Genomic DNA, 57,671 nt, shown 5'->3' on the forward strand with positions numbered 1-57,671 from the left:
AATCCCTGAGACTTTTACCTGAATACGGGGTAAAGTCGCCGACGATGGCGAGCCTCACCCGATAGGTGGAAAACTTTTGAAGGATTTCTCCGGCCATTCCGTTTTTTAGGTCAAAAAATTCCGGTGTGATGTTTTTTGCCGGAAGGATGATCCTGTCAAAGTCTTGGTAATACAAATTGCCGAGCAAGTCCAAACCGTCTTCAGCAGTTTTGATCACCAGTTCGTCCGAGACGATTTCGGCAATCCTGATGTCATTGATCGTGTGTGTTTCTATCTTCATTTAAGTCTAGGTTTGATAAAAATGAACATCGAAAATTTTCGCACTTACCTGAGAAAAAGTGGTTAAAAGCTGAGATTGACGAGACTACCCTTTTCAAGGAGGTTAGGGGGATTAAAAACTCATGTGCAAAAGCTATCGGCCATGCCTGAAGGCATTTCCCAGAAAATCCATCCTCCTAAGCCAGTCAATGAATTGACTGGCAAGTCAATCGTTCATGCCTACGGCATTTTTCCTTTTGCTAAGGAAATAAGAAATCCTCGTTTGGTGATAAACCATATTCTGGCCATCAGTCGACCATCGTCCCTTAACTCGTTTTTCCTTTGAAATAGGCAAAGATTGCCATGGAATGTCCGTGTCCGAGGTCAAAATCTTCCTTGAGCCATTGGACGATCTGAGCGGCTTTTACTTCAGGTTTGAGGGTTCCGTTTTCCAGAAAACCTTTTTCGGTTGCGAGTTTCTTGAGGTCTTCCGGAGACTTACCGGTTTTAGATTGGATGTTGTCGAGGTAGGCTTGGAAGGACATGGGATAGTGGATTAGGTTAAAATTGAGACAAGAGGCTGCATTCGAAGTCCTCGGTATTCAAAGATAAAAGACCTTTTCAGTAATTCTGACCTGGATTTGCGTCAATTTGAATGGGATTTTGCGACCATGGATTGTGGTATCTAGCATCGAATTGCTTGATTGGCCGTAAACTTGATAGAAGTTGAATGGGTAAAAAAATTAACTTTGGAATGTCATGATTCCACTCGTCGAAAAGAAACTAAGTCAACTCACTGTTTTGTGCAAAGCGCATCAGGTGGATTCTTTGGCTCTTTTTGGGTCTGCAGCGCATGGGGATTTTGGCGATTCCAGTGATCTGGATTTTTTGGTCAGCTTTTCCAACTCCATCGAACTTCTGGATTATGCTGATAACTACTTTGGCCTTCTGGAAAAGTTAGAGAGCTTGTTTAACAGACCCATTGATTTGGTTTCTGAAAAATCTCTTAAAAACCCAATACTAATAGCCGAAATCAACAGATCAAAAGTTTCTCTGTATGAATCCGAAAGCTCATTGATTCAAAAAGTTCTGTCCTTATAATTGCCCTAAATTTCAAATGAAAATCAATTTTTGCAGTTTACTTTTCGTCCTGTTTTTTGCAGTTCAGCCACTTTTTGCCCAGCAGCCCAAGCCCCTCTATCAATCCGAAACGCTCCAGATCGAGCAGCTCAGTCCCAATACTTTTGTCCATGTCAGCTACCTGAGCACGGACGACTTTGGCAAAGTGGCCTGCAACGGGATGCTGGTCATTCATGAGGGCGAAGCACTGGTTTTTGACACCCCTGCGGATAATGAGGCAAGCAAAGAGTTGATTGCCTGGCTGGAAACGAATCAAAAGGTAAAGGTAAAAGGTGTGGTTGCCACTCATTTTCACGATGACTGCGTGGGTGGATTGGATGCATTTCATGCACAGAGTATTCCTTCCTTTGGTAGTTTAAAAACCAATTCACTGGCCAAAGCTGAGGGAAATCTTGTTCCCGAAAACGGGTTTGAGGAGCAGTTGATTCTGGAAGTGGGAGGTTTGGAAGTGTTAATTCGTTTTTTGGGAGAAGGCCATACCCGTGACAATGTGGTGGCTTATGTACCGGCTGATCAGGTACTTTTTGGAGGCTGCCTGATCAAGGAGGTCGGGGCTGGTGTTGGCTTTTTGGGTGATGCCAATACGGCGGACTGGTCGGAGACAGTCACCAAAGTAAAGTCAACTTTTTCGGATGTCCGAACTGTCATTCCTGGCCATGGGAAGGTTGGGGATGCGGAATTGCTGGATTTTACGATCCGGTTGTTTGGAGGGAAGTGATGGAAAAAGAATGGATTCTTTGGGCTAAAGCCCTTGGTTGTGAAAGGGGATTTGGGTGGAATGGGCTAAAGCCACATTCCAATTCATTTTAGGTTAAATTGAGATGAATAGCCTCCTGCTTTAGCTGGAGGCTGAAAAAATGAGTAGATACTCACTGGGCTTTAGCCCAATCCTGTTTTTCGAGGGTGAAAAGGGGAATTGAAAATTCCCGATGATATAGGGCAGGAATGCAGGATCCCCAAATTCCGCCCAGCGTCTTGAGATTTCAAATGTCAGACCAGCGGCAAAGGGATGTCAATGGTTTATCATCCCGAATTCCTTATTTTTAATCATCACCTATTCCTTTTCGGTTAATTCGTCTGATGCATATGAAAAAAGTATTCAAGATCCTGTTGTGCCTGGTGTTATTAGTGTTCGCTTGTGCCTTTGTTTTGGCCTATTACCCTGTCGATTCAAAGACTAAACATGCAAGTATTTCAGAAGAAAGGGCGACAGTTCTAAGAGATGAATTCGCCGAACCGCACCATTTGATCACTACCTCAGACGGGGAAATTCTGTTTCTGCGCCGTTGGAATCCCGACAGCATACCACCTGAAAAATCCGGCGTGGCGGTTCTGATTCTTCATGGAATTACGGCCTATAGCGGTGCTTACGATATGGCGGGAAAGCCATTTTCCGAAAGTGGCTATGTGACCTTTGGTTTGGACTACCGCGGACATGGACTTTCTGGCGGAAATCGTGGGGATACCCCTGGCAAAGATCGATGGATTGAAGATTTGGGTGAGACCGTCAAATACATTAAGGGTCTTGGTTTTTCAGAAGTTGTGGTTTTGGGGCACAGTCTGGGAGTTGCTACTGCTATGCTTACTGCCAATGTGGTTCCGGACGAGATCTCCGGATTGGTACTGCTTTCCGGTGCATATGAGGGCAGGAAAGGTGTCTCCAAAGAGCCTACTCTGTTGGAGAAAGCAAGATTCTTTGCGAGTGCAATAGTCCGTCCTTCCCATCAATCCTATGAATATTATCGCGAAGGAATGACCGTGACCAAGGATAGTCTGTTTAATCTTCGCTATACTCCGAGGTTTTTGATGATGCTGGACGTGAAGACGCTTCGGATTCCATCGGATTTGAATGTTCCGGTTTTGGTAGGGATCGGGGATGGGGATGAACTGTTTACTGTCGAGAAAGTACGGGAGTTTTATGACTTGGTGCCGGGTGACCAAAAGGAGTTTGTCGTCATGCCGAACACCACCCATGCCGTGATCCCACGGGAAAGCTGGATAATGGTCGTGGATTGGCTGGATCGGACGTATGCCAGTCGGGGAGGTGAATAATTTCAGGTCCTAAATAAATGGCTGAAGCCATTTACCCAATTGTAGATATTTCTCCATAGCCCACCCGGTTGGTGAGCTGAGTCGAACCATAAACCGTGGGCTATGGTTTGCACCATCCATTCCCAAAACCATTTCAATGGTTTTTAGCTATTTTGCCTATTCGAAACCCATTAACCCATGCAACTAACCCACAAATTCCTCCTTTATGGTCTGATTCTGGCATTTTCCTTTTTCTCCTGCCAACCCAAAACCGAATCGGTCTCGGAAGTAGCTCCTGAAATAAAAAAGCCCCGCACCATCGTCACCACGGACGGGGAGATTGACGATGTGGATTCTTTTATCCGAATGCTGCTTTATGCCAATGAATTCCGGATCGAAGGGCTGATCTACAGCAGCAGCATGTGGCACTACAAGGGTGATGGCAAGGGGACACTTTTCACCTCTGAAATGGAAATGACCAAAACCATGTATGGAGCCAAAACAGACCTTCGCTGGCCGGGAGTGGAGTGGATGAACCCGCTTTTGGATGCTTATGAGGCCGTTTATCCCAAACTGAGTCAGCATGCAGAAGGATTTCCCACAGCGGAATATCTGAGAAGCTTGGTGCGGGTAGGGAACATCGACTTTGAAGGAGAAATGGAAGTCGATACCGAGGGTTCGGACTTTATCAAAGCGAAATTGCTCGATGACGATATGGAACCGATCTACCTGCAAGTTTGGGGCGGAACGAATACCATCGCGAGGGCGCTCAAGTCCATCGAAGATCAATACAAAGGCACGCCGGACTGGGAAAGCATTTACAAGAAAGTAATTGGCAAAGCGATCATTTATGCCATTTTGGATCAGGATGCGACCTATCGCAAATACATCGCTCCCAACTGGCCGGACCTGAAGATTTACTACAATGCAAGCCAGTTTTGGTGCTTTGCCTATCCTTGGAAAAGAGCTGTACCCGAATCCCAGCATTACCTTTTCGAGGGGAAATTTATGGGCGATGAGATCATCAACAACCATGGGCCGCTGCTGAAGCAGTATTACAGCTATGGGGACGGCCAATTTCAAGTTGGAGACGATGAACATATCCATGGAGACTCGACCAAAATCAAGAATGGACAGTGGGGAAGTTTTGGCATCTACGACTTTATCTCAGAGGGTGACTCTCCGGCATACCTGCATCTGATTGATGTGGGTTTGGACAATCTGAATCAGCCGCAATGGGGCGGTTGGGGCGGCCGTCTGGTTCAGTCTGCCGAGCAACCAAACCGATGGGAAGACGGGAAAAACGTCTTGGATTTCAATCCATTTACCGATACCCTAGACGCAACTTACCCCCAAATCCGCTGGATAGAAGCCATTCAGGAAGATTTTGCAGCGAGGGCGGATTGGTGCGTGATGGACTTTGCCGATGCCAATCATCAGCCGGAAGTCAAGGCTGTCGGACCAACCCGGCTTTCAGCCAAACCGGGAGACAAATTGACCTTGGAAGTTCAGGCCAGCGATCCGGATGGGGACCAACTCGAGACCAAATTCTGGATTTACAAAGAGGTCGGGACTTATGCCGGATCGGTTCAATTGACCGGTGCAGGGAATAAAGTTGAGGTGGCTCTGGACGGATCTTCCACCGGGCAGCTTCATGTCATCGCTGAGGTCAGGGACAATGCCGCACATCCGATGACCAGGTATGTTCGGTTTGTTGTAGAAGTGGAATAAATAAAGGATTAGAAAATTGTGTGGATCCTTTATTTGGAATAATGGAATGACTCTCCCCAAACCATCAGCAAAACAGGGTAGGTTTGCTTCAATTGGGTGTATTCCAGACCGAGGTATTTTTCATCTCCCCAATAAGGAACCCGATCATCAAAGGTATGCCCCAGTTCATTTTCATGCCCAGGAATGATCAATTTCGGGTTGAGGCCTTTGGCAATTCTCAGGATATCATTAGTCCAGTTGTTTACCAGGAAAATATCTAGCTGATGGTGTTTGTGGACGTCATCGATCCAATCGTAATCGACCATGAATTTTCCTTCATTGATCTGATCACCGGAGTGGGCGATGGTGATTCCCTCAGGAGTATAGATCAGCGGAACGTTGTTTTCATGGCTGGACATTTGGTGTCCGGGGTAGTTGACCACTTCCAGATTTACCTTGCCTCCTTTAAGTGCCAGTTTCTGCTTGGTATGCGATTCCCGTTTGAGGTGAGTGATTCTGGAATGGATCTCCTGTCCCTCCCAAACCTGAGGCGGCGCGACCACTACTTTTCCCTTGTCCAAAAAGGATTGGGCCACTTCGATCTGAGCATGGTCCCGGTGGCGGTGACTGATAAAAAGCACATCGCACTGCTTAATAATCCTCTCCATCGTGGCATCCGGTATTGCAAACCCAATTGCTTCTGGCGTGTTTCCGGTGACCAAGTCAAAGGCTATCGTCACGCTTTTGGTTCGGGCGATAAAACCGATGTTATACAATTTCCAGATTTTGATGCCTGAATCGACTTTGGTGTTTTCTATTTCCGTCAGGGCCTGATCGATGCGATGATGGAAAAACTTCTGAACCGGCTCCCTATAAGCGGCATATTTGTCATGCAAAACTGCGTCAAGCATGTAAAGCGTGAGCATCCTGGCTTCAGGAGTTTCCATCAGTGGAGGATGGGTATGGAGATTTTTCTCGATGAGATCAAGAAAATAAGCGGATTGGCGATTCATGAATTCATCCTCGACTTTGGTCAGGGAAGGGTCGATGGTCGTTGGTTTTTTCTGTGAAGTCGAGGCATTTTGGCCCATTACATTCATAGCAAAGGCAATACTCCAAATCAGGCAGACAAACTTTTTCATGGAAATCAATTTTGGATAGTTTTTGGATTGCTTTTGATAAAAAGCCAGTCTTCAAACTCCATAAATTCCCAGCTATCCTCCCACTTCAATTTTTGATACATGCGAAAACGTTCCTCTTCAGCAATGTCCAAATATTCGATGCGGATGGGATGGTAACCTTTTCGGAGCGCCACACCGAATTGCGCTTGTCCCTTGGAATCCGGCTGGTCAGCATCTCCAACCAGCTGTCCATGGAGATAGAGTTTGGAAGAATCCTCAGCTTTGGTTTGGATGAAAAAGAACCGGTCTTCTGGAACCTTGAGGTAGCCTTCCATGACAAAGCCGAATTGGTTTTCCCGTTTTTTGGTATCACTCAGATTAAACCCATTGTCAAAGACACCGGAATCCAAAGGGGTATTCTGATTAAAATCGGGCATTGCCTTCCAATCACCTTCATAATACCTGTATTCCAAGCCTGGTTCTGGTGTATTGACCGATACCGCTGGCATATAGGCTACTTTTCGGAATGTCTTGGAAAAAGTCTGACTGATCTGTTTCTTTTCATTCTCTATCCCATACCTCAATTCGGAGGTTTGGCTGATGGTAAAAGGTTTCGTGTATTTCTGTTTTGGGGTGTTTGGGTCGAGTTGATACCAAACCTGCATTTCAGGATCGGGTATCTTGAATCCTACAGTTTCGGTTTGAAGAAATTCAGTTGACTGGGGAAAAATCAAGTCTGTCGTGCTGGGTTTAACCGGAATCGATTTGATGCCTTCCAAGGCCAGTTCTTGTTTTAAACCGGAAGCCAGGGTCTGCACTTTCCACCTCCAGCTGAGTTTCTCGAGCTGGGCGTATTGCAAACCGGAATTTGAGGAAATTTCGAAAACTGCTTTTCCCCGCGTATTTGGAGCCAAGGTGATTTTTTTGCTGGTTTCGCTGATCTGAAGGTGGTTGTGGTGCAGGAATTCCAGGTCGATTTGGACTGCACTTGGGCTGGGATTGTCAAAATAGAGCGAGAGAGTGCCCTCCTCAAAGGTTTCTCCGGGTTTGCAGAGCAGGTAGTTTTCCATGAGGCTGTTTTTTGCAACTGCAGCCGATAGAGAATCCGATTTAATGGAATACAAATCCTTTTCAAAAATCCCCTTCATTGCAAGATTTGCGTAGGTTGGTTGTCCGTCACGCATAGAAATGCTCATGACATGGTCAAATTCCCCAAAAGCACTTCCCCGCATGGCACTTCCTCCCCCGGTTGTGGCCAGGTTGATGTAGTCTCGTTCGTTTCGAAGGGTGTAGTTGTACGTATGCTCATGGCCAGCCAGGACGGTGTATTTTCGATCAGCCAGTGCGGATTCAACTTCCACGAATCGGTTGCCTTCCCATTTCCAGATGGGGTGGTGAAATAGGACAAAGGTCCATCGCACATCGGGATTATCTTTCAGAGCTTTTTGGGCATAGGCGACTTGTTTCGGACTGAGACCTGCTACCTCATCATCGGTGCTGTCCAGAACCAGGAACAAAACATTTTTATAGGTGAAGTGATAATACCGCTTTCCGTATTTTTCTTCCCAGTCTTGTCGCATAAAGTCATTGGAGATGTCATGATTGCCTACCACGTAAAAGAATGGAAACTGCAATTGATTAACCAAGCTGTCAAACTCCCGTCTCTCCCGGTTGAGCTGAACCGGATTTTCGGTATTTCCTCGGATCAAATCCCCTACACAGATCACAAACTCTGGGTTGAGCAGATTGATTTTCTGCACGGCGTCCTCAAAAATTCCCGGGCGGTTTCCTCCATTCCGATCACCCACCACAATAAAGTTAAAGTCCGGTTGATGGTCATTAAATTCCAGATGAGTCCAGGGTTTTTTGGGAGTTTCTATTTCAGTTTGGAAAGTGGACTGAGCAAGGGAAATATGACTTGCCAAGAGGATTGGCAAAACAAAGCGCAAAAGCTTCTTCATGGAAGAAAGGGAAATGGATGGAGGAGATGGGTTCTATCAAGTGATACATCGATTTCCGCCAAAAGGGCTAAATGAGGCAGATATTTATTTTGGGATTTCTTTCAAATCCGGCAGATTCAGCACCTTTTTCCAAAGTGAATTGGAATCAAAAATTCATCTCATTTCCTCAGGTTCAAGCCAAGTCCTCAAGTGTCTTTAGGATCAGTTTTTTCATCGCCAGGATTCCTTCCGAATTGGAAAGGTAGCTGGTGTCGCCACCCATATCCCGCATAATTCCCCCTTCATACTCGATCCCGATGTATCCTCCCGTCCAGCCTGAGGATTTGATGATCTCAAACATCCTGCGGTAGTCTGTTTCGAGGTCATTGCCATTTGCGTCAAACTTGTGGGATTTGGCACTGATCCCTTTTGCATACGGCATCATCTTGCTCACTCCATCATATTTGTCATACTCTTTAAGACAGGTGGTGGCGATGAGACTTTTTAGGTCACTGCCTACCGGTTTACTGCGTTGGGCGCAGAAGTTGCCAAAGTCCGGTAAGAGCCCTTTTTTACTTGATTTGACTTGGCTTAGAATGCCTACCAGCCAATCCGGATTGGTTGAGTACCCGAAGTGGTTTTCCACGATGATGTTCAATCCGGCCTTTTCTCCATATTCCAACAGAGACGAGTATCCCTCCAAAGCAGCTTCAGCAGCTTCTTCAGGACTTCCTTCCTCGGCATCTCCGCGGAGGGCAGTCGCAGTATCGCCCAAATTGACCCGGATCGAAGTGCAGCCCAAGTATTTCGCAGCATCAACCCAAGGAAAATGGCTTTCGACAGCTTTTTTACGGACGGCTGGATCCAAAGCGGCGATGTTTTCTCCATCCACCATGATGAGATTGCTGGTCGCTCCCGTGCCGTCACATATATTCTTAAGTTCCTTCAGGTAAGCGCTATCCGTGTGCTTGTTGTTGAAAAAGCCCGAAACAAATTCCAACGCGTCGATCCCCAATTCTTCCGTCGCCCGCTTGGGAAAGTCAAACATGGTCATCTTTCCGGCGTACAATTCAGAGGCAAAGGAAAATTGCCCCAGGGAGAGCTTGGCAGTAAATTTCTTTTTGTCAGGTCCAATGGCGGCTATAAGCTCGGTCGGAAAAAGGGTAGAAATGCCAATGCCTGCGGAAGCAAGGCTGAGTTTGTCGATGAAGTTGCGTCTTGACAGATTCATGGGGATTTTGGGTTTACAGGTAGTTTTGTTTTCAAAAGATAATCAACTGATGGGCTGATGCAGTAAGAAAACCGGTCTATCTCTGCTTCACATACTTTTCAATGATAATCTGATCAACGCCAAGTTCTACAATCTTTTCAATTCCGGTCTGGATCAGCGTATCCTGCTCGATCGAGACGGTGAATTCAAAATCATGCCCCTCCCATTCCCGTAGGTTGAAATACTCCAGATGCTCTTTGTAGGTGTTTCCCACCAAAGTGTATGTGCCGGCGCCTGCCGAAAAAACCGCTGTGGAATCCTGCCCTTTGTTCAGATCATGCCGGAAGAAGCTGAAGTGGCTTTTGTTGATAATTTTGATAAAACTCTGGCCTTGGGTGTAGTCTACTAGGGTCGTGTCAGCTCCACGGATGGTGGCTCCCGAGATCAGTTTCCAAGTGCCGGTGAGGGTCAGTTCGTTTTTGGGACTAACTTCTTTGTGCGAAGCGGTGCATGCAATAAGAACTGTAGCAAGCAAAAGGAAGTAAAGAGGTGTTTTCATTGGTGAATTGAGAGTTTATGTGTGGGGTAATGGCCGGGCAAATCCTCTTTCAATTTGTAATTCAACCCAAAAGAAAATCCATCAACCGATCCATTTTTTACCCAAGAGGCTGTCCACCTCCAGGTATTTTTTATTCATGGTAGCCAAGGCAAATGAAGCTGCAGCTGCGGCATACACCGAATAGTCCAAGGGAGCTTTGGCACTAAGGGAAAAAGTCATCGCTAAGGCAAACACCAACAGTAAAACCCCGCTCAACCTGGCGAAAAGCTCGGTTTTGAAGCCAATCAGCAAAGCAAATCCAAAAACCACCTCGACAACTGTTGCCACGATTGCGGCTGGCGAGACCATGGATATGGGCAGCCAAGGATTGATCAGGCCGGTGTAGTCTACAAAACTTTGCCAAGTTCCCCAAACTGAGATTTCAGCAGGATACAATCCAAACCGGTCGGCGACTGCAGATAGAAAACCGAGAGATAAAGCCAGTCTGAGAAAAAGTTTAACGAGATTTTGATTCATGATCAGTCGATTGAAAGATTGAAAATAAAGAAAAGCGCTTCTAAAAATAGAAAAAGGCCGGGTTCCCCAATCGGAAATCCAGCCTCGGCCAAGTTATTTCAAATAAGCCTATGCAGTGATCGGTTTTAGAGTGCTTACAGATAAGCGAGTCCAGGGATTAATTCCGAAATTGTCAACATAAGACAAGCACCTGTCCGATAGCGCAAGCGAGGCAATTAGACTGTTCTTTGAGCCAATTCCATCTTTCTGCCCAATCCATCAGAATCTCATTTCGCCATTTTTGGATAGTCTTACCGCCTTGCAGTTTGCCGTCAAACAGCGCCGGATCGCTATGGATGGCTTCATTCAAGATTTATATTTAATTTTTACCATAGAAGTAAACCGGTTAAAAGTCTTGAGTTACCTCTATCATCATCTGTTATAAGAACGACTTTTGTTTTTCCAGATGAAATTTCTTTTTCAACGGTTACGGATTCTACTTTCAAATTTGCTTCTGCATTTGGAATGAGACAGTACTCAAAAGATTCACTGATGGTATTATTTGAGATGTCTATGATGCCAATTAGACTTCCTAAGATTTCACCATCATCATAGGCGTTATCAGTATCTTCCACAGAAGCGGTGAAAATGATTTTTGGCTCGTCTGTTAAAGCCGTGGCACCCGAAAAACCCGCTTCAATCCCGTTGATGTTTGGCAGAGAAAATTGCCTGATTTCCGGTTTGGGAAAATCAATCCCATCGTTCAGGTATGCTAAAAAATCTTTGTATTCAAATCGTATAATCAGATTTGGCTTACGATTAAAGAGGAATAATTGGTTGTCACGAAAGGCGGTTGCTTCAATATTTAATTCAGAATCCTTGAATAGGGGAAATTGGATTAGCTTATTGTAAAAATCTGAGATATCGTACTTCTCGATTTTCAAAGAGTCTTCCAGTAGAATGCGCAAAAAAATATTCCGTTGAGGTGACTTAGAACCCGATCCAAAGACAACAATCTCATTCTTGTCAATCAATTCCAGCGCTTCAAAGTCCGGTTTTTCAGATTTAAGTATTCTCTCTGAAAAATCAACAGGTTCCAGAAGGGGTGTTTTGGAAATGGTTTTGAATTCGCTATTAAGGGAATATAAGAAGGGAGAGTCATCCCCAACCACGTAGTAGATATTACCGGATTTTATAATTCCTGAACCACTTGGAATCTTCTCCATTTTCATCTCATCCACAATGGTAATAGTCATATCATAATGGTTTCAAGCAGGAGTAATGTAGGAACTGTGAAATGGAATTTCAAAAGGTCTAAGTTTAACTTTCGATTCTTGATTATTTCAAGTTTCGTTCTTTTATAAGTTCTTCCAAGTCTTTACTTCTTTTGTTTTTCGGGTCATTAACCAGTTTGTAAATAAAGTACAAGGGAATTATAGTGACCATTCCCCAACTGTTCTTTGCAATACTGTAAAAGATAATCCCCGCTAAAAATCCAATGAGCAAAGCATTGACAAAGGAAAATGATTTCAATTTTTTTGATTCGGCAAGTAATTCCCGGTCTGTGAATTCTGAAAGGTCTTTAATTGCCATTGGTGATTTTGTTTGAGATAATGTAATGAACCGTTGTGACGAAAATAGCAGCCAACGTTTTGCGGTTACTCGAAAGTGGCGATTTCGGAGCAATTCACTGTCAACCAAGCAGGAATTTTGATAGAAGCACAAAGCTTGATTTCACCACTGAACCGCCACTTTTGGGTTGGGCTGTTAGTGGGCTGAATCGTTGGAATTTTGCTTGTCCGTATTTGCACTTCAGTTCATTTGTTGCAGTGTTGTCTTGCCGTTTCGATTTCTTCTGCATGCTTAAGTTCTGAAATGATTTATCAGATTTTTAGGGAATGGAAATGCAACATTGCAATCCTCATTCCCTCAGCCAATGCCAGCGTTTTGCCCAATCCAGGAGCACTTCATTTCTCCATCTTTGGACGGTTTTTCCGCCTTGCAGTTTGCCGTCAAACAGCGCCGGATTGCTGCGGTCACTGTACCAATTTTCACCAAGCAGGTAGTCAGTCGGGTTGGCTTTCCCCGGCCAAAGATTGGATACCACCAGCTGTCCGTCTGACTCCGGAAATCCGGGAACAGGTGAAGTAAAGTGGAAAGTGAGCGTTTCAGCTTGCTTGGGAGAATACTTGATAGAATATTTCCCGTCGCCTAAATAGTAACCCGGCCAGATTTGCTTTGAATTTCCGTAGGGAACTTCCATCCAAAAGACGGCTGAATCTGGCTTGGCATTGATTTCCGGGCCTTTCAGCCGAAATTCAATTATTGCGCAAAAAGCCACTGTATCCGATAAAGTTGAGGTCCGATCAAATACCAACCTGGCACTTCTGGAGATTTTCTCAAAACTTCCGCCCCAACTTTCTCGAAGAGGATTGGTAGGATCACCATCCATCAGGTAGAGCAGGGAAGGGGTGTCGCCCATCTTGATTTCCCCGTCGTAATATTTCTTGAAATCCGCCCCCAGATGGCCAGCACCCTGAATGTGCTTTTCAAAGTAATTGGTGGTTTGGATCACGTCGGGCGCTTGATTGTCTGAGAAAAAGCCATAATACGAGGAGTTGACCTCGATCATCCAGAGCTTTGGGAAGTTGGCGGCGATGTAGGCGTAGCTGTTTGCACTCCACTTTTTGTTGGGACCACCGATCCAGTAGACGCGGATATTTTTCTGAATCTCCGGGGCGTCATGAAGCGCCTGAGAGACGTCTTCGAGTCCTCCCCAGACCAGTACCCAAAGTGCTCTTTCGTCTTCTTTTTTAGCAGTATGAATGATCCAGTCGGAGCCTTCCGTGGAGGAAGTGACTCCTGCAAAAGGCGCATTTCCTTTTCTGCCTTGCTTGGTTACTTTTCGAAGATCATCAGGCTTTGGAAATTCGGAACTGTGTTTTTGAAGTTTGGGAAGGTCTTTTTCATACAAATCGATCATCCGAAATATTTCCGATGTGCTTCCGGTACCATAGGAGGGAGAGGATACCAGCCCTTCAATGTCAAAAAGGTCGCTATACATCAGCAGATGGGCCAAGCTTTGGTTATCGTCCGGATCGGTGCCGCCGATGTCCGTGCTGATAAGGACGCGGGGTTTTTCCGGCACGGGTTTCTGGGCAAAAAGGGAGAATGATAAAGGGAAAAAGCAAATGCAAATCAAGGCTCGAAACATGGATTTGGACTTTGTTGGAACTTTAAAAATAGAAGCTTCAGTTCGGGTTTGTATCCTGTGGTTTATGGCCTTTTAAAAATTTCCAGTTTGCTTGCGACAACTCAATTTGTCCTATATTTAACCTATTAAGCGCTCTCTCTGACATATTTTTTATTGCAAGGAATGGAATTCCTTCAATTGACCTCGGCAGTCCTTTGCCAAGGTTTTAATTCTTTCAAAACCAAACTAGAGATGCTTTATGAAATCAACAGATAAAATTGCCATAATCGGCGGAACCGGTAAATCCGGAAAATACCTTGTCAAGAGTTTGATCAACAAGGGGATGCAGTTCAAACTGCTGATCAGAAACCCGGAAAATATTTCCTTTGAGTATTCAGGAATGGAAGTAATAACGGGAGATGTCACTGACCAAAAAGCCGTTGCTCAATTACTGGAGGGCACGTCTGCAGTAATCAGCACGCTCGGAATGGGAATACCAGCAAGCTCTCCGGACCTTTTTGCCAAAGCGACTGAGCTGATCCTCCAAACCATGAGCGAGTATCAAATCAGAAGATATGTGGTGGTGACCGGCTTGAATGTAGACGCAGTTGGAGATTCAAAAAGTGAAAAGACGCGTATGTCCACAGAATGGATGAAGACTAATTTCCCGGTTTCCACGACAAGCAAGCAAGAAGAGTATAAAATGCTAGTCAATAGTTCGATAGATTGGACCTTGGTTCGGCTTCCGATGATCGAGCAAACCGATGAAATCAGAACCTACCAGGTGGATTTGTCAGACTGCAAAGGGGATAAAATAAGTGCTTCTTCTTTGGCGGCCTTTCTGATTGAGCAATTGCATAGCGATAAATTCCATCGCTTGGCTCCATTCATTTATGACCTATAATAGAAATGGCGGAAGGAATTCCGCCATTTTTTCCTTTTTATAAAATTCAATTTCTATTATTAAGCCAATCGGATTGAATTAATCCCGCATTGGAGATTTGTCATGAGCATTGCTGTCCGGCTTAAGCGCTTTTCTACAACTTCCCGATTTCCCTCCAAGTGGCCAATTCTGCTGAAAACCGATCTTCAATCACCTCACACTTTGCGTCGATCCGCATAGTTGCTCTTTCACTTAAATTGTAAGCCGGCCATTCGGGTGCGTTTTCGGCTGAGGGTTTTCCGGTTTTGGCAAAATTTGTCCAGAGTTCAGCGAAATTATGGGAAGCTTGGAATCGGTCAGGTTTACTCCCTCCGAAGCCCATTCTTGGCGCTTCGCCTTCTTTTGGCGGCACTTCGTTGTTAAATTTGAAGGAAATATCCATAGCGTGGGGAGTGCCCATCTCGTATTCAGTTCCTGGGATTTTCATGTTGGACTTGTAGCCAAAATTGTACAGGTAAACCGGTGCGGCTTGCTGTTGGGCTTTCTTTTCGGCGATCTCGATTGATCCCAAGCCCATCATGTTGATGGACTTGATCGCCACATAGATATCCGGAGCGGAAGCATTGGGTCGAGCTTTTCGGTAGGTGGTGATTAGTCGGTCACTATTTTCACCAAATTCAGTGGAAAGCCGCCCCTTGATTCCTTCAAAGTCCATACTGAATGGTTCAATATCTTTTTGCTGCCAGGCAAAGAAGGTATGTTCATCTTCATTCCAACCCACAAGCAGTGGTTTGTTTCGGGAAGTTTCAGTTGCTTTTGGATCAAATGGATGATGAGGCAAAACTTTCCCGTCCACGACCGGCCCAAATCCCCATATCGGTTCTTGGTCTTTTAACCCATCATTGGGTTGGAATGGGGGAACAGTGGGGATTTTGGATTGGATTTCCAAAAGAGTGGGGGCTGGTACTTCCAGGATTTTCCTCCAATTGCTTTCTGAAAGACCAAGCTCCTTCAACACATGAGCAGTGGTTCTTGCGGCGCGGTCCGTGGAAAGCATCCTCACGCCCGGTCCGCTTTCGATGGAGCATTTGTTGAAATACGGAGCTGCTTCCGGCATGGCGTAGAGGCAGGAGGTTTTTCCTCCTCCGCCTGATTCTCCGAAGATCATGACATTATTAGGGTCGCCGCTGAAATTGGAGATGTTTTCATTTACCCATTTCAGTCCAAGCGCGATGTCAGCCACGCCCATATTCCCCGAACCTGCATAGTCCGCTCCGCCTAATTCATCTAGGTAAAGGAAACCCATCAAGCCCAAGCGGTGATTGGTTTGGACGACTACCACATCAAAGTTTCTCGCAAGATTGGCTCCGTCCTGACCTCCTGCACCACCGGAACCTCCCACATATCCTCCGCCATGGCTGTAAAACATCACCGCACGCTTCTTGCCGTCGTTAGCCGGTGTCCAAACATTCAGGAAAAGACAATCTTCCGATGGGTCCGGCTCCCCTCTTCTGGGATTTTGGATGGCAGGAGGACCCAAAGTCAAGGTGTCTTTCACCCCAATCCAATTCTCCAATGGGGCTGGTCTCCGAAATCTTCTTTCCCCGGATAATTTTCCTCCGTAGGGTACGCCTTTGAAGATATTGACTCCATCTATCCGCTGACCTTTGATTTTTCCAAACTGGGTTTCTGTGGTGATGAACTCTTCCGCTTTTCCTGAGAAGGAATACCCTGAAAAAGGCAGGGTGCTAAGGGCCGTGGCGGCTGAGATTTTGGCGATAAAGTCTCTTCGGCTTTGGGAGTGGTGTGGCATAGGTTTGTGTTTTTTGGGTTTAGGATTGAAAAGTGGCTCAAGTGGCTAGTGTCGCTTCAAATCTTTAGGAATAAGGACTTTTATCCGATGAAACCTGTCCTGCCTTGTAGGGATTTTTTTCTGGAACAGGGAATTAATTTCGGGTACTGTAAAAAGCAAAAAGGGTTTTCCAAATTCAATTGGAAAACCCTCACGAAATTTATTCTTTAACCCAATTGCTCAGCAAAAGGCATTTTGCGGATTCGCTTTCCAGTTGCTGCAAAGAGCGCATTGGCCAAGGCTGCGGCCACAGGTGGAAGGGCAGGCTCGCCCAATCCGGTGGGCGCATCTTCCGACTCAACAAATTTCACCTCGATATCCAAGGGCGCATCTTTCATCTTGAGGAAGGGATACGCATGAAAGTTGGTCTCTGCCACCGCACCCTCCACAAAAGTGACTTTTGGAAACATGGCGTGCGAAATTCCATCAATAATGGCTCCCTGAACTTGGTTTTCAGCTCCGCTGAGATTGATCACCCGTCCACAGTGCACCGCACAATATACCTTCACTACTCGGGGTTTTCCGTTTTCCAATTTCAAATCCACCACCTCAGCAGCATAGGAACCAAAGGAAAACCAGGTTGAAAAACCACGATACACCCCTGCTGGTGTATTTCCCCAATCGCACATCTGGGCAACCAACTCCACGACACTTCTGTATTTGTCAGGATCATAAGAAACTCGTCCTACGGGCTCCTTTTTAGCTTTTTCAAACATTTCCAGACGGAATGCGACTGGGTCCTTTTTCAATTCAGTGCACACTTCATCCATAAAAGCCTCAGCCACATAGGCCATCGTGCAAGCTCCGGGTGCCCGCCACCAGCCAGTTGGAGTATTGCTTGGCAAAGCCTGACCTTCGGATCTGTAATTGGGTAAAGCTCCGGCAACATAGCTGTCCCCACGTATCCCTGCCACCAAGCCGACGCCTGATTGATGCCAAGCCAGCAAACTGTCGGGGGAAAGCGCGGCCCGATACCGGTACATTTCTGCAGGTCGGTAAAAATCATTTTGCATGTCGTCCTCCCTTGTCCACTGCACCTGGACAGGTACTTGGGCAGCAGCAGAAATCAAAGCTGCCTCTGCTCCATTGTCAGTCATGAGTTTTCTCCCAAATCCACCGCCTTGTCGTGGCATGCTGACCGAAATGTTTTCAGGAGCGATGCCTAATTGCTTGGACACTTCTCCACGTACCTGATCCGGCACCTGAGTTGGGCCGAAAAGTTCAACCTTGCCATCCCGGACATCGGCGTAGAAATTCAGCGGTTCCATCTGTCCGTGAGAAAGCGTCGGAAGTTCGAAGGTTACGTCCAAAATTTTGGAGGCCTTTTCAAAGGACTCCTCCAAATTCCCATCGTTTCGGGAGGGAGAAGGAGCGCCTTTTTCCAGCATTTCTTTGAAAGCCGCAAAATGCTCGGCGGAGTTTTCCAACTTACCGGTGGCTTCCCACTGGATCTTCAAGGCATCTCTTCCTTTCTTTGCTGCCCAGGTGGAGGTCGCAAGTACAGCCACGGAATTTTTGAGTTGGACTACTTTTTTGACGCCATTAACTTTTAGCGCTTCTGAATCATCCACTGAGCCAAGGGTTTTTCCGTAGGCAGGAGATCTTGCCACCATCGCAAACAGCATTCCTTCTCTCCGGGTGTCAATTCCATAAAGGGGCCGGCCGGTCGTGATTTTGTGGGCGTCTACATCATTTACCCGTGTTCCGATAAATTTGAAATCTTTGATTTCTTTCAATTTAGGTTCAGTCGGCACAGGTAGGGTAGCCGCTTTTGCAGCCAATTCCCCATAGCTGAGCGATTTCCCGCTTGAGCTGTGAATCACTTTTCCATCCTTTGCGATACAATCTTCCGGAGAAACATTCCAAGTCTGAGCTGCGGCCGCGATCAGCATTTCCCGCGCTGTGGCACCGATTTTTCGCAATTCGGGATATCTCCCCCGGATGGAACCGCTGCCTCCTGCCATCTGCCTGCCAAATACAGGGTTGAGCGGAGCCAATTCTACCTGGATTTTTTTCCAGTCCACTTCCAGTTCTTCTGCAATGATGACGGGAAGAGAAGTTTTTACACCCTGGCCGATTTCGGGATTTGGCGACATCAGGACGATGGTGCCATCTGAACTTATTTTGATGTATGCATTGGGTGAAAAGACCGCATCTGCCATTGCTTTCGATTCTGTATTTCCCAAAAGTGAAAAACTCAGCAAAAGTCCGCCTCCAGAAAGAGCGGAAACTTTGAGAAATTGTCTTCTTGAAAAGGTTGATTCCATGAAAATTCTATTTAAGCTTTTCAGCGGCTAGGTGGATGGCTTTGCGGATTCGTACGTGTGTTCCGCAACGGCAGATATTTGTCATTGCTCCATCGATTTCCTCATCGGATGGATTGGGAGAGTTTTTCAACAAAGCAGCCGCAGCCATCAGCTGGCCGGCCTGGCAATACCCACATTGGGAGACGTCGAGTTCCTCCCAAGCTTGCTGGATCGGATGATCGCCTGCGGCACTCAGTCCTTCTATAGTTACAATCTTGTTGTCTCCAACTGCAGAAATTGGCAAGACGCAGGAGCGCATGGCCATCCCGTTCATGTGAACTGTACAGGCTCCGCATTGCGCGACGCCACATCCAAATTTGGTTCCGACCAGATTCAAATGATCGCGGAGAACCCACAATAAAGGAGTGTCTGCGTCTGCATCTGCTGACATTTGTTCGCCATTGACGGAGAGGGTGTAGCTTGGCATAAGGATTTATTTTTTGTGAATAAGATGCCTTCAGGCAGGAAGTGGGAATTTTGCAAGATAGATTTTAAAAATTCCTTTTTAGTTAAGGGATTCAAGCAATTGGCTATGAAAATCAAATATTTGCTTTCTACTAATCGATTAAGGTAAGTTTTCTCGGAGGAGATTTTTGTGAAAGGATAGACTTGTCTCTGACCTATGTGATGATTTCTATTTTGACCATGACATAACCAGTTCCCAAGGCTTCCTTAAGACCGGCCGGATCATCAATCTTTCCCAATCGGGTATAGGGATAGGAGGTGGGGAAAGTCTCATAAAATATCACGAAGGTATTGGCACCCCAAAGCATCAAGTCACCATTCTGTATCGTTCCTGGGTTGAAAGTTTGGGTCGGCAGGTTTTGAGAAAGTCGGGCCAACTTCTCATTGCGATTGAGATCACTCATTTCCAGAGTCAGAGGCAGCATTGAAATAAAGGTGGTTACGGCTGCATTTTCAGTTAAAGTAGCCGTGAAGTTTTGGCTACCCACCTGAATGATGATTTCTGATCCTGATTGTACCATTTCGTCTGAATCCGGGGTTAGCGAAGGGTTTTCTGCACCTTGGCAAGACATGCCTGCATGGGAAGTCAATCCAAAAAGAAGGATGATCACTAAAGTGCTGATTTTGCAGGAAGAGTTCATCTGGGTTCCAAACGGATCAAATTCTGTCATGAGTTGGTTGAGTTTTAATTTGAGTATTCCGCATCGGTTACAGCATGTTTCCATTCGACAATACCTTTTTCGGTGTTTGGTACGACGAACAGTTGCTGCATTCCGATTTCGGGACTAGCGCCATGCCAATGGAGCACATTAGGAGGACAAGTCACCACGTCTCCTTTTTTCAGATTTTGTTTGGGTTGACCCTCGATTTGGTGAAACCCAGCTCCATCTGTGATAATCAAGATCTGTCCAGCGGGGTGGGAATGCCAGTGGCTTCGTGCTCCCGGCTCGAAATAGACGTTTCCTACAACTGTGGTCAGGGTGCTGTCACTGGGTACGAGTTCGGTATGCCATACTTTTCCTGTGAAAGTTTCTCCGTTTACAGGTTCTTCCATTGGAAAAATTGCGGAAGTTTCATTTTTCTTGGTTTCCATAGTCTTTGGTTGTGAACAACTTACAATAGCAAGGCATATTGTAGCTGCGATGATGATTTTTTCAATTTGATTTTTCATAATCTCCTTTTCGGTTTAGTGTTTTGGATTTTTCTGTATATCTGTTTTTATACTGTAAATTATTTTAATAAAATGGCCTCGACTTCGCTCGGCCACCGTGATTTGATTTTAGGGTGTGTGGGAGAAAAATGCGGCGAAGCCGCATTTTCTCCCACACACCCACCTAAACATTAGCCAACGGGCACCGAGCGAAGTCGAGGTGGGGCTAATTCTATATTCTTAATGAACTTAGCAGGGATACCACCCACCACCGTATTGGCTGCCACGTCCTTGGATACTACCGCCCCGGCTGCGACGACTGCATTTTCACCGATAGTTACTCCCGGTAGAATTGTGGCACCCGCACCAATCCAGGCGTTTTTCTTGATGTGAATGGGTTTGCAAATCAGCGCTTTGCGGTCTTCAGGATCGAGAGGATGGTTTTCGGTTACCAACTTTACCTGCGGACCAATTAGTACATTGTCTTCCAGCGTGATCCCCCCAAGATCCAAAAATGAGCAGGCATGGTTGATGAACACGTTTTTGCCTAAAGTGGTAAACCGTCCAAAGTTGGTATAGAAGGGAGGGAAAATAGTGGTCGATTCCTCCACCTGCCGACCTGTGATCTCGCTTAGGAGGTCACGGACTTTGGTGATATCTCCGGTTTGATTTAGCTGATTGACCAATGAAAGAGTCTTAATGACCACCTCATTGATTTTGAAATATTCGGGGTCACTCAGACGGATTGCTTCACCGGTTTTTAATCGCTCAAAAATATCTTTAGAACCTGTGTGAGTATAGTTGGAAGAATCTGGATTGTTCATAGTTATTGATTTCAATCTTCAACACAAAGGTACCCATGCAAAAGGCCTCAGAGTTAATGATTATCAAATCAAAACTTATGAAAATCAAACTTCGACTTCACGGTAGGCTTTTGGATTGGTACCAGTTAATTTCTTAAAAAAGTTATTGAAATAGGTAGGGTATTCAAAGCCAAGGGCGAAAGCGATCTCCGAGATATTCCATTTGGTATGTTGCAGCAGGGCTTTTGCTTCGCTCAAAATCCGCTCATTGATCAAGGTGGAAGTAGATTTTCCTGTGACTTCCTTCAGCGATCGGTTGAGGTGATTGACATGTACAGAAAGGCTATTGGCGTAATCCTGTGCCGCCCTGAGTTGAAGCGGCTGGTCAGGAGTTTCGATGGGGAACTGTCTTTCCAGCAATTCTAAAAATACAGAAGTAATGCGGGAAGATGCATTCTTGTGCTGATCGTATTTTGCTGAAGGCTGAAGCTTGAGGGCCTCATGAATAATGAGATGAATGTAATTCCGGATCAGTTCATCTTTATGGGAATAATCAGATTGCTGTTCCTCAATCATCTTCTGAAACAGGCTGTTAAGAAACTCCCTTTGCTTCGCTGAAATTTCCAAAATCGGAGTTCCACCTAATTTGAAAAAGGGGCTTTGCAGCAAAGCATTCGTCCGGTCGGTAGCTTGAAGGAAGTCCTCTGAAAACAGACAAGTATATCCCACATAATTCCTTGAAATGGTTTCCCAAGAGTAGGGGATATGGGGATTTCCAAAAAATAAAACGGTCCCATCTGCCTCAAAACTTCGATCCGCATAGTGAATCTTGCTTACCCCTGTGGTCAGGCAAATTTTGTAAAAATCCTTTCGGCTATAGGTTTTGGTTTCGTTTCCATCTGCTTCAATTTGGAAGACATTGAAGCCACGCAGCTTTAGTTCTTGGTTGAAATCTGACAGAGATCTAGAGTTAACTTCAGTCATGGGTTGAAGTTAAGAAAATCAAACAGAATTCCGGTAAAAATGAACCTCAATAGCCATGGTAAATATCTGATTGGAGTTAATTGCATTCAGTTTCTGATGCTGTTTAAAAATTCCTCCGCAGTCATCACCGGAAGTGTAGATTTTCTGAAGTCATTTCCATTTCTGGTTAAAATTAAGTCACATCCAGCCTGTAATGCACATTGGTATTGGACAGCATCTTCAAAATCGCTGAAAAGTGAAAACAAACTTTTGTCTATCGTTTCTTGATTTGCATCAGCAACCTTACAAAGAATAGCGAATTTTTGGAGCTTGATTAATACAGATTCTTTGGGTTCAAATTTCGACATCACATAATCAATTGTTGTGAAGGAGATTGGTGAAGTGAAAAGTAAAAGTTCTTTGCGGTCTGCCAAAGTGGCCACAGAAGCAATTGATTGATAGAATGGCTTTCTTTCCGCCAGTAAATCTAGGATTACATTCGTGTCTAAAAAAACCCGTTTCATCTGTATTTCTCTTCTAAATAATCACCATAATCCTTTTTGTAATCATAGTCAGCCGGCATCCCAGTATTGGAGGAGATGCTTTTGACGAAAGGGGAAATAGAAATTTCCTTTTGAGTTTGATTAGATGTTAAGGAATTAAGGTAGTTTTCAACCAATTTGGATAAGCTCACTTGTTGATCGGAAGCATATATTTTTGCCCGTTCAATAATATTTTTATCCAGTTTTAAGGTGAGTTTAGTATCCATTAGAAGAAAATTTGCACGTACAAAAATATAATTTATTGAACGTATTAAAAGTTCCAAAGGGGAATATTTTTTCGAAGATCAGGTATTAAAGGAGCTGGTCAATTACTCATTTACTCACTTCTGAAAAAACACCGCCAATCCGTCTTTCCCCGCCACAGCAATATCGATTTTCTTATCTCCATTTAGATCCCCGGTGGAAAAGTAGAGTCCCGTTCCTTTGCCTTCTCCAAATGGTCCATAGCTGATCACATTTTTGACAAAAGTCTTCCCATCCCATTCGAAATAATACAAACCGATTTCGTCCATTTCTCCTGGATCTTTGCCGTTGTGTGCGCGATAGCGTTTGCCTGTGATGAGTTCGTTTTTGCCGTCACCGTCCAGGTCGATCCATTCCAGGACATGGTATTGGGCATGATAGGGATCGATCTCGTGCTTCACAAAAGAGATCGTGCCTTCAGTATCCCGTTTTTGCTCCATCCAATACAGCCCGTAATTATGCCCCATCCCCACGATCAAATCGTTCAATTCATCCCCATTGAGATCGGTGACAATGATAGGGACGCTGGTATCGCCAAGGTTAAAAGTTGGATGAAAGGTCCATTCTCCGCTCCTCAAATCTGCGGGTGCCTCATACCAACCAAAACTGCTTACAAAATCACCCCATCCGTCTCCGTTGATATCTCCATAACCCAATCCATGGCCCTGAGTTTCGAAGACTTCGTACTTCTCAAACTGATTTGGAGCAACCCACTTGTAAAATGCCAAGGGTTTTCGGGGAGTGTTGGGTACAATCTCAAGTGTGCCATCCCCGTCAATGTCCCAACCTCGGGTAGTCTCTATATTTCCGGTTTCAGCAATGAGATGTTCTTTCCATTCACTGGTGTTTCCGGGGTTTTCCTTCCAGATGAGTTTTCCCTCAAACCATCCGCCGGTGATAAAATCCATCTTTCCATCCCCGTTGACATCCATGGGAATGGTCGAAAAGTCCTCGTAATATTCTCCAAATCGCTTGACCTGACCTATCAGTTGGCGCTCCAAAAATTTTGGGCCTTTGTACCAGTAGCTGCCAGATACCAAATCCGGTATTCCGTCCTTGTCCACATCAATAATGCCCACTGACTCATAGCTTTCGTAGGCGATCATCTGCTTTTCGAAGCGGAGGTTTTTGGATTGAGAAAAGGAAAAAACAGGGAGAGCTAAGGCAAGGAGAGTAAGGCGGATTTTCATTTACGATTTACGATTTTTGATTTACGAGGAGATAAAGGTCTTCAAACTTCCCTTCAAACGGAATCCTTTGAGAAATTATTGAAAGTTGAATCTTAAAACCATTCCAATTATCAATAACTCACTAATAATGAACATCGAACGCTGAATGGTGAACTCTGAAATGAAATGGCACAAAGGATTTGGAGCGATTCATTAAGGATTGATTTGTTTGGAATGCAAAGAAATGCGCGATCTCAAATTCAAGGTTATCAAAATTTGAAAATCGGCCATCCTGATCTGTATGTTTTGGGAAATTTTGACATTCCCCAAATTCCATTTAACCTTTAAGAAATTTCCGTCGGCATGCACGATTCTTCAGACCAAAAATATAGAGTCTTTTTCGCAGTTCCGCCAAAAGTGCATCTCTTGGATCTCTGTGGGCCCGCGCATGCATTTTACGAAGCTAAAGTGCTAAACCCTACAATTGAGATCTTTTTTGTTTCTCTCAAAGGGAATTCGGAGGAGAATTCTAGTCCGGGTTTGGGATTAAACAACTTGCTGGATTTTAGGGATTTTGAACTTGGGCCTGCCGATTGGTTGGTTATCCCAGGGCTGGAATCTGAGATTTATTTCCGGGAGGGATTTTACCAGACTATCCAACCTTTTTTGGATTGGGTAAAAGTCCAGGCGGAAAGAGGTGCTAAGGTTTGCTCGGTGTGTACCGGCACATTTCTCCTGGCAAGAGCCGGTGTGCTTGATGGGAAATCCTGCACGACCCACTGGAAATACCGGGAAGTCTTTGAAGGACTCTATCCCGCTGCCCAATTGATGGCTGATCGACTTTTTGTCAAAGACCGCAACATCTACTCCAGTGCCGGAGTTGCCTCTGGAATTGATCTTTCGCTCTTCCTTTTGGAGGAGGTTTTTGGGTCATTGTTTGCCTTCAAGGTGGCAAAGGAGATGGTGGTTTTTCTTCGCCGAATGCCAAATGACCCACAACTGAGCGTCTTTCTTCAATTTCGAAATCACCTGGAAAACCGTGTCCACCATGTCCAGGATTTAATGGCAAGTCATCTGGATCAGCAGCTTTCTCAGGAGGATTTGGCAGAGAAAGTAAACATGAGTCCGCGTAATCTCAGTCGGCTTTTCAAGAAAACCGTGGGAATCACGCTGGGAGAATACCGAGACAAACTCCGTTTTGAGAAGGCCGTGCAACTTTTAGAAGGTGGAGAAAAGGTAGAAGTAATCGCGCTGAATTGCGGACTGAAGAGCTCCAATCAACTTCGCACGCTGCTCAGAAAATATCGGGACCTAATTCCCCTAAACTTGTCCTGATCCTGCGTACACTTGTCCTTTTATCAGCGAAGGCCTTGTTTTAGCTTTAGGGAAATTTCAATCCATGAAGCTCTTTTGCAACGCGATACTGCTCCTTATGATGTTTCAATCATCACTCTTGGCACAGGGCAATTCTGCCACTGCAAGCTATGTTTGCCCTCCATGTGGCAGTTCGTGTGATGCGCAGATTTTCTCCAAGCCGGGTACCTGCCCGCATTGCAATATGACATTAGTAGAAATGAATCAGATCAAGAAAATTGCTTTTTACCTTCAGGATGGGGTAGAGGTTTTAGATTTTGCGGGACCCATGGAGGTATTTTCCTACGCAGGATATGAAGTGTTCACAGTTTCAAAGACCAAAGAGCTGATCAAGTCGCAGGGAATTTTGAAAGTGATTCCAGACTATTCGATCGACGATGCACCGAAGGCCGACATCTTGGCATTTTTCGGTGGAAATGCTGGCCGGGCTTATCAGGATTCCGCAGTTATTGACTGGATCAAAAACCAAACAGAGGTAGAATACCACTTTTCAGTTTGTACCGGAGCTTTTATGCTGGCGGAGGCTGGGATTTTGGATGGGAAAAAGGCGACCACTTTCCACAATTCACTGAACAGCCTGGAGGAAAATTATCCCAAAATTGAAGTGCTTCGCGAGGTTCGTTTTGTGGACAATGGAAAGGTGGTAACTACAGCAGGAATTTCGGCTGGTATCGACGGTGCACTGCATTTGGTAGCGAAGTTTCAGGGTCTCAATGCTGCCAGGAGAACGGCATTTTACATGGAATATGACAATTGGGTGCCTGGAGATGGGCTGGTCCTTTCCGGCGATAATCCCTACCAGTTTGCCACGGTCGGTCCAGAATTGACTGATTTTGTGGGGATGTATTCGCATTTTAAGGATGGGGATTTTGAGTTGAGTTTAAATCAAAAAGACCAAACGCTCTATGCTAAGATTCGTGGGGTGAATTATCCGATTTTTCATGAATACGAGGACGTTTTCAGCGATGTCGAGGGCGGTGAGTTGATATATTTTCAAAGAGGGGAAAACGGAAAAATCAACGGATATAAAGTGGAACCTGAAGGAGAGGTTTTTCCGAAATTGAATTAGGCAAACCTTTGAATTCTGAACCTTTTAAATTAACCCATTGCAGGGTAATCTATCAAAAGAAAAATCCCTCTAGCTGTTAACTAGGGGGATTTTCGTCATTTGAACCTTTCCAGCTTCTTATTCAACTTTTTTTAATTCAGCACATCGAACATCGAAAAATCCGAAATCCGACATCCGAAATCGTTATTTTTCCATCGGATGAGCTTTCAAAAGTTCGTCAGGACTATAGAAACCTTCTTTCCCTTTTACTTCCTCCCGGATTTGCTTCACGAGATCAGGTGAAATCGGAGAAGCTTGGTTGCCAAAAGAGTTTCTGACATAGGTGAGTACTGCAGCCACTTCAGAATCATTGAGCATGCCTTCGAAAGGAGTCATCGGTACTTGTCCAGGATACTCTCTGCCAGCAACATTGATCGGTCCCAAAAGCCCCTTGAGGACGAGTTTGATCAATCGCTCAGGACTTCCGGTCACCCAAGGTGTGCCACGAAGTGGAGGGAATTGCGAAGCGCTCAAGCCTCCGCCGTCAGGTTGGTGGCAGGTACTGCAGAATCCTTCACGGGCATAGATTTCCTTTCCTAAGACGAAGAGTTCCCGATCAGAACCGGTAAGAGAAGATTTCACGTCCTCTTCTTTTTTCTCCCGAACAGAAAGTCCGTTCAGGTGGGCAACAGCGGTTTCAAGCGTGCCTGGAATCCAGGTTTTGTCTTTTGGCTGTTTTTCTGCCTCTGCCAAAATCGGCAAGCCAGTTTCTCTCGGAAGCCAGGAAGCTGCAGCGATTGCTTCCATTCTGACCCGACCATGTGGATCTTTGGCCGATGCCATCAGAAGTTCTGGCTGATCTTTTACCTGATGTCCGGTGTAACGCAAGACACGGGTTGCCGCAGCTCTTGCCCGATAGTCTTTTGCATTAAGCAATTGCTTCAATAGATCTTGATCCACTTGATTGATTCCCCAAGTCACCCAAAGTCCTTCGAGCAAGTTGTGTTCGTAGGTTGGATCGTTTTTGTCGAGGGTTTGAGTCCAGCTTTGTACCGCTGCAAAAACTTCGGCTTTGTCACGTCCCCGAAGTTCACGGCGGGTTCGGTAGCGAGTTCGGTACTCAGGAAGTTTCAGATTTTCCAACAATTCAGGAATGGTAGCACCGTCGATTTTTGCAGGAGTTACCAAAGGTCGTGATGGATAAGTAACCCGGTAAATTCTTCCATGCACGTGGTCCCGAAGCGGATCGCGGGCATTGTGCTGCATGTGGCCGATCAGGATGTTGTGCCAATCCACGACATAAAGTGATCCGTCGGGAGCAATTTCCATATCCACAGGTCTGAAGTTACGATCGGTAGACACGATCAGGTCCTGCCTCCATTTGGTAGTGAACCCGACAGTATCCTCGAATACCTGATGCTGTTTGGTTCCCAAGAAGCCGATGGTATTGTTGATGATCAAGTCTCCTTGGACATCATCCGGGAAGTGTCTGCTGTGAATAAACTCCAGTCCAGATGTAGGGCGGACTAAGTGGGCTTTTTCTATCAGGTTAGGGCCTTTGAAATTTCCGTTTCCATAGCGTGGCAAAGTTGATCCAGGAAGCATCCAGTTGACATTGGGTCCTGAGGTTTCGGCATAGAAGTTTTGTCCCCAGCTGTCAAAAGCAATGCCCCAAGGGTTGGGAATGCTGACCTGGTTGACGCGTTCCAGCTTGTGCCGTTTGGGTTCGTACCGGTAAAATCCGCCGTTGGTGGCGCGAACCGGGCCATAGGAAGTTTCCACATTTGTATGAAGAAAAACCCCTTCAGCCATGTAAATGGCACCGGATTCATCCGTGGTGAAAGCCGAAATGGCGTGGTGGGTATCATGATCGTCAAATCCGCTCAGAAGGACTTCTTTGCGGTCTGCCTTGTCATCTCCGTTTTCATCCACCAAAAGAATCAGGTTGTTTCCCTGAGAGACATAGACACCTTCTGGTGCGATCTCAAATCCCACCGGAATGTGCAGATTGTCCGCAAAAGTAGTTTGCTTGTCTGCCTTTCCATCTCCATCGGTGTCCTCTAAAATGATGAGTTTGTCCTGAGGTCTTTGATCTCCAGGTCTGTAGTGTGGATAGCTTGGCATGGTCGCAACCCAAAGTCGGCCTTTGTTGTCAAAGGAAAGCTGAACAGGATTGGCGAGGTCTGCAAATTCGCTTTCGGAAGCAAACAGGTCAATCTTGTAACCTTCGGGTACTTTGATGGTTTTTAAGGCATCTTCTCCATACTTATACTCCAGGCTACCGTTTGCTTCAGGATTGTAATTGGTCTCGACCTCCGGTAGGCTGCGTGTTTTGGCATCGGCTGCGGCAAGGTCTTTGACTTTTCCGGAAGTGGCTTCCCAGATTGCGGTATCCCGAATGGCAGTCATCTGCCGGATTTTTTCCAGTTCGAAAGGATAGTTGTCCGGTCCAAATGGATCGTATCGGCGGCCAAAGACATGTACTCCGTTAGGGATTTTATAGTCGTTGGTCCACATCCAGTTTTTCTCCATCACTGCTTGATGAATTAGATCCCGGTTAGCCTCAGCTTTTCGGTCTTCTTTTCCAAATAGCTTATCTGCCAGGAGGACTGCCAATTTTTCATAGCCTTTTTCATTCATCTGGGAACCATCAATTGTCAGAGGATCGGCTGATTCTTCATACCAATCTTGGCTTGGGGTAAAAGCATCCACAAATACCAGTTCGTGCTTTGTCGCCAATTCGCGCATGGCATCTGTGTAAAGCTTGAGGTTCTCGTTTTCCTTTTTTCCGTCTGGAACATCTTTGAAAGCTGTGATGTCCTCAAAAGCGATCGGAGAAACCAAGGCCAATTGGGGAGCGGATTTGCCATTGTATTTCTGGGCTTTGGAATGCAAAATCCAGGCTTCAAGTTCAGCTTTGTAGTTTTCCAGTCCCTCAGGGCCTTGGAAGGATTCATTGAACCCAAAAAATCCAACCACGATATCTGCCTGAAGTCGGGTCAGCCATTGATCGGGCTTTTCCAGATGCCCTTCGCTGCCGGATGGAGTTGCATATTCATTTTGAAAATCTTCGGCTCCGGGAAAAGCCCAGGGATCATTGGTTCCTGATCGCGGTCTAAAGCCGGGGGTGTCACCCGGATCGCTGAGATTCCTTATATATAAGGTGCTGTCAGGAAAGCGGAGGTGCATTTCGGTCTCGAAAAGTCCGTACTCCTGCATGCGAGAACCCAGATTGTTTCCCACTAGAGTGATATGGGAATTTTTCCGGAGCTCAAGAGTTTTTTCTTTGGTACAGCTTGAAAAAATTAGAATGGAAATAAAGAAAATAAGCGGAACTGGAGATAATCTGGAATGTGTCATAGGGTTGATTGCATTAGGGCTTAATTATAGGGAGAAAGGTGGGAATTTTCAACTCCTGAATATATAGGAGTGTTATAGGTCAATTAAAAAAATGAGGAGTTGGGAAAATAAGTTTGTATTCCTAAGATAGTTTATATATCAAACTCTGTCCTGCAGTATCCTGTTAAAATTTAAAATTATATAATCGGATTTTTTAGAGTTTGGTTAGAGAATCAAATTGATTTTTAAATAACATCTGTCCTGCTCTGTCCTGCTGTAAAAGATTGGTTTTTAGGAGTATTTGCAGGATTGGGCAGGATAGGATCAAATTTTTATATGGTGTAATTGGAGAGAATTAATTCAATTAACAAAAACCCGTCTATATGAAAAACCATTATCTATCTAAGATAAAAATCCGGCTCATCGGGTTTTTATTGCTTATGTTTTGCATAAGCGTTACGAGTTTTGGGCAGACATTATCTGTCCAGGGTGTAGTGACATCCGAAGGGGAGCCTGTGCCAGGTGCCTTAGTGTTAGTTAAAGGCACACAAAGAGGAACTGTTACTGATATTGATGGTAATTATACCATCAACGCAGCTGCCGGAGAGATCTTAGTTGTGAGCTTTGTTGGCTACAACACCAAGGAGGTGCCTGTGGTAGGTGGACAGACTACCTATGATGTCGTCCTGGATCTTTCTACTTCCGACCTCTCAGAGGTGGTAGTCGTAGGCTATGGCAGCCAAATCAAGAAAGAATTAACCGGAGCGATCCAGTCAGTCTCGGGAAAGGATCTCCAAGACATGCCGGTGTCATCTGTCGCTCAAAAGCTTCAGGGAAGACTGGCCGGGGTGCAGATCAATCAGACCACAGGCCGTCCCGGTCAGGGAATGAACGTACGGATCAGAGGGCAGCTGTCTGTGTCCGGAGGTAGCCAGCCGCTCTACGTAGTGGATGGTTTTCCGATTTCAGGAGATATTAACTCCATTAACCCTGACGAAATTCAGGACATTACTGTGCTGAAGGATGCGGCCTCTACCTCTCTCTATGGATCTAGAGCGGCAAACGGTGTGGTGTTGATCACCACTAAGAAAGGCACAAAAGGGGTGACCAATGTGAATCTTAATGTCTACACTGGTTTTCAAGAAGTGCCTGAGCAGGGAAGGCTAGAGATGATGAACGCAGAGGAATTCGCCCAGTTTAAAAATGAATACTACACAGATGCTGGTCAGGTAGTTCCTGATGCATTCAAAGATCCGTCTTCTTACAGGGACAAGAATAATGACTGGTATGATGCGGTTCTTCAGACTGCTCCAATTACCAGTTACAACCTGACGGTAACTTCAAATAAAGAGAAAGTAAATACTGCTGTAATCGCCGGGCTCTTCGACCAAAAAGGTGTGTTGATCAATTCTGACTACAAACGTTTTTCGATGAGACTGAATACGGACTATGCAATCTCAGACAAAGTAAACATCGGGGTGAATGTGGCACCAAACTATGTGGTCGACAACACACCGCGTTCCGATGGAGATAGAGGTACAGGTATTCTTTTCAATGCGCTCCATACTTGGCCGATCATGGATATCTATGACGCGAACGGCGAGTTGACTTATTTCAACAGATTGCCTGCCAATACAGGTAACATCTTTGCCTATCCAAACTGGGTGAGAGCATCTGAAGAAATTACCAATGAAACCAAGGTGTTTAACATCCTGGCCAACACGTATGTAGAATGGAAGCCAATCAAGGGGCTTTCCCTAAAATCTACCTTCAATACAGAGATTCGGAACTCAAATTATTTCTGGTTTAACCCGTCCACAGCGACTAATCAAATCAACGTGGCAATCCCGACCATTGCGGTGTCTATCAGAGAAGATTTTCAGGATCTTACTTGGTTGAATGAGAACATTGCTACCTACGATTGGACCAGAAATGACCATACCTTCCAGATTTTGGCAGGTTTTTCAAATCAAAGATTCAGAAGTGATCGCACCAGAATTCAGGCCGATACCTACGCGGATGACCGACTCCCAACCATCCAAGGTGCTTTGAATATCAACCGCGGAGGAACAAACAACGGAGTAAACGAATGGGGGTTGACTTCGCTTTTTTCAAGACTGACTTATAATTATAAAGGCAAGTACCTCTTGACCGGTTCAATAAGAGGTGATGGATCTTCCCGATTTGGATCTGAAAACAGATGGGGTGTTTTCCCTTCTGTTTCCGCAGGCTGGGTACTCTCTGATGAAGGATTTCTTTCAGATGGTGGGCTAATTTCATTTACCAAGTTGAGAGCATCTTATGGTATCACTGGTAACAACAACATCGGTAACTATACCCAATACGCCTTGGTAAACAATACGGTCAATGTGGCCTTTGGTAACAATGTGACTCCAGGGGCTGCCGTTACATCCCTGAACAACAGTAATTTGGGATGGGAAACCACCGCGCAATTTGACTTGGGCTTGGACTTGGGACTCTGGGATGACCGGGTGTCGTTTGTGTATGACTTTTATACCAAAAATACCACCAACCTCCTCTATGCTGTTCAGATTGCACAGGAATCAGGTTTCGGCAACTACAATGATAACATTGGAGAGATCAAGTTCTGGGGCCATGAGTTTTCTATCAACGCAATTGCCGTTAGCACGGCCAACTTCCGCTGGAACGTCAACGCCAACATATCCTTCAACAGAAATGAAGTGTTGTCACTCGCAGAGGGAATTGACAGAGTATATGGATCATTCCACATTACCCAGGTAGGTCAGCCATTCGGCCAATTTTATGGCATGGTGAAGGAAGGAAACTATGCTAATGCGGAAGATCTAGCAAACTCTCCGATCATCCCCGGCAGATCTACCGTCGGAAGTATCAAGCTGAAAGACGTAAACGGTGACGGTGTGATTTCTTACGGTGGCGACAAGGATGACCGGGCTATCATCGGCAATCCATTCCCTGATTTTGTTTACGGTATTGTGAACAATTTTACCTTCAAAAATTTTGATGCCAGCATCACAGCTTCTGGATCGGAGGGAAATCAGCTTTGGATGAGACACCTTTACAGCACAGCCAACTTGGACGGTGTGTTCAATATGGTAAGAAAAGCTACTGACCGCTTCAGATCACCGGAAGATCCAGGAGACGGAATTTTTGGAACAACTGTAGGTGGAGGTAATGTGACGGGTGTGGAACGTGACTGGAACAACAGCAATTTTGTTTGGGACGCTTCTTATTTTACCATCAGAAATATCACCATTGGGTATTCCTTTAAAAATCTTGGAAAATCTATCAAGTCAGCGCGGATTTACGCCTCAGGCCAAAACCTGTGGGTGTTCACTCCTTACTGGGGAGGATCAAATCCTGAGGTGAGTATGCAAGGTGATGGTCTGGGTGACGGCGGTAACCTGAGCCCTGGAGTTGACTTGTCAGCTTATCCTGTGCCACGCACGATTACATTTGGTGCCAACATCACCTTTTAATCTGACGGACCAGACCCTATAATTCACCTTCAAACGAAAAGAAAATGAAAAAATATATCATAGGATTAGTTGCGGCGAGTTTGTTTCTCACGAGCTGCGAAGATTTTCTGACTGTGGTTCCCGAGACATCTTTGAGCTCGGCCACCTTCTTTAAAACCCAAAAGGATTTTGAACAGGCTGTGAATGCGACGTATGCCCCGCTTAGGACCATTGTCAATGACCGGGCTTGGCTCTTGGGTGAAATGCACTCGGATAACACCTACTATGCACGAAATCCATTGTTCGGAGCGGTGGATCCCCAAGAAGATTTGGCGGATTTTTCGATCCTGGTTTCCAGTGGAACTGCTCCAAATGTTCACTTGCTCAATCAGTGGAGACAGGATTACCTGATCATCGCCAGAGCCAACCAGGTTTTGGCTTTGATCGATGGGGTGGAGTTTGACGAAGCTGTCAAAGGCAACCTCAAAGGGCAGGCTATGTTCCTGAGAGCATACGCCTATTTTGAACTAGCCAGGCATTGGGGAAGTGTTCCCTTGCACCTAACTCCTGTAACGGTCCGGGCTGAAGCGGCTTTGGAGCTGACTCCGGAAGCCGGGATCTACGCACAGATTGAAAGTGACTTGGTAGCTGCAATTCCGATGCTGAAAGACAAGGCTACGCAAGACCCGGGTCGTGTGACTTCAGGTGCTGCCCGTACGCTACTTGCAAACGTGTACATCAATCAGAAAAAATGGGCGGAAGCAGAGCAGATCCTGACTCCCGTAGTCACCGGCGGACAATATATCTTGATGCCGAGCTATGACATGGCGTTTTCTGAAAATGCTACGAACAAAAACAACACGGAGTCGGTATTTGAAGTCCAGTTTTTGGAAGGTGCCGCAGGCCTACAGGGGACTTTCATGTACCAATTCATGCCACGGCCGATCTCTGCAACAGAGCTACAGCCGATCATGGGTACCAACAACCCGCAAAACATCGACGGTGAAGGAAATAATATTCCTACTCCTGATATTATTGCGGCCTATGAGGCAGGCGATGTGAGAAAAGACTTTTCTATTGGAAATGTATTCTTAGCAGGGAGTGCGAGGAGCAACAAAAACTATCCTTATATCAAGAAGTTTCAAAGCAATCATTCCCAACACAACAACCATGGGATGAACTGGCCAGTCTATCGATATGCAGAGGTACTACTCTTCATGGCGGAAGCGCTTAATGAGCAAGGCAAATCAACCGAAGCAGCCGGATATCTCAACTTGGTTCGTCTGAGGGCTAAACTTGGCCCGACTACTGCCTCCGGGCAAGCAAATCTTCGGGAGGCTATCTTCAAAGAAAGAAGAGTGGAGCTCGCGTTTGAAAATAAGCGCTGGTTTGACATTCAGCGCACAGACAGGATCCAAGAGATTATCGTTCCTTATGGTCAGCGGATCGTGGCCAATCCTCTGGCATACTATTATCCGGAAGGGGCAAAACCAAGACCGAACGTATTTTCTAACATTAGCAAATTCTATCCATATCCCGCAGACGAAGCTAATTTAAGTCCTTATTTCTAAGTTGGTTTTCTTCAATTCAAATAGCCCACAACCGGTAAGATTTTATAATCTGGAAGTTGTTGGGTTATTTTTTTTCAAAGCAGAGATAGCAGGACAGTTAATTAAATGACAGAAAGTAAATAGCCTGCATGAATGGCTTTCAACCTACTTAAATATTTCTCAACTTGAACCTTATGAAATTTCACATACCTGCAATTCAATAATCCCAATAAATATGTTTCACAAAAGCAATCTTAAACAGCTTTTCTTCCTTGCCGGAATTTTGGCAATTTCTTTTGGCTGCGCCAAAAAAGAGGAAGAAACCGGCCGGCAGCTTACCGGTAACCCCAAAATTGACAAGCTCAAACTTCCGGACGGATTTGTGGCAGAGCATCTCTACAGTCCCGGGGAAAATGAACAGGGCAGCTGGGTAGCCATGACATTTGATGACAAAGGAAGAATGATCACCGCCGATCAATATGGATTCCTTTACCGTTTGGAATTGCCTCCAATCGGTTCTGATTCCACTGTGAAGCCAAAAGTTGAAAAACTGATCATTGGAAACGTGGCCGAACCCCAAGTGGGAATGGGATACGCCCAAGGGCTGTTGTATGCATTTAACAGTGTATACGTGATGGTTAACCACAACCCAAATGAGACTTTTAGCAGAGGCACAGGTATCTACAGAATTCAGGATTTGGATGGAGATGATCAGTATGAATCTGTGACAGAAATCCGAGCCTTTACCGGTGAACCCGGTGAGCACGGTCCGCACAGTATGAAAGTCACTCCGGATGGACAGTCTATTTATCTGATTGCCGGAAACCATGTGGATGTGCCGGAAATGAATTCCTACCGACTTCCAAAAGTATGGCAGGAAGATAATCTTTTCCCGCTGATCAAAGATCCAAGAGGACATGCCAATAACCGCATGGCTCCTGGTGGATGGATTGCCAAAATCGATCCGGAAGGAAAAAACTGGGAACTGATCAGTGCCGGATATAGAAACGCATTCGATTTTGACTACAATGAAGTCGGGGATATCTTCGCTTATGATGCGGATATGGAGTGGGATTTTGGTATGCCTTGGTACCGTCCTACCCGAATCAACCACGCTACCAGCGGTTCGGAATTTGGATGGAGAACAGGTAACTCCAAATGGTCCCCTGTCTATCCGGACAATTTGCCGGCAATAGTAAACCTTGGTCAGGGTTCTCCTACCAATGCTATGTTTGGTTTCAAAGCCAACTTTCCAAGTAAATACAAGAAAGCACTGTATGCTTTTGACTGGAGTTTCGGGATCGTTTATGCCATTCATTTGACACCAAACGGTGCGAGCTATGACGCCACTGCTGAGGAATTTATTTCCGGATCACCTCTGCCATTGACTGACGGGACAATTGGTCCGGATGGTGCATTCTATTTCGCAACTGGTGGAAGAAGATTGGATTCAGATTTATATCGTGTGACTTACAAAGGAGAATTGGATACACATACTCCTTTGACTGTAGCTGATCTGCCAGAGGAAGCTAAAATCAGAAGAGATTTAGAGCAATATCACCAAGCTGGCGCTCCTGCTGAAGCCTTGGACAAAGCTTGGGCTCAACTTGGAAGCAAAGATAGATATGTACAGTATGCTGCCAGAATTGTTTTGGAACACCAGGCTGTGGCATCTTGGAAGGCTAAGGCCCTTGCAGAAACTGATCCTGTAAAAAAGATCCACGCTATTTTGGCTTTGGCCCACCATGCAACTGATGCTGATGCTGCTGCCATGCTGAACAGTCTGATGCAAGTAGACTATAAGGCGCTTTCTGCGAAAGACAAGCAGGATATCCTGAGAACAATTGAGGTGATCCTATATCGCTATGACAAAGGAGCAACATCCGTAAAACCTCAATTGATTGCTTATTTGGATCCAAATTTCCCGGCTAATGATAACATGCTGGACCGTTCTCTGAGTATTTTGATGGTCCACCTTGATGCTCCAACAGCAATTGAGAAAACGCTTGCTTTGTTAAAGACAGCTAAAGATGACGAAAACTATCAGAAGACAGCCATGGCTTCATCTGATCTGGTTTTCAGAAATCCACAGTACGGAATGGACATCGCCAATATGCTGGCCAACGTGCCGCCTGCCCAAGCGACATTCTATGCAACTGTATTGGGAGGTGCCGACAAAGGCTGGACTCCAGCCCAGCGTGAGGAATATTTCAAATGGATCAACCATGCGCTGACTGCTTATAAGGGTGGCCGAAGCTATGTAGGCTTCTTGGATCGTGCCAGAAAAATGGCCCTTGCCAGTGTGGATAAGGCTGATTTTGAAAAATACGACGAAATGTCCGGTGGCAAATTGTTGACGGCCAGTGGAAATGATATCATCAATTCAGGTGTGCAGCCTGAAGGCCCAGGCAGAAGATGGACTGTGGAATTGGCCGATTCGGTGGTTCAAAATCTTACCGGAAGGGATTTGGTTAAGGGCAAAGCAATGTTTGCTGCCACTCTTTGCCAGTCCTGCCATACTGTGCAGGGTGAAGGTGGGGCAATTGGTCCTGATTTGACCCAGTTGGGTACTCGATTCTCTGCAAAAGATATTTTGGTGGCCACTATCGATCCAAGTGCAACTATCTCTGATCAATACCATGCAACAGTTTTGGAATTGAAAGAAGGCGGCTCTGTAGTCGGAAAGCTTAACGATGAGGATGAGCAGAACTACTATATTTCCCAGAATCCGTTCGCTCCGGATGTAATCAGAACAGTACCTAAAACTTCTGTGGTCTTGAAGAAAAATGCCGACGTTTCTATCATGATGCCTGGCCTGATCAACCGGTTGAACCCGGAAGAATTGAAGGATTTGATGGCCTACCTGATTTCCGGAGGCAATCCTGAGCATGCCGTGTACAAAGGTCAACCCACAGCACAGAAATGAGGTTCTCAGCCCTGATTAATCTGAAAACAGCAGCCTTGATTTTGGCTGCTGCCTTTTCATTCGGATGTATATCTTCTAAAGTGGAAAAGGCTGATTTTGTGTCCATTTTCGATGGGAAAACCCTCGAAGGTTGGGAATATGATGCGGTGTATTGGACAGTCAAAGACGGAGCAATAGTGGGCGAAATCACCCCTGAAACCGTTTTGAAAAACAATACTTTCATCATCTGGAAAGGCGGAGAGCTCGGAGATTTTGAACTGAAAGTAGATTATTGGATTTCTGAAACTGGTAACTCAGGCGTTCAGTATCGAAGTGACCGTTTTACCGAAGTTCCTTACGCCTTACGCGGGTATCAGGCCGATATTGACGGCGGAAATCGCTACACCGGTCAGAATTACGAAGAGCGGAAGAGGACTACTTTGGCCTACCGTGGTCAGCAAACCCGCATTACTTCTCAGCCGGACAGCATAACTGAGACACGCGGATTTGTGGAACGCAATGCCTGGAAAGGACTGAACCTTGTCTCAGAACTTGGAAACAGGGATGAACTTGGTGCTTTGATCAAAAAGGGCGATTGGAATAACATTCACATCGTTGCCAAAGGAAACGTCATGAAGCACTATGTCAACGGTACCCTGATGAGTGAAGTCACCGATGACGATGCGAAAAATAGGATGATGAAAGGCCTGATGGGATTTCAAGTTCACGTCGGCCCTCCAATGAAAGTGATGTTTAAAAACATTCAGCTAAAGAAACTCTAACAGCTGATTTATTGACTATCAAAACGGTCCAGAACGAAAAGTCTGGACCGTTTTACTTTTTGATTGCATCCAATATACTTATCGATTCAGAGCTAAATATTGTATAAGTAGCCTTGTTTGGTTGGCGCCGACGCCGATTTGAAGTTTTTTTGGAAATTTTGACTGATGACATCTCCACCCAAGGCATTTTCTTTAAATTACTTCCGCGCTTTTCTGATTCACCCATATACAGCAGGATAGTCTCAGAGGGCCTTTTTCATAGGTTTAAACCTAGTCCCAACTGCCCAAAATGAACCTGTCTGACAAAGCAAAATGGAAGCATAAACTGTCCAATTCCCATCAACTTGGTGGAATCGAAACTTCTGTAGTTGATAACGGAGCCGGCAGGGGCGTTCGCATCGCTTGGGTGAATACCGGGACAGGTCTTCGCTACAAGTTGGTACTGGATCGGGGAATGGATATTTTGGATGCATTTTTCAATGAATATAGCCTGGCCTGGATTTCACATGCGGGCATGACTGCACCTCAGCCTTTTTCCAATCAGGGAATAGATTGGCTGAGAACATTTGGTGGAGGCTTGGTGACTACCTGTGGATTGTCCAATGCAGGACCTCCGAATACGGATGAAAGAGGAAGCAGAGGGCTTCACGGAAACTATTCCAATACTCCTGCAGAACTTGTTTCGATCAAGCAGCCGGATATTTTCAGCCAAGACCTTTCTTTCGAAATAGTGGCCAAAGTCAGAGAAACAACCACTTTTGGCCCCAGTTTGGAGATGACTAGGACAATTTCCGGAAAAATCGGTTCCGCCGAAATCCGGATCAAAGACCAGGTCATCAACCGTGGAAATTCACCTGCACCGCACATGATCTTGTATCATATCAACTGCGGTTGGCCTTTAATTGACGACGGGACGAGGATTGTCTGGCAGGGAGAGAAAAAACCAAAAGCCACGGACGCCAACAATACCGATTTCAATCTGACATACGAATTTACCCGGTGTGCTTCTCCCATGGATGAGCATGCTGCGTTTGGAGAAGATGTGGCATTTATTGATCCCAAGGCAAATGCCGGAGACCAGGTCGTTTGCGGGTATGCCAACGATGAATTAGGACTGGCTTTGAAGATTTCATTTTCCAAAACGCAAATGCCTTGGTTGATTAACTGGCAGCATTGGGGGAAAAATGAGTATGTGACGGCTTTGGAACCTGCAACCCACCCGCCTATCGGGCAGGCAGCTGCGAGGGAAAACGGAACTTTGATTCTTCTGGAACCCGGAGAAAGCAGAACCTACGATTTGCTTTTGGAAGTATTGACCGGAGAAAAAGCAACAGAATTTAAAATGTAGAATTAAGAATGTAGAATTGAAACATGCAGATTATGGAATTTTCCAATTTTCCAATTTTTCAATTTTCAAATAACTATTAACTCAATAACAAATAACCGTATCATGAGCCTAGCCAAAAAAGCCCTTGAACAAGGCGAAGGAATACTAAGACTAACCCCGACCTGGGTTCCACGCTCTTTCTGCGTGCCGGGAAGAAGAATCAAACTCCACCCGGACGATTATTACGCTTTGGGAGGTATGCGCGGAGGAATCGACGAGCGTTGGTTTTCATCCACCACCCCTGCTGAAAACGGTCCTTTGACTTCCAAAAATGAAGGCTTGTCTCACATCGCGTTTGAGGATGGAGGAAAGACAGAGCAGTTCCTGTTGAAGGATGCTATCGCCGAAATAGGCGCCGAGATCATCGGTTCCAGGCTTTGGGACAAATACAAGTCCTGGCCGATGTATTCCAAGTTTTTTGACAACATGGGTCCGCTTCCTCACCACATTCACCCAAGCGACGAATTTGGAAAACTGACAGGGCAAAACGGGAAACCAGAAGCCTACTATTTCCCTCCTCAGGTCAATAATCACGGCGGTGATTTTCCTTATACCTTCTTTGGAATTGCTCCAGGGACCAGCAAAGAGACCATTCTCCAGTGTCTGAAAGATTTCAAGAAAGGTGACAACAAAATCACCAACTACTCTCAGGCTTTCCGCCTGCAGCCGGGTACAGGTTGGGATGTGCCTCCGGGAATGCTTCATGCTCCGGGTTCGCTCTGTACCTATGAACCGCAAAAAGCATCTGACATCTTTGCGATGTATCAGTCTTTGGTCAACGAGGCGATTATTCCGGAGGAACTACTTTGGAACGCCACCCCTAAGGACCGATGGGGAGATTATGAGCTTCTCGTAGAAATGATCGACTGGGATCTCAATGTGAATCCTAATTTGATGGACAACCACTACATGGAACCTAGACCAGTGGAAGCAGTGGAGAAAATGCATGCCGCAGGCTATCACGATGCTTGGATCTGCTATCGTTCACGCGATTATTCTGCCAAAGAATTGACCGTATTCCCAGGACAGACAGTCACTATCACCGATAGTGCTGCTTATGGGATGATCATGATGCAGGGACACGGCACGATGGGTGTTTGGGATATCGAAACTCCGTCGTTGATCCGATTTGGCCAGTTGACTCATGACGAGTATTTTGTCAGTGAAAAAGCTGCCAAAGCAGGCGTGAAGATCACCAATCTCTCCAAAACCGACCCGATCGTGATGCTGAAGCACTTCGGTCCGGACAATCCGGATTTGGTGATTTCTTAGTCAACAGTCCACGATCAACAGTCGACCGTTGACAAAAATCAATAACTATTAACCCAATAACTTTTCTCTAACAATGAACAATTTCCCTAAACTTCATAATGCCACCTGGCCCGGGTTGGTCGGAAAAGGTGCTGACTCCGAACCTATAATCCCATTTGATACACTCTTGCAAATGACAGCCGCAGCGGAAGTCAACGGGGTGAAATTTGACGGCTTAGACGTGGGTTTACTCGAACCACATTTTGACCTAAACAATCCTGACGAAGCTAAAAAGCTGGCAGACAAGGTTTCCAAATACAACCTGAATGTCGGTTCCTTAGTCGCTCCGATCTGGGCAGGATCTGCTATGGGTTCGGCTGATCAGCGAAAAACATTCGTGGAAATGGTGCGCAAATCCTGTGAATTTGGCCAAAAGCTAAAGGAACTTGGGGTAAGGCATTATGGGATTGTAAGAATTGATTCCGCAGCTGGTGTTTCAGACTGGGCCAAAGATCCGGTGAGCAACACGAAGCAGATTGCAGAAACATTCAGAGAGGCTTGTGATGTAGCAGCCGGTTTTGGAGAAAAATTGGCAGCCGAAGGCGAAATCTGCTGGGGAGCCATGCACAGCTGGAAACACATGGTCCAACTGATGGAAATGGTAGACCGGCCAAACATTGGTTTCCAGGCTGATATGTCCCACACGTTTCTGTATACCATGGGCTATAATGCTCCTGAGCATAGAATCTTGCCGGCCAATGCGGATTTAAAGGATCGCGAAGCCGTCAAAGCTGCCTTGAAAACCGTGACCGACGCCCTTCGCCCTTGGACGATCGATTTCCACGTGGCTCAAAACGACGGTTCTGTGTTCGGTTCAGGTTCGCATGATAAAACCGGCCGCCATTGTCAGGCCACTGATCCAAACGGAGTTTTGGATATCGCTCACGATGCAGGCTATTGGCTGAGAGACGAAAATGGTCAGTTGACCAAAGCATTTCAACATATCTGTTGGGATGGATGCATGTTTCCCAACGCCGTTATGGAAAATCAGCAAACCTGGAATGACATTTTGGCTGCGATGATCAAGGTGCGTGATGCACATGGATGGAAAGGCTGATTTACGATTTACGAAGTACGATTTACGGGCTTCACTGTAGTGTTGAAGTTAGTTTTGAAAGTTGACCTTTGAGGAGCTAAAACTTTACAACCTTACGACGAATCAACCTTCCAACTCAATTTTCCAATCTTTCAATTTTAAAATCTTTCAATCATGAATAAAAAACTTATCCGAATTGGTCTTATCGGCACCGGTCTGATGGGTCGGATCCACACCAATGGTTACAAGCGTTTGGCCGACTTTTTTCCGGAATATGAATATCAACCTGTACTTCAGGCTTGCTGCTCCCGAAAGGCTGAGCGTGCACAGGCTTTCGCAGATCAGTGGGGCTATAAGTCCATTGAAACCGACTGGAAAAAAATTATCGAGCGCGACGATATCGATGCGGTGGACATCTGTACTCCCAATGATTCCCATGCCGAAATCGCCATCGCTGCAGCCAAGGCTGGAAAAATGATCCTTTGCGAAAAGCCTCTTGCCAGAACAGTAGCTGAAGCCGAAGGAATGGTGAAAGCAATTGAAGCTGCGGGTGTAAAAAACACCGTATGGTACAACTATCGCAGAATTCCAGCGGTGACCTTGGCCAAAAACATTGTTGCTTCCGGCAAGCTGGGAAAGATTTTCCATTACCGAGCCAACTTCCTCCAAGACTGGACCATCAATCCGGATCTTCCTCAGGGTGGAGATGGTACTTGGAGATTGGATGTGGACGCGGCAGGTTCCGGAGTGACAGGTGACCTTTTGGCACATTGTATCGATACGGCAATGTGGTTAAACGGCGGTATTACAGATGTCTCTGCTGTGACTGAAACTTTTGTGAAAGAGCGGGTTCATGTGGGTTCCGGAGAAAAGAAAAAGGTAGGAATCGACGATGCCTGTATTTTCCACTGCCATTTTTCCAACGGTTCCTTGGGTCTCTTTGAAGCTACCCGATATGCCCGCGGACATAAGGCACTTTACACCTTTGAAATCAATGGGGAACATGCTTCGATCCGTTGGGATTTGCATGATTTGACCCGATTGGAATATTTTGATCATAGTGACCAAAGCCAAGTGAGAGGCTGGAGATCCATCCACGTGACGGATGGAGATCATCCTTATATGAAGCGCTGGTGGATTCCTGGTACTTCCATCGGCTATGAGCACTCCTTCATCCATCAAGTTTCCGATTTCTTCCTTAGTCTGCAGACAGGAGAACCTTGCCATCCGACTTTCCGAGATGCGTTTGAGACCCAGAAAGTCTGTGAAGCGGTCATCGATTCGGCCAATTCCAGAGCCTGGAAAGACACAGGAGTGGAATGGGTGGAGAAAGTTTAAAATTTTGAGTTTAAAGTTTGAAAAGGTCCAGGTCGAAAGGCTTGGACTTTTTTATAACAACTGGTACACCGCCACAAAATGAGCAAACGTGCCGACAAGGACAAAAACATGCCAAATGGTGTGGTAATAAGGCTTGTCGCTTTTGATATAAAAGTAAACTCCCACCGTATAAGCCAATCCTCCAGCCCCAATCCAGGCTAAAGTTTCGAAGGAAATTTTTTCCAAAATGTCCTGAAAAAAAAATACGGCCAGCCATCCCATAGTCAGGTAAATCACGACCGAAAGCACTTTGAAACGTCCGGTAAAGAAGAGTTTGAACAAGCTGCCTATGAGAACCGAAGCCCATAGAATCAACAAAAAGAGAATAGCTTTGTCCTGTTTTAGTACGGCCAAAACCATCGGCGTGTAGGATCCTGCAATCAGGAAATAAATGGAAATATGATCCCAAATCTGAAGCTTGCCTTTCCACCTTGGGTTTTTAGAAGCATGGTAAAGTGTTGAAAAAGTGTAAACCATCACTATTCCAAAGCTAAATGCAATCCCCCCTATCAAAGCAGAAAGCTGGTCTGTCTCTGCCGCTTTTTGAATCAAAAATGGAATCCCGATCAAGCCCAATACCAATCCTATACCATGTGAAATTGCATTGGCAAGTTCTTCTTTTGGGGTTTGTAGGCGCTTGGACATAGACTCAGTTTCTTCTTGAAGCTAAGAAGGATTGGAATTTGGTTCGTTGGATAGGTTAAGACTTTCCTAGTTTAAATTCTGAAGAAAATCCCTTTCCGATATAGAAAATAGCACAATCCCCACATTGCCCCCAAGGTGGCAATTGCGGCAATCAAGGCCAATCCATGCTCTCCAAAACCCATCCAGCCCAGAAACCCTCCGGTGAAAATCACTAGGGTTTTGTTGAGCCACCTGCTCAGAATTTCGGCAAAGAGGTAGATGAAAATGGAATTCATTCCGACAATCAAGAAGGGGAAAACCCAGCCTTTGTTGTTTTTCACATCGACAAACCAATAGAAAAATGCCAAGGCCAAAAGTGCCCAACCTCCGGAAGCAAAGACAAACGCTGTGGTGCTGATTCGCTTGATGATTGGGGTGATTCCTGCCAGATCCAAGCCATAGCCTAGGATCAAACCTATCAAACCTGCCAATGCGATAGCCTTGATTTTATCCGAAGCAGGTTTGGCCGAAAGCAGTAGATTCCCGCAGATGGCTCCCCAAATGGTATGCGCTGCTGTAGGGATCGCGTTGATCGCTACCCAGCCGCCATTGTTGATTTTCCCCATCAGGATTTGATCAGTATAGTTTCCGAAGTTGGTTCCATGCTCAAAAGGCACCTCTGGATTATAGACTCGATATAGGATTTCTGTTAGCGCCAAAAGTCCCAGGGAAACACCCAACTGAACTTTCCAACCTTTGTCCAGCAAGAAGAAAGTCACCAAAACTGTAAATGAAAGCTGGGTCAGTACATTCCAAAGCTCAAAAACCAGTTTGCCTGAATAGATGCAATGCAAACCCGTCCCAAAAAGGAAAAGCAAAAGGCATCGCTTTAGGATATGAAGCGTGACTTTACTCCTGTCCTCTGAAATAGCCAATCTTTTATTGAGCGAAAAGGGCATTGCTACTCCGACGATGAACATGAAAAAGGGCTGAATCAGATCCCAAAATCGCAAGCCGTTCCAATCGTGATGGGTGAATTGGATAAAAAATCCATGCAGCACATTCCCTTCAGGAAAGATTTCCAACAAGGCATCGTAAACCAGGGAAGCTTCGGCAACCAACAGAAACATAGTGAGTCCGCGGTACACGTCTAGAGATACGAGCCGATTGGTTGGATTCGGGGCGATGGAATTCATAGGGGGCTTTTTGGGTGATTTCGAAGTTAAAAATTGCATTCGAAAAACGTCGGAGAATTTGATGAAAGATTGTCCTGTTTTGCTGTTTTCCTTTTCAAAAGGAGACTATTAACCGACCGATTTCCCGATTGGTTTGTCATTTCTGCTCCACTCACTCCAGGACCCGACATATAGCTTGGGAATGCCCAGCCCTGCATGTTCCAAGGCCAAAAGGGTGTGGCAGGCAGTTACCCCAGAGCCACAATGAACAATAATATGTTCATTGGGAAGATCGTCCAAAAGTTCCTCATATTTATCCCGCAGTTTTTCTGGAGAAAGGAAATTCCCATTTTCATCCAGGTTTTCTGTAAAAGGCACATTTTCGGCCCCTGGTATATGGCCTGCAATCAAGTCAATGGGTTCTGTTTCACCCCGATATCTCTCAGGTGATCTTACATCGATGATCAAGTGGTCTTTATCCCATGCCACTTCTTCCACCTCATCCATGGTTGCGATTCCTAAAGTCCAACGCTCGGCAGGGTATGGGGAAGTAGGCTTTGGTTCCTCCCAATGGGTAGAGACAGGAATCCCAGCGGCTAAAGCTGCCTGAAAACCGCCTTCCAAAACCTGGACTTTGTCGTGGCCCACAGCCCGTAGCATCCACCAAAATCTTGCAGCTGAATTGGCTCCCTTTTGATCATCATAGACTACCACTCGACTTTCAGGTTTAATTCCTAACCTTCCCAAGGTTTTACAGAAATCCTCCAGTTTGGGTAAAGGATGTCTTCCTCCATCAGCCAAATTTGCTTTAATATCGGCCAAATCCAGATTTGGATCGACAAAGCGTGCCCCTTTCAAATGACCTTTTTCATAGGTGTTTTTGGGGTTGGAGCTATTGCGCGCATCTACAATTACCAGGTTGGGATCGAAAAGAATTTTCAATAACTCCGCTGGTTGGATGAGGGGTGAGGAAGGCTGGGTCATCTTATCAGTTAACTTATAGGTAGGAAAGAGGCTTTTCCTAATTTACGGGTTTGTTTGGGGCAAAAAAATCCCGCCCGGGAAACCGGACGGGACAGTTAATTGGAGTTTAGAGCAATTAAAACTGAGACTTAAGCTGCTCCAACTTTTGATCAGCCTGAGTGTCAACCTGGAAGGAAACTGAAACTTTTTCCCAGGCCATAGTCACTGTCGCTACTTTGTTGTTTCCGGCCGAGATGGTGTAGGTCAGCCTTTCGGTATTTTCACCCATCTTCGGAGCGGCTTTTACTGCAACTGCATCGTCAGCAGCCAAAGCCTGTTCGTCGATTTTTTCGCCTTTCATGTATGCATAGACGCTTTCTGCCTTTTTGTTCAGGTGAATGGTCCATTCTCCGGACGCGGCTGGGGTGATGAAGATGGAGTACTTTCCTGCCTCAAGATCTTTCCCACCCACGCTGACGTCGGTACTGAATTCGATGATCGTCTGGGCGTTTGCTCCTGCTCTCCAGGTCTCTCCGTATTTCAGAAGTTCCCCAAATATTTTGCGTCCTTTTACCCCAGGTGCGGAGTAATCGATGCTGATCTTAGTGAAGCCTACGTTTTGGGACACAAAAGATGCCGGGCTGGGCGAGGGCGCTTGTAGCTGGGCAAATGCTGCAAAAGAGGAAGTAATAAACAGGGCAAATGCAAGAAAAAAGAGTTTGGTGTTTTTCATGTGTGTATGAATTTGGGTTTTGTACGGAAAGCTAACAAAAATTTGGGAGGGATGGTTTATGGACTAATTTTTCCAGCCTGTTTTTCAAACTTTCAAGAAGTGATATTTTGGGATAGGGAAACAATCAAAAAGCCACCAATTGGTGGCTTTAGTTTTATGAACCAGGCAAAGTCTTAAAATGCAGAAATGACCAGATAGATCAAACCTGCAATAAGCGCACTGACAGGAATGGTCAGTATCCAAGCCCAAAGCAGGTTTATAGTGACGCCCCATCGGACTGCCGACAATCTTTTGGTAGCACCCACACCAATGATAGAACCGGTGATTGTATGTGTGGTTGAAACGGGGATTTTGAGCATTTCAGTCAGGAAAAGGGTGAGTGCCCCAGCTGTTTCGGCCGCCACTCCTTCAAATGGAGTCACTTTGGTGATTCGGGTTCCCATTGTTTTGATGATCTTCCAACCTCCGCTCATCGTACCCAATGCAATGAACGAGTAGCAGGCTAAAGGGACCCAATTTGGCATTTCATCAAAGCTGGAAATTTGATTTCCGGCAATCAGGGCAACGGTGATAATTCCCATTACTTTTTGGGAATCATTTCCTCCATGACCAATACTGAATGCAGCAGATGAAACCAATTGCATCCTCTTAAACCAAACTTCGCTTTGGGTGTAATTCATCCCGCTCAAAAACAGGGAAAACAGCGAAATGGATATAATGATAAAACCGATAATCAGCCATTTTACATTTTCTCCAAAGCCGATGTAGTTAAGCGTTTGGGATTCATATCTTGGAAGGAAAGTGGTCTGAACTTCCTGAGGTTGATCTTTACGGATTATGGAAAAAGTGATCGGATCGCCATGCCGGTAAGTGGCTAGGATTTGATCCAATTCAGAAGTGCTTGGCAAGTTTTCTCCATCAATGGCAATCAAAACATCTCCTTTGACCAGGCCCATAGCCATAGCAGGAGTTTTGTTTGGGATTTCCTGGATAGTGAGACCCTTGTCAGTTTCCTCGATTTTATTGAAACCCATGATTTTGGTCATTTTGGTTTCAAAAGAGGAATGGATAAAAAACACTGTGGCAAAAATGACGACCAGTGAAAAGAGTTTGGGATAGATATTTTTCCTGAAGGAATTGAGAAACCAAAGCGAAATAATAAAGGCCATAAGCATCCCTAGCAAAGGGGCAAGTACAATAAAGCTTGCAATTTTTGCTATTGTACCTACTTCTATCGCCCCAAAACCGGCATGTGCAATCGCTGCACCTGCAAATCCTCCAATGAGCGTATGGGAAGAACTGGAAGGGATGCCAAACCACCAGGTAAGCAAGTTCCAGGCAATGGCTGCAATCAAACCCGCCAAAATTACTTCCAGAGTAATATCAGCCTCGTGAACTGTTTTGGCTATGGTATTGGCAACACCATGATCTTTGAAAATAAAAAATGCCACAAAGTTGAAAAATGCCGCCCACACCACGGCCTGAAATGGAGAAAGGACTTTAGTGGAGACTACCGTTGCAATGGAATTTGCTGCGTCATGGAAGCCGTTGATGTAATCGAATATAAGTGCCAGTGCAATGATGACTATCAGTAATGTCGTCATGAGTTATCGGATGACTTTTAGAGATAGAACAGGATCAGGAATACTTGACAATGATCGACTCGATCACATTGGCGGAATCCTCGCATTTGTCAGTCACGATTTCCAAATCTTGGTAGAGCTCTTTCAGTTTGATCAGTTCGATTGCATTGGTCTCATGGAGAAACAAGTGTTTTAGGGCTCTGTCCAATAGCTCATCCGCTTGATTTTCAAAATAATTCACTTTGACACAAGCATCAGTAATGGATTTGAGGTCTTTCATATTTCTCAAACCTTTCAAGGCTACCCTCAAAGAGCCAGTTGAGCTCACAATCACCTCCGAAAACTCCCGCATGGTGTCATTGATCTCAGCGATGTTGTAGTTGAGAATACTCTTCGAAGAGGCCCAGATGTAATCCGCGACGTCATCCAGTGTGGTTGCCAAATAGTGGATGTCTTCGCGATCGAAAGGAGTGATGAAGTTTTGGCCAAGTTCTAAAAATAACCGATGGGTTGCCTCGTCGTTTTTATGTTCGAATGCCTCAAGGCTGCTCAATAGTTGAACTCGCTTTTGTTCATCTGCTTCGTTGATAGCATCCCGAAAAATCTTGCTCATATCATATAGATTATCAGCTACTTCTTCAAACAAACTGTAGAAAACTCTGTCTTTTGGGGTGAAGAGTTTTACAAAGGAATTCAATCCCATGGGATGATAAATTTTAGGTTGGTGATTGTGCTTAAGCGGCAGCAAAGGTAAGTACTTCATTTTTAGCACCTCTTCACTTAAAAATGAATTAACAATTAGATAACACTAAGAGAATAATTAGTCCTTTTTTTGAATAATTTGGGTTTAGTCTGAATTCGGAAATGCCTCAATCTCAGTGGATAAAGTTAATGCAAAAAATTCTGATCATCATTTTGAAATCTAACCGAAAGTTGACAAATCCCCATTTTTTGCAGATTAAAAATGAATTTGGAATGGTATTTTGATGCGACATGTAAAAAGCCCGGTGATTTCACCGGGCTTTCAATTTTGCTACTTTTTCAACTGACTTTTGATAAAGGCCACGCTTTGCGGAATCTGCTCAACGGACCGGCTGCTTTCGTCCTCGATGACCAGGTATTTTGTTCCTTGCTTTTTAGCCTCCTGGATCAATCCGGCAATGTCGATATCACCGGTTCCCAGGATCACATTCGTTTCGACGTCACCATGTCCATCGGCCGATCCGGGTGTGCCTTTTTTCCGGTCCTTGAGATGAAGCTGAGGGAACTTACCGGGATATTTCTTCATCAGGGCCAAAGGATCTCCTCCGCCCATCTGTACCCAGAAGACATCCATGTTGAATTTGAAATCCTTGGCGTTCTCCAGCATGTAATCCATGGGAGTTCCCGAAGCGGAATTCGCAAATTCATAGCCATGTGGATGATAGGTCAGCGTGATTCCCTCTTTTGCCAGCATTGCGCCGGTTTTATTGAAGAGCTCCGTAGCGGCTTTTACGTCATCCAAAGAGATGGGGCCTTCAGTGTGAGGGATCCAGTAGCAGGTGGCGTATTTGGCACCGTACTTTTTGGCATCGGCGATGATTCCAGCAGGATCGGATTTCAGCTTGTTATAGTCAGCGCCCACGCCAACGATGCGAAGCTTGTTGTCCTTGAGGAGTTTTGCATATTCCGCCTCAGACATTCCATAACCTCCACCTCCCTCCAATGCCGAGATGCCCCATTCGGCAACCATCTGGTGGTATTTGACAGGATCTACCTTCATTTCATTACGAAGGGAGTAGAGTTGCAGGGCAATTTCCTGGGCGCTCAGACACAGTGGAGCCGTCAGGAGAAGTGCTAAAAACAGGGATTTGAGTTTCATAGTCAATTGGGTATTTTGGAGTTGATGTAAGCTAGGGATTTTTGCAGTTTCAGGAAAGAAGTTAGGGGCATTTTCCCTAAATTGACCCCACAGCACATTCACATGAATTCAAGAAGAAAATTTATCCAAAACGCTTCCTTTTTAGGATTAGCCATGAGCCTGAAACCCAACCTATCCCTTTTAGCCGCCCAAGATACCGTTCTTGGACACGGAGATTTCAAGTATAAAATTGACCCGAGTTGGGGCAATCTTGATCCCGCCAAAGTTCCTGTTGTCAACTGCCACGAAATGGTCATGGACCGTAAAGGCCGGATGATCATGCTTACAGATGAGGCTAAAAACAATGTCATCATTTACGATCAATCTGGTAAATTGTTGGAAACCTGGACTTTGGGGTTGAATCGTGCTCACGGACTTTCTCTGGTGGATGAAGGGGATGCAGAATACCTGTGGGTAGTGGATAACGGAGGAAAAGTGGTCAAAACCTCTTTGGACGGCAAAACAGTTGCAGAAATTCCTTCCCCATTGACTACTGGGATTTATACGGAAAAAATGCCTTGGGTCCCTACCGAAACTGCCGTCGCTCCAAACGGCGACTTATACATTGCGGATGGGTACGGCTCTCAGTTTTTCCTTCAATATGACAAAAACGGAAATTTCATCCGGAAATTTGGTGGGAAAGGAAACCAGGACGCAGAGTTTAGCACAGCCCATGGGATTGCAGTAGACCAGCGTGGTGGAAAAGCACCAACCTTACTTTGTACTTCGAGGGGACATAATTCCTTCAAGCGATTCACGATGGATGGGAATTATATCGAGACCATTTTTCTTCCGGGAGCCTTTGTTTGCAGACCGGTGATCCATGGCGAGAATTTATTTGCCGGCGTTTGTTGGTCAAGGCTGCGATATTTGGAACAGACGGATAATTCCGGATTTGTGACGATTCTGAACAAAGACAACAAAGTGGTGTCCAATCCGGGTGGTACAGCTCCTGAATATCGTAATGGCGAACTCCAGTTGATGGTGCAGAAGGAAGCTGTTTTCAAACATTGCCACGATGTCTGCATCGATCAGGATGAAAATATCTACGTCTGCCAGTGGAATGCCGGCAAGACCTATCCGATTAAGCTGACACGAGTTTGAAAAAATGATCAATGGACAATGACCAATTTACAATTCCCAAGTTCGGCTTCGGAAGTAAAGTACCTTGAAAATTGATCATTGAATTTGAAAATTGGTCATTAAAAATATTCAATGTACAATGGTGGATTAACAATTCTCAAGTGCGGTTCTGATTGTGGGTTTTCTTGAAAATTGATCATTGAATTTGAAAATTCAACATTTAAAAAATGATCAAAAGGACAATGATCAAACTGCAATTATCAAGTGCGGCTTTGGTAGTGGAGTTTCTTGAAAGTTGATCATTGAATTTGAAAATTGGTCATTAAAAGTAATCAATGTCCAATGGTCGATTAACAATTCTCAAGTACGGCTCCAGACGTCTTACCCAAATGAGAACGTGAAAATTGATCTTTCAACCTGCGGTATTTATTGAAAAGAGATATGACCTGGAAGAAAGACTTGTTCGATTTGCAGGGGAATGTATCCGATTTTGTAACTCACTGGGGAATACCTTTGCGGAAAAACACATGAGTGGACAATTAATCAGATCTTCTTCAGGAGCTTGTTTAAATTATGGTGAAGCTCAAGGTGCAGAAAGTAAAAAGGACTTTATTCATAAAAATGGAATTGTTTTGAAAGAACTTAAGGAATCCCGGTCCACCTTGAAAATTTTGAAAATTTAGATTTGGGAGACTCGGAATTAAGAGCTTTTCTTTTAAATGAATCAGAAGAACTATGTGCCATTTTCGGAAAAATCATTTTGACTGCTAAACGGAACCTAGGAGATAAACTGATTTAATCTGAATATTTTAATAGAGAATATCGAACACTAAAGTCCGAATGTTGAAATTCAAAAAATAAACCTAACCCCCCCCCTTTAATCATGAAAAAAGTAACCGTAGGATGGTTTGAAATTCCGGTCAATGATATGGATCGGGCCATCACTTTTTATGAAAAAGTTTTTGACTGCAAGCTAAATAAGCAGGTGATGGGAGATTTTCAAATGGCTTGGTTTCCCTGGGGTGATGACGGAAAAGGCGCAGGAGGAAGCCTCGTTTATCACAAAGAATTCTATGAAACTAGTGGACACGCTGGCGCTCTGATCTATTTTTCCTCGGAAGACTGCGAAGTCGAGCTCGGAAGAGTTGCTGAAGCAGGAGGTGCGGTTCAAATCCCAAAAAGGCTCATCGCTCCAGATATTGGCTATATGGGTGTGTTTTTGGATTCCGAAGGCAACAGGGTTGCGATTCATTCGCAAGCATAAAAAGGATCCTTCAGCCTTTCTATCTCCGACTCCAAATTTTCGGATTTAAACTAGTATGGAACACAGCCCTCACATTGACTTCGTTTTCTTTCTCGTTGATAGTGAAATGAATTAAAAAAGGGAAGTTTTTCATAGGTAAGCAACGGACGTTTTTGTACCGAACTTGAAAGAATGGATTTAGTTCTAAAGTATCCAAGTGAGATTTTAGTTCGACTGAAAACCGAAGACCTAGTCCAATCACTTTATTTTCAAAAAAATAGACAGCGTCTTCGATATCAATTGCTGCCTCTTCACTTATAACTACATTAAATAGTTTTGTGCTTGAGCTTTTCATTTAAAATATCAAAAAATGTATCCTTTGAAACATTGTTCTTCGGATTCGAATATTTCATTCTTTCCAAAACCATTTGTTGATGTTCAACAGGAATTTCGGAGTTTAGATCATATTCAAAGCCCAGATCTCCCATCAATTCGATAAAGAATTCAAGTTTTTCTTCGGGGATTTGTACAGTGATCGCTTTCATTTTTTTTGAATTTACTTCAAGTTAACCAAAATCGAGTAAAAAAATCTCAAACCAAAACCACTCTCAGGCTTTTGGCACCGTGCGCTCCAATCACCAGTGATTGTTCAATATCCGCTGTTTTGGAAGGACCGGCAATAAAAAGGCCGAAACCAGATTCCGCATTTCCGATCAGATTGTATCCCTGATGCATCGTTTCGACCAGATTTTTTCTATTCAAAACGATCACCAAATGCTCCGTAATAAATGGTAATGCACGAAGTCCAAGATTGGAGTCTTCCAGCCAAATGGCTCCGTTTTCGGCAACTCCAAATTGTCCATCCAAAATCGCCAATCCCAAATCCTCTAGTTCATGCGGATCTTCTGGTAGGGAAATGGTCGATTCATTCTGGAAATGAGAAGAAAGAGAAATGATTTTCGAAAATTTCGCATTTGGCAACCAGTTATCAAATTCGACCTTGGTAAGAACCTCACCCTTATTTCCCAGAATGGATTGGGTAAAGGTTTCCACCAGTTCTCCGGAAAGTCGAAAATCCGGAATTTCAGGGAGCGATTTTGGCGCAATTGAAACCCCACGGATAGCGGATAATATGTTTTCCCTGCTGCTCATGATCGGTTTTTTTGATACCACTGCTGGAAGGATTCCTTTGGAGTTTCCGGAAGATTTCTGTTTTTACCCCAGGTATTGAGAGGATGGTAAATTAGGCTGTCAGGAAGGGCTTTGAGTGCAGAACGCATCAGATTTCCAGAGATTTTATAAGCCAAAGGACTCTTGAAAATCCCGTTGGCCAATTTCATGGAAAGGCCTTTTCCAAATTCCCCGTGGGTTTTGGTGATCTCCTGTCTCCATTCGTAGAGTTGCTCGTGGATGTTGATTTTCACAGGACAGACATCCGAGCAGCTCCCGCAAAGGGTAGAGGCGAAGGGAAGCGTGCTGTGCTTTTTCATATCCAATCCCGGCGAAAGGATGGATCCAATCGGTCCGGGAACAGTACTTCCGTAGCTGAATCCTCCACTTCTTCTATAGATCGGACAGGTATTCATACAGGCTCCACAACGGATGCATTTGAGTGAATTTTTGAATTTTTCCCGAGCTAGTTGAGCTGTTCTGCCATTGTCCACCAAGATGATATGCATTTCTTTCCCCGGAGAAGGGCTTCGGAAATGCGAGTTGTAATTAGTCACAGGCTGACCTGTGGCGGATCGAGCGAGAAGGCGGAGGAAAACACCCAGATCTTTTCTTCGGGGTAGGATTTTCTCAATTCCCATGCAGGCGATGTGGACATCGGCAAGGTGAACACCCATATCTGCATTGCCTTCGTTGGTGCAGACTACAAATTCTCCGGTCTCAGCGATTCCAAAGTTGACTCCGGTAATGGCGACTTTAGCTTTGAGGAATTTTTCACGGAGGTGAATGCGGGCTGCATTCGTTAAATAGGAAGGATCTTCGTTGCCTTTTTCGGTATGAAGTTTTTCATGGAAAAGATCCGAGATTTCCCCCTTTTTCAAATGAATTGCCGGAAGCACAATATGGCTTGGTGGCTGATTGAGAAACTGTACGATCCGCTCTCCCAAATCCGTGTCCACGACTTCCACGCCATGCTTTTCCAGAAATGGATTCAGATGGCACTCCTCAGTCAGGATGGATTTGCTCTTGACAATTGCGGTGCAGTTTTGTTTTTGGAGAATGTCCAAAACAAGCTGATTGTGCTCTTCTCCATTTGCCGCCCAATGGACTTTAATTCCATTTTTTTGTGCATTTCTCTCAAAATCTTCCAGATAGGAACCCAAGTTTGCCAAGACATTATCTTTGATCTGGGAGGCTATTTCACGCAATTGTTCCCATTCGGGAATGGTTTTGCTGATGCGGTCGCGCTTGTCCCGGACAAACCATAATGTCTCATCGTGCCATTTGGCTTTGGCCTGATCTTTCAGAAATTCGGTTGCATTCTCCGGATGGCTCATGAGATCGCCTCGTTTAAGATTTCTGCAATGTGGAGAAACTTCAAAGTTTGATTATTTCGCGTCGCAATTCCCTGCAAATGCATGATGCAGGACATGTCTCCGCCGGTTAGGATTTCTGTTTTGTGGCTGAGGTGATCTTCGAGTCGGTCTTTTCCCATTCGCACGGAAAGTGCTTCTTCAGTTACGGCAAAAGTTCCCCCAAATCCACAGCATTCGTCTGTTCTGCTCAACTCCACCCATTCCAAACCTTCCAAATTCTCCAAAAGTTTTCGGGCTTTGTTGAATGGCGTTTGATTGAGTTCTGAGCTTGAGGCCAATCGCAATCCTCGCTGTCCGTGGCAGGAAGCATGGAAGCCCACCCGATGAGGGAATTTTCCTTCTAATTTTTCAACTTTCAATACATCAGTGATGAACTCTGTCAGCTCGTAGACCTTGTGATGCAACTCGGCCTGCTCATTTTCCAGACCAGGGATTTGTGGTGAATGTTCCTTGATATGCAATACACAACTTCCTGAAGGTGCCACCACATAATCGAAGGGTTTGAAAAGCTCTATAAAATGTCGGGTGGTTCCGATGGTGTCTCTTTCGTATCCGGCATTTGCCAAAGGCTGACCGCAGCAGGTTTGGCCCGAAGGAAAAGTTACTTTGCAGCCCAGTTTTTCAAGCAATTCAAGCGAGGCAATTCCCACTTTGGGATAGAATTGATCCACGTAACAGGGGATGAACAATGCAATATGAGGGGAATCGGATTTCATCAAGGGTAAGTTATACTCAGGAGTCCATATTCACCAGCATGGCTGCGCCTAATGCTGATCCATTTGGAAAGTCACTTGGGATAATTTCCATTCCTGGCAGTTTTTTGCGAAGCATTTCCAGGAAAATGAAATTGGCATTGAAGCCACCGTCGACAAAAAGACGATTGACAGGTGCGCCGTCCAAGACAAGCCGAAGTGAAGCGACTTGGATATCTGTCAGTTCGTGAAGAAACGTGTAGTAGGCCTCAGTAAATTCAGAAAAACTACTCCAATCCGTGGTATCAGCTTTTTCCAAACCGTAATCTGCCGGTTTCAGATATTGAAAACCGATTCGTTTTTTGGGATGCTGCCTTACCTTTTGGAACCAGGACTCTTCGAATTTCAACTTTTTGTAGGTTCCCAAAGGAAGTTCCCAAAAAGCATACATTTCATCAACCTGATATTTGTGCTCCTCGCCGATAAAAAGGCGGGAGATTTTAATTGGCTGCCCCGAAATGCTAAGAAACTGAAGACAGTCTTTGGTCAATTCGGATTCGGAAAGGGGAGTTTTGTTGAATGGGTTGATGCTGATGGCCCAAGTTCCGGTGGAAAGAAGCGCAAAAGGTTCTTTTTCCTGCTTCAGGTAAGGCAATAGTGCTCCCGAAGAATCATGCACTCCTATTCCGCAGGGGATTCCCCCGAGTTCTGGCTTTGTTTTAAGTAGAGAGTTGCCAGGAAGAATAGGTGGCAAAAGTGGCTCAATTCCTTCTCTTTTTACCCAATCATGGTAATCCATCTTCTCAAAATCCCATAATCCGGTATGGCAACCGATGCTGGTGTAATCCGAGACCATTTCTCCCGTGAAAATCAGACTCAAAAATTGAGGAAGGTGGAGGCAATGACGGACGTTTTTGAAGAATTCCGGCTTTGCATATTTCAGAAAATAAATCTGAAGCCCAGAGTTGAGCATGGCCAGAGGTGGTGAGGAAGTCTTCTGGCAAAAAGCCATTTTCCCTCCATTTTCCGAATAAAAACGATCCAGCAAATCTTTCGGAAATGGTTTCAGATAATCGTAAAGCGGGGTAGCAGGTTCCCCATTTTCATCTGTATGGACAAAGGAAGCTCCATGACCGGAAAAATTCAGTTTTTTGATTTCGAATTCTGTAGAATTCAAGGCTTGCCGAAAAGTCTCCAGCATCCAATCCCGGAGTGGGAGAATGGGTTCGCTTGGAAAGCCATCCTCATCGGGGATGGCGTCCAGGCGAGTGTAGGTATTGTGAACTTCCTTCAGGTTTTCATCAAAAAGGAAGAATTTTTTATTCGTTTTCCCAATGTCAAAGACGGCGGTAACCGGGATTCTAGGCATTTATGATTTAAGATTTACGAAGTACGATTTATGAGGCCTTAGTAATCGTTGAGCTAATTTTCCAATATCGAACATCAAGTCCCAGTATAACTGAACTTTTCAACCTTACTACCTAATTTTTCAATTTTCCAATTTTTCA

General features: G+C 45.1%; 52 protein-coding genes (1 of these 52 cut by a window edge). 18 read left to right on the forward strand and 34 right to left on the reverse strand.

The genetic code is table 11. The features are described from left to right. Together B0E43_RS29915 and B0E43_RS29920 are read right to left on the reverse strand one after the other, a co-directional pair. Nucleotides 1-280 carry the 5' portion of a DUF4180 domain-containing protein gene (locus B0E43_RS29915; protein WP_077349228.1) on the reverse strand. 83 nt of this gene lie to the left of the window's left edge, so the window shows 280 of its 363 coding nt (coding positions 1-280); the start codon lies at nucleotides 278-280; its stop codon lies beyond the left edge, outside the window. A 304-nt stretch (nucleotides 281-584) separates the two neighbouring features. Next, nucleotides 585-803, reverse strand: a complete 219-nt coding sequence (locus tag B0E43_RS29920; RefSeq protein ID WP_077349232.1) for a DUF4287 domain-containing protein — start codon at nucleotides 801-803, stop codon at nucleotides 585-587. A gap of 214 nt (nucleotides 804-1,017) precedes the next feature. Here B0E43_RS29920 and B0E43_RS29925 point away from each other — a divergent pair, with 214 nt between their 5' ends. The 4 genes from B0E43_RS29925 to B0E43_RS29940 all read left to right on the forward strand — a co-directional run bounded on the left by B0E43_RS29925 (nucleotide 1,018) and on the right by B0E43_RS29940 (nucleotide 5,160). Next, nucleotides 1,018-1,359, forward strand: a complete 342-nt coding sequence (locus tag B0E43_RS29925) for a nucleotidyltransferase family protein (RefSeq protein ID WP_077349234.1) — start codon at nucleotides 1,018-1,020, stop codon at nucleotides 1,357-1,359. A gap of 16 nt (nucleotides 1,360-1,375) precedes the next feature. Then, nucleotides 1,376-2,116, forward strand: coding sequence for a subclass B1 metallo-beta-lactamase (gene bla, locus B0E43_RS29930; RefSeq protein WP_077349237.1), 741 nt, complete (start codon nucleotides 1,376-1,378; stop codon nucleotides 2,114-2,116). 368 nt (nucleotides 2,117-2,484) lie between these two features. Then, on the forward strand, nucleotides 2,485-3,450 hold the full coding sequence (locus B0E43_RS29935) for an alpha/beta hydrolase (RefSeq protein ID WP_168171930.1): 966 nt from the start codon (nucleotides 2,485-2,487) through the stop codon (nucleotides 3,448-3,450). A 177-nt stretch (nucleotides 3,451-3,627) separates the two neighbouring features. Continuing rightward, nucleotides 3,628-5,160 carry a DUF1593 domain-containing protein gene (locus tag B0E43_RS29940; protein WP_077349241.1) on the forward strand — a complete coding sequence of 511 codons (1,533 nt, stop codon included), beginning with the start codon at nucleotides 3,628-3,630 and terminating at the stop codon, nucleotides 5,158-5,160. Between the two features lie 29 nt (nucleotides 5,161-5,189). Here B0E43_RS29940 and B0E43_RS29945 read toward each other — a convergent pair whose 3' ends face one another. The 9 genes from B0E43_RS29945 to B0E43_RS29985 all read right to left on the reverse strand — a co-directional run bounded on the left by B0E43_RS29945 (nucleotide 5,190) and on the right by B0E43_RS29985 (nucleotide 13,612). Continuing rightward, entirely contained in the window at nucleotides 5,190-6,281 is a 1,092-nt protein-coding gene (locus B0E43_RS29945) for an MBL fold metallo-hydrolase (protein ID WP_139352726.1), read from the reverse strand. Nucleotides 6,282-6,286: 5 nt separating this feature from the next. Next, nucleotides 6,287-8,221 (reverse strand): metallophosphoesterase, encoded by a 1,935-nt coding sequence (locus tag B0E43_RS29950; protein ID WP_077349245.1) that lies wholly within the window; start codon nucleotides 8,219-8,221, stop codon nucleotides 6,287-6,289. A 172-nt stretch (nucleotides 8,222-8,393) separates the two neighbouring features. After that, entirely contained in the window at nucleotides 8,394-9,431 is a 1,038-nt protein-coding gene (locus B0E43_RS29955) for a sugar phosphate isomerase/epimerase (protein ID WP_077349250.1), read from the reverse strand. Nucleotides 9,432-9,507: 76 nt separating this feature from the next. Continuing rightward, a complete protein-coding gene (locus tag B0E43_RS29960; protein WP_077349252.1) occupies nucleotides 9,508-9,969 on the reverse strand; it encodes a hypothetical protein in 462 nt (153 codons plus the stop codon). An 81-nt stretch (nucleotides 9,970-10,050) separates the two neighbouring features. Further along, nucleotides 10,051-10,485 carry a DoxX family membrane protein gene (locus B0E43_RS29965; protein WP_077349254.1) on the reverse strand — a complete coding sequence of 145 codons (435 nt, stop codon included), beginning with the start codon at nucleotides 10,483-10,485 and terminating at the stop codon, nucleotides 10,051-10,053. A gap of 172 nt (nucleotides 10,486-10,657) precedes the next feature. Continuing rightward, the gene (locus B0E43_RS29970) at nucleotides 10,658-10,834 is read right to left on the reverse strand and encodes a hypothetical protein (protein ID WP_168171931.1); all 177 of its coding nucleotides are present in this window, start codon (nucleotides 10,832-10,834) and stop codon (nucleotides 10,658-10,660) included. A gap of 16 nt (nucleotides 10,835-10,850) precedes the next feature. Then, nucleotides 10,851-11,720, reverse strand: a complete 870-nt coding sequence (locus B0E43_RS29975; RefSeq protein ID WP_077349256.1) for a hypothetical protein — start codon at nucleotides 11,718-11,720, stop codon at nucleotides 10,851-10,853. Nucleotides 11,721-11,802: 82 nt separating this feature from the next. Further along, nucleotides 11,803-12,057 (reverse strand): FUSC family protein, encoded by a 255-nt coding sequence (locus tag B0E43_RS29980; RefSeq protein WP_077349378.1) that lies wholly within the window; start codon nucleotides 12,055-12,057, stop codon nucleotides 11,803-11,805. Nucleotides 12,058-12,385: 328 nt separating this feature from the next. Next, a complete protein-coding gene (locus B0E43_RS29985) occupies nucleotides 12,386-13,612 on the reverse strand; it encodes a nucleoside hydrolase-like domain-containing protein (protein ID WP_254423403.1) in 1,227 nt (408 codons plus the stop codon). A 304-nt stretch (nucleotides 13,613-13,916) separates the two neighbouring features. On the opposite strand from B0E43_RS29985, the gene B0E43_RS29990 reads away from it, so the two are divergent. Beyond that, nucleotides 13,917-14,561 carry an NAD(P)-dependent oxidoreductase gene (locus B0E43_RS29990; RefSeq protein WP_077349260.1) on the forward strand — a complete coding sequence of 215 codons (645 nt, stop codon included), beginning with the start codon at nucleotides 13,917-13,919 and terminating at the stop codon, nucleotides 14,559-14,561. Between the two features lie 133 nt (nucleotides 14,562-14,694). Here B0E43_RS29990 and B0E43_RS29995 read toward each other — a convergent pair whose 3' ends face one another. The 10 genes from B0E43_RS29995 to B0E43_RS30040 all read right to left on the reverse strand — a co-directional run bounded on the left by B0E43_RS29995 (nucleotide 14,695) and on the right by B0E43_RS30040 (nucleotide 24,075). Next, complete coding sequence (locus B0E43_RS29995; protein WP_077349263.1) at nucleotides 14,695-16,353, reverse strand: carboxylesterase/lipase family protein; 1,659 nt, start codon at nucleotides 16,351-16,353, stop codon at nucleotides 14,695-14,697. Nucleotides 16,354-16,559: 206 nt separating this feature from the next. After that, nucleotides 16,560-18,659: a xanthine dehydrogenase family protein molybdopterin-binding subunit gene (locus B0E43_RS30000; protein ID WP_077349265.1), complete on the reverse strand. Its 2,100-nt coding sequence runs from the start codon at nucleotides 18,657-18,659 to the stop codon at nucleotides 16,560-16,562. Between the two features lie 7 nt (nucleotides 18,660-18,666). Beyond that, entirely contained in the window at nucleotides 18,667-19,125 is a 459-nt protein-coding gene (locus B0E43_RS30005; protein WP_077349267.1) for a (2Fe-2S)-binding protein, read from the reverse strand. A gap of 193 nt (nucleotides 19,126-19,318) precedes the next feature. Beyond that, nucleotides 19,319-19,834 carry a cyclophilin-like fold protein gene (locus tag B0E43_RS30010; protein ID WP_139352727.1) on the reverse strand — a complete coding sequence of 172 codons (516 nt, stop codon included), beginning with the start codon at nucleotides 19,832-19,834 and terminating at the stop codon, nucleotides 19,319-19,321. Between the two features lie 14 nt (nucleotides 19,835-19,848). Further along, nucleotides 19,849-20,334, reverse strand: a complete 486-nt coding sequence (locus tag B0E43_RS30015) for a cupin domain-containing protein (protein ID WP_077349272.1) — start codon at nucleotides 20,332-20,334, stop codon at nucleotides 19,849-19,851. A gap of 170 nt (nucleotides 20,335-20,504) precedes the next feature. Further along, the gene (locus tag B0E43_RS30020; protein ID WP_077349274.1) at nucleotides 20,505-21,137 is read right to left on the reverse strand and encodes a DapH/DapD/GlmU-related protein; all 633 of its coding nucleotides are present in this window, start codon (nucleotides 21,135-21,137) and stop codon (nucleotides 20,505-20,507) included. An 84-nt stretch (nucleotides 21,138-21,221) separates the two neighbouring features. Further along, nucleotides 21,222-22,100 (reverse strand): AraC family transcriptional regulator, encoded by an 879-nt coding sequence (locus B0E43_RS30025; protein ID WP_077349276.1) that lies wholly within the window; start codon nucleotides 22,098-22,100, stop codon nucleotides 21,222-21,224. An 86-nt stretch (nucleotides 22,101-22,186) separates the two neighbouring features. Further along, nucleotides 22,187-22,603 (reverse strand): PIN domain-containing protein, encoded by a 417-nt coding sequence (locus B0E43_RS30030; protein ID WP_077349278.1) that lies wholly within the window; start codon nucleotides 22,601-22,603, stop codon nucleotides 22,187-22,189. Further along, a complete protein-coding gene (locus B0E43_RS30035) occupies nucleotides 22,600-22,848 on the reverse strand; it encodes a DUF6364 family protein (protein ID WP_077349280.1) in 249 nt (82 codons plus the stop codon). The genes B0E43_RS30030 and B0E43_RS30035 overlap by 4 nt, the downstream gene beginning before the upstream one ends. A 114-nt stretch (nucleotides 22,849-22,962) precedes the next feature. Beyond that, a complete protein-coding gene (locus B0E43_RS30040) occupies nucleotides 22,963-24,075 on the reverse strand; it encodes a VCBS repeat-containing protein (protein WP_077349282.1) in 1,113 nt (370 codons plus the stop codon). Between the two features lie 342 nt (nucleotides 24,076-24,417). Here B0E43_RS30040 and B0E43_RS30045 point away from each other — a divergent pair, with 342 nt between their 5' ends. After that, on the forward strand, nucleotides 24,418-25,389 hold the full coding sequence (locus B0E43_RS30045; RefSeq protein WP_077349284.1) for a GlxA family transcriptional regulator: 972 nt from the start codon (nucleotides 24,418-24,420) through the stop codon (nucleotides 25,387-25,389). 64 nt (nucleotides 25,390-25,453) lie between these two features. Then, on the forward strand, nucleotides 25,454-26,497 hold the full coding sequence (locus B0E43_RS30050) for a DJ-1/PfpI family protein (protein ID WP_217349155.1): 1,044 nt from the start codon (nucleotides 25,454-25,456) through the stop codon (nucleotides 26,495-26,497). 183 nt (nucleotides 26,498-26,680) lie between these two features. On the opposite strand, the gene B0E43_RS30055 is transcribed toward B0E43_RS30050, so the two are convergent. Next, nucleotides 26,681-29,695, reverse strand: coding sequence for a PVC-type heme-binding CxxCH protein (locus tag B0E43_RS30055; protein ID WP_371454682.1), 3,015 nt, complete (start codon nucleotides 29,693-29,695; stop codon nucleotides 26,681-26,683). 560 nt (nucleotides 29,696-30,255) lie between these two features. On the opposite strand from B0E43_RS30055, the gene B0E43_RS30060 reads away from it, so the two are divergent. From B0E43_RS30060 to B0E43_RS30095, 8 genes are all read left to right on the forward strand, one after another. Next, nucleotides 30,256-33,294 (forward strand): SusC/RagA family TonB-linked outer membrane protein, encoded by a 3,039-nt coding sequence (locus tag B0E43_RS30060; protein ID WP_371454684.1) that lies wholly within the window; start codon nucleotides 30,256-30,258, stop codon nucleotides 33,292-33,294. A gap of 44 nt (nucleotides 33,295-33,338) precedes the next feature. Beyond that, nucleotides 33,339-34,844: a RagB/SusD family nutrient uptake outer membrane protein gene (locus B0E43_RS30065; RefSeq protein WP_077349290.1), complete on the forward strand. Its 1,506-nt coding sequence runs from the start codon at nucleotides 33,339-33,341 to the stop codon at nucleotides 34,842-34,844. 214 nt (nucleotides 34,845-35,058) lie between these two features. Further along, a complete protein-coding gene (locus tag B0E43_RS30070) occupies nucleotides 35,059-37,749 on the forward strand; it encodes a c-type cytochrome (protein ID WP_077349292.1) in 2,691 nt (896 codons plus the stop codon). Continuing rightward, nucleotides 37,746-38,510 (forward strand): DUF1080 domain-containing protein, encoded by a 765-nt coding sequence (locus tag B0E43_RS30075; protein ID WP_077349294.1) that lies wholly within the window; start codon nucleotides 37,746-37,748, stop codon nucleotides 38,508-38,510. The genes B0E43_RS30070 and B0E43_RS30075 overlap by 4 nt, the downstream gene beginning before the upstream one ends. Nucleotides 38,511-38,799: 289 nt before the next feature. Then, nucleotides 38,800-39,858, forward strand: coding sequence for an aldose 1-epimerase family protein (locus B0E43_RS30080; RefSeq protein ID WP_077349296.1), 1,059 nt, complete (start codon nucleotides 38,800-38,802; stop codon nucleotides 39,856-39,858). A gap of 102 nt (nucleotides 39,859-39,960) precedes the next feature. Further along, nucleotides 39,961-41,169 (forward strand): hypothetical protein, encoded by a 1,209-nt coding sequence (locus tag B0E43_RS30085; RefSeq protein ID WP_077349298.1) that lies wholly within the window; start codon nucleotides 39,961-39,963, stop codon nucleotides 41,167-41,169. A 73-nt stretch (nucleotides 41,170-41,242) separates the two neighbouring features. Further along, a complete protein-coding gene (locus B0E43_RS30090; protein WP_077349300.1) occupies nucleotides 41,243-42,265 on the forward strand; it encodes a sugar phosphate isomerase/epimerase in 1,023 nt (340 codons plus the stop codon). Between the two features lie 153 nt (nucleotides 42,266-42,418). Beyond that, complete coding sequence (locus B0E43_RS30095) at nucleotides 42,419-43,582, forward strand: Gfo/Idh/MocA family protein (protein ID WP_371454683.1); 1,164 nt, start codon at nucleotides 42,419-42,421, stop codon at nucleotides 43,580-43,582. 51 nt (nucleotides 43,583-43,633) lie between these two features. Here B0E43_RS30095 and B0E43_RS30100 read toward each other — a convergent pair whose 3' ends face one another. The 7 genes from B0E43_RS30100 to B0E43_RS30130 all read right to left on the reverse strand — a co-directional run bounded on the left by B0E43_RS30100 (nucleotide 43,634) and on the right by B0E43_RS30130 (nucleotide 50,560). After that, nucleotides 43,634-44,266: a hemolysin III family protein gene (locus B0E43_RS30100; protein WP_077349304.1), complete on the reverse strand. Its 633-nt coding sequence runs from the start codon at nucleotides 44,264-44,266 to the stop codon at nucleotides 43,634-43,636. Nucleotides 44,267-44,337: 71 nt separating this feature from the next. Then, nucleotides 44,338-45,441 (reverse strand): acyltransferase family protein, encoded by a 1,104-nt coding sequence (locus B0E43_RS30105; protein ID WP_077349306.1) that lies wholly within the window; start codon nucleotides 45,439-45,441, stop codon nucleotides 44,338-44,340. Nucleotides 45,442-45,549: 108 nt separating this feature from the next. Then, entirely contained in the window at nucleotides 45,550-46,362 is an 813-nt protein-coding gene (locus B0E43_RS30110) for a sulfurtransferase (protein WP_254423404.1), read from the reverse strand. A gap of 157 nt (nucleotides 46,363-46,519) precedes the next feature. After that, the gene (locus tag B0E43_RS30115) at nucleotides 46,520-47,116 is read right to left on the reverse strand and encodes a DUF2911 domain-containing protein (RefSeq protein WP_077349310.1); all 597 of its coding nucleotides are present in this window, start codon (nucleotides 47,114-47,116) and stop codon (nucleotides 46,520-46,522) included. 173 nt (nucleotides 47,117-47,289) lie between these two features. Then, nucleotides 47,290-48,720 (reverse strand): inorganic phosphate transporter, encoded by a 1,431-nt coding sequence (locus B0E43_RS30120; RefSeq protein ID WP_077349312.1) that lies wholly within the window; start codon nucleotides 48,718-48,720, stop codon nucleotides 47,290-47,292. 34 nt (nucleotides 48,721-48,754) lie between these two features. Next, nucleotides 48,755-49,462 (reverse strand): DUF47 domain-containing protein, encoded by a 708-nt coding sequence (locus B0E43_RS30125; RefSeq protein WP_217349156.1) that lies wholly within the window; start codon nucleotides 49,460-49,462, stop codon nucleotides 48,755-48,757. Between the two features lie 270 nt (nucleotides 49,463-49,732). Next, nucleotides 49,733-50,560: a sugar phosphate isomerase/epimerase gene (locus B0E43_RS30130; RefSeq protein WP_077349384.1), complete on the reverse strand. Its 828-nt coding sequence runs from the start codon at nucleotides 50,558-50,560 to the stop codon at nucleotides 49,733-49,735. 153 nt (nucleotides 50,561-50,713) lie between these two features. Here B0E43_RS30130 and B0E43_RS30135 point away from each other — a divergent pair, with 153 nt between their 5' ends. From B0E43_RS30135 to B0E43_RS30145, 3 genes are all read left to right on the forward strand, one after another. Continuing rightward, nucleotides 50,714-51,703, forward strand: a complete 990-nt coding sequence (locus B0E43_RS30135; protein ID WP_254423405.1) for a 6-bladed beta-propeller — start codon at nucleotides 50,714-50,716, stop codon at nucleotides 51,701-51,703. Between the two features lie 383 nt (nucleotides 51,704-52,086). Continuing rightward, nucleotides 52,087-52,365, forward strand: coding sequence for a four helix bundle protein (locus B0E43_RS30140; RefSeq protein ID WP_217349157.1), 279 nt, complete (start codon nucleotides 52,087-52,089; stop codon nucleotides 52,363-52,365). A gap of 200 nt (nucleotides 52,366-52,565) precedes the next feature. After that, complete coding sequence (locus B0E43_RS30145; RefSeq protein ID WP_077349316.1) at nucleotides 52,566-52,946, forward strand: VOC family protein; 381 nt, start codon at nucleotides 52,566-52,568, stop codon at nucleotides 52,944-52,946. Between the two features lie 305 nt (nucleotides 52,947-53,251). Here the strand turns inward: B0E43_RS30145 and B0E43_RS30150 are convergent, their stop codons facing one another. The 5 genes from B0E43_RS30150 to B0E43_RS30170 are packed head-to-tail and all read right to left on the reverse strand — an operon-like array spanning nucleotide 53,252 to nucleotide 57,532. Then, on the reverse strand, nucleotides 53,252-53,470 hold the full coding sequence (locus tag B0E43_RS30150; RefSeq protein ID WP_077349320.1) for a hypothetical protein: 219 nt from the start codon (nucleotides 53,468-53,470) through the stop codon (nucleotides 53,252-53,254). A 46-nt stretch (nucleotides 53,471-53,516) separates the two neighbouring features. Beyond that, nucleotides 53,517-54,077: an LUD domain-containing protein gene (locus B0E43_RS30155; RefSeq protein ID WP_077349322.1), complete on the reverse strand. Its 561-nt coding sequence runs from the start codon at nucleotides 54,075-54,077 to the stop codon at nucleotides 53,517-53,519. Continuing rightward, the gene (locus B0E43_RS30160; protein WP_077349324.1) at nucleotides 54,074-55,432 is read right to left on the reverse strand and encodes a lactate utilization protein B; all 1,359 of its coding nucleotides are present in this window, start codon (nucleotides 55,430-55,432) and stop codon (nucleotides 54,074-54,076) included. Before B0E43_RS30160 ends, B0E43_RS30155 begins: the two co-directional genes overlap by 4 nt. Then, the gene (locus tag B0E43_RS30165) at nucleotides 55,429-56,187 is read right to left on the reverse strand and encodes a (Fe-S)-binding protein (protein WP_077349326.1); all 759 of its coding nucleotides are present in this window, start codon (nucleotides 56,185-56,187) and stop codon (nucleotides 55,429-55,431) included. The genes B0E43_RS30160 and B0E43_RS30165 overlap by 4 nt, the downstream gene beginning before the upstream one ends. A gap of 16 nt (nucleotides 56,188-56,203) precedes the next feature. Continuing rightward, nucleotides 56,204-57,532: an FGGY-family carbohydrate kinase gene (locus tag B0E43_RS30170; RefSeq protein ID WP_077349328.1), complete on the reverse strand. Its 1,329-nt coding sequence runs from the start codon at nucleotides 57,530-57,532 to the stop codon at nucleotides 56,204-56,206. Between the last annotated feature and the right edge of the window lie 139 nt (nucleotides 57,533-57,671).

This window comes from Algoriphagus sp. A40 (assembly GCF_002002735.1).
GTDB lineage: Bacteria > Bacteroidota > Bacteroidia > Cytophagales > Cyclobacteriaceae > Algoriphagus.

Coding starts and splice junctions, on each gene's coding strand:
- B0E43_RS29920 (WP_077349232.1), bottom strand. CDS start 803: ATGTCCTTCCAAGCCTACCTCGACAACATCCAATCTAAAACCGGTAAG.
- B0E43_RS29925 (WP_077349234.1), top strand. CDS start 1,018: ATGATTCCACTCGTCGAAAAGAAACTAAGTCAACTCACTGTTTTGTGC.
- bla (WP_077349237.1), top strand. CDS start 1,376: ATGAAAATCAATTTTTGCAGTTTACTTTTCGTCCTGTTTTTTGCAGTT.
- B0E43_RS29935 (WP_168171930.1), top strand. CDS start 2,485: ATGAAAAAAGTATTCAAGATCCTGTTGTGCCTGGTGTTATTAGTGTTC.
- B0E43_RS29940 (WP_077349241.1), top strand. CDS start 3,628: ATGCAACTAACCCACAAATTCCTCCTTTATGGTCTGATTCTGGCATTT.
- B0E43_RS29945 (WP_139352726.1), bottom strand. CDS start 6,281: ATGAAAAAGTTTGTCTGCCTGATTTGGAGTATTGCCTTTGCTATGAAT.
- B0E43_RS29950 (WP_077349245.1), bottom strand. CDS start 8,221: ATGAAGAAGCTTTTGCGCTTTGTTTTGCCAATCCTCTTGGCAAGTCAT.
- B0E43_RS29955 (WP_077349250.1), bottom strand. CDS start 9,431: ATGAATCTGTCAAGACGCAACTTCATCGACAAACTCAGCCTTGCTTCC.
- B0E43_RS29960 (WP_077349252.1), bottom strand. CDS start 9,969: ATGAAAACACCTCTTTACTTCCTTTTGCTTGCTACAGTTCTTATTGCA.
- B0E43_RS29965 (WP_077349254.1), bottom strand. CDS start 10,485: ATGAATCAAAATCTCGTTAAACTTTTTCTCAGACTGGCTTTATCTCTC.
- B0E43_RS29975 (WP_077349256.1), bottom strand. CDS start 11,720: ATGACTATTACCATTGTGGATGAGATGAAAATGGAGAAGATTCCAAGT.
- B0E43_RS29980 (WP_077349378.1), bottom strand. CDS start 12,057: ATGGCAATTAAAGACCTTTCAGAATTCACAGACCGGGAATTACTTGCC.
- B0E43_RS29990 (WP_077349260.1), top strand. CDS start 13,917: ATGAAATCAACAGATAAAATTGCCATAATCGGCGGAACCGGTAAATCC.
- B0E43_RS29995 (WP_077349263.1), bottom strand. CDS start 16,353: ATGCCACACCACTCCCAAAGCCGAAGAGACTTTATCGCCAAAATCTCA.
- B0E43_RS30000 (WP_077349265.1), bottom strand. CDS start 18,659: ATGGAATCAACCTTTTCAAGAAGACAATTTCTCAAAGTTTCCGCTCTT.
- B0E43_RS30005 (WP_077349267.1), bottom strand. CDS start 19,125: ATGCCAAGCTACACCCTCTCCGTCAATGGCGAACAAATGTCAGCAGAT.
- B0E43_RS30010 (WP_139352727.1), bottom strand. CDS start 19,834: ATGACAGAATTTGATCCGTTTGGAACCCAGATGAACTCTTCCTGCAAA.
- B0E43_RS30015 (WP_077349272.1), bottom strand. CDS start 20,334: ATGAAAAATCAAATTGAAAAAATCATCATCGCAGCTACAATATGCCTT.
- B0E43_RS30020 (WP_077349274.1), bottom strand. CDS start 21,137: ATGAACAATCCAGATTCTTCCAACTATACTCACACAGGTTCTAAAGAT.
- B0E43_RS30025 (WP_077349276.1), bottom strand. CDS start 22,100: ATGACTGAAGTTAACTCTAGATCTCTGTCAGATTTCAACCAAGAACTA.
- B0E43_RS30030 (WP_077349278.1), bottom strand. CDS start 22,603: ATGAAACGGGTTTTTTTAGACACGAATGTAATCCTAGATTTACTGGCG.
- B0E43_RS30035 (WP_077349280.1), bottom strand. CDS start 22,848: ATGGATACTAAACTCACCTTAAAACTGGATAAAAATATTATTGAACGG.
- B0E43_RS30040 (WP_077349282.1), bottom strand. CDS start 24,075: ATGAAAATCCGCCTTACTCTCCTTGCCTTAGCTCTCCCTGTTTTTTCC.
- B0E43_RS30045 (WP_077349284.1), top strand. CDS start 24,418: ATGCACGATTCTTCAGACCAAAAATATAGAGTCTTTTTCGCAGTTCCG.
- B0E43_RS30050 (WP_217349155.1), top strand. CDS start 25,454: ATGAAGCTCTTTTGCAACGCGATACTGCTCCTTATGATGTTTCAATCA.
- B0E43_RS30055 (WP_371454682.1), bottom strand. CDS start 29,695: ATGCAGGAGTACGGACTTTTCGAGACCGAAATGCACCTCCGCTTTCCT.
- B0E43_RS30060 (WP_371454684.1), top strand. CDS start 30,256: ATGTTTTGCATAAGCGTTACGAGTTTTGGGCAGACATTATCTGTCCAG.
- B0E43_RS30065 (WP_077349290.1), top strand. CDS start 33,339: ATGAAAAAATATATCATAGGATTAGTTGCGGCGAGTTTGTTTCTCACG.
- B0E43_RS30070 (WP_077349292.1), top strand. CDS start 35,059: ATGTTTCACAAAAGCAATCTTAAACAGCTTTTCTTCCTTGCCGGAATT.
- B0E43_RS30075 (WP_077349294.1), top strand. CDS start 37,746: ATGAGGTTCTCAGCCCTGATTAATCTGAAAACAGCAGCCTTGATTTTG.
- B0E43_RS30080 (WP_077349296.1), top strand. CDS start 38,800: ATGAACCTGTCTGACAAAGCAAAATGGAAGCATAAACTGTCCAATTCC.
- B0E43_RS30085 (WP_077349298.1), top strand. CDS start 39,961: ATGAGCCTAGCCAAAAAAGCCCTTGAACAAGGCGAAGGAATACTAAGA.
- B0E43_RS30090 (WP_077349300.1), top strand. CDS start 41,243: ATGAACAATTTCCCTAAACTTCATAATGCCACCTGGCCCGGGTTGGTC.
- B0E43_RS30095 (WP_371454683.1), top strand. CDS start 42,419: ATGAATAAAAAACTTATCCGAATTGGTCTTATCGGCACCGGTCTGATG.
- B0E43_RS30100 (WP_077349304.1), bottom strand. CDS start 44,266: ATGTCCAAGCGCCTACAAACCCCAAAAGAAGAACTTGCCAATGCAATT.
- B0E43_RS30105 (WP_077349306.1), bottom strand. CDS start 45,441: ATGAATTCCATCGCCCCGAATCCAACCAATCGGCTCGTATCTCTAGAC.
- B0E43_RS30115 (WP_077349310.1), bottom strand. CDS start 47,116: ATGAAAAACACCAAACTCTTTTTTCTTGCATTTGCCCTGTTTATTACT.
- B0E43_RS30120 (WP_077349312.1), bottom strand. CDS start 48,720: ATGACGACATTACTGATAGTCATCATTGCACTGGCACTTATATTCGAT.
- B0E43_RS30125 (WP_217349156.1), bottom strand. CDS start 49,462: ATGAAGTACTTACCTTTGCTGCCGCTTAAGCACAATCACCAACCTAAA.
- B0E43_RS30130 (WP_077349384.1), bottom strand. CDS start 50,560: ATGAAACTCAAATCCCTGTTTTTAGCACTTCTCCTGACGGCTCCACTG.
- B0E43_RS30135 (WP_254423405.1), top strand. CDS start 50,714: ATGAGCCTGAAACCCAACCTATCCCTTTTAGCCGCCCAAGATACCGTT.
- B0E43_RS30145 (WP_077349316.1), top strand. CDS start 52,566: ATGAAAAAAGTAACCGTAGGATGGTTTGAAATTCCGGTCAATGATATG.
- B0E43_RS30150 (WP_077349320.1), bottom strand. CDS start 53,470: ATGAAAGCGATCACTGTACAAATCCCCGAAGAAAAACTTGAATTCTTT.
- B0E43_RS30155 (WP_077349322.1), bottom strand. CDS start 54,077: ATGAGCAGCAGGGAAAACATATTATCCGCTATCCGTGGGGTTTCAATT.
- B0E43_RS30160 (WP_077349324.1), bottom strand. CDS start 55,432: ATGAGCCATCCGGAGAATGCAACCGAATTTCTGAAAGATCAGGCCAAA.
- B0E43_RS30165 (WP_077349326.1), bottom strand. CDS start 56,187: ATGAAATCCGATTCCCCTCATATTGCATTGTTCATCCCCTGTTACGTG.
- B0E43_RS30170 (WP_077349328.1), bottom strand. CDS start 57,532: ATGCCTAGAATCCCGGTTACCGCCGTCTTTGACATTGGGAAAACGAAT.